At 70.2% G+C, this 56,159-nt stretch carries 55 protein-coding genes and 1 pseudogene (2 of these 56 only partly in view); 18 read left to right on the plus strand and 38 right to left on the minus strand.

Translation table 11 applies throughout. The features are described 5' to 3' along the window. The 3 genes in view from ligA to M4D53_RS02030 are tightly spaced (at most 38 nt apart) and all read right to left on the minus strand, a layout consistent with a single transcriptional unit that may run on beyond the window. Positions 1-1,814, minus strand: partial view of an NAD-dependent DNA ligase LigA gene (ligA, locus tag M4D53_RS02020; RefSeq protein WP_259951626.1) — the 5' portion only. The gene continues 502 nt to the left of window position 1, outside the view; the window shows 1,814 of its 2,316 coding nt (coding positions 1-1,814); its start codon is at positions 1,812-1,814; the stop codon falls past the left edge of the window. 38 nt (positions 1,815-1,852) lie between these two features. Then, positions 1,853-2,950, minus strand: a complete 1,098-nt coding sequence (gene mnmA, locus M4D53_RS02025) for a tRNA 2-thiouridine(34) synthase MnmA (RefSeq protein WP_259951627.1) — start codon at positions 2,948-2,950, stop codon at positions 1,853-1,855. Between the two features lie 9 nt (positions 2,951-2,959). Next, a complete protein-coding gene (locus tag M4D53_RS02030; RefSeq protein WP_259951628.1) occupies positions 2,960-4,135 on the minus strand; it encodes a cysteine desulfurase family protein in 1,176 nt (391 codons plus the stop codon). A 101-nt stretch (positions 4,136-4,236) separates the two neighbouring features. Here M4D53_RS02030 and glgX point away from each other — a divergent pair, with 101 nt between their 5' ends. From glgX to glgB, 3 genes are all read left to right on the plus strand, one after another. Then, a complete protein-coding gene (gene glgX / locus M4D53_RS02035; RefSeq protein WP_259951629.1) occupies positions 4,237-6,309 on the plus strand; it encodes a glycogen debranching protein GlgX in 2,073 nt (690 codons plus the stop codon). A 64-nt stretch (positions 6,310-6,373) separates the two neighbouring features. Next, positions 6,374-8,443, plus strand: a complete 2,070-nt coding sequence (locus M4D53_RS02040) for an alpha-1,4-glucan--maltose-1-phosphate maltosyltransferase (protein WP_259951630.1) — start codon at positions 6,374-6,376, stop codon at positions 8,441-8,443. Beyond that, positions 8,440-10,641: a 1,4-alpha-glucan branching protein GlgB gene (glgB, locus tag M4D53_RS02045; protein ID WP_259951631.1), complete on the plus strand. Its 2,202-nt coding sequence runs from the start codon at positions 8,440-8,442 to the stop codon at positions 10,639-10,641. The genes M4D53_RS02040 and glgB overlap by 4 nt, the downstream gene beginning before the upstream one ends. 54 nt (positions 10,642-10,695) lie before the next feature. Here glgB and M4D53_RS02050 read toward each other — a convergent pair whose 3' ends face one another. Next, positions 10,696-11,622 (minus strand): tetratricopeptide repeat protein, encoded by a 927-nt coding sequence (locus M4D53_RS02050; RefSeq protein ID WP_370428569.1) that lies wholly within the window; start codon positions 11,620-11,622, stop codon positions 10,696-10,698. A 5-nt stretch (positions 11,623-11,627) separates the two neighbouring features. Further along, a complete protein-coding gene (locus M4D53_RS02055; protein ID WP_259951633.1) occupies positions 11,628-13,571 on the minus strand; it encodes a DUF8094 domain-containing protein in 1,944 nt (647 codons plus the stop codon). A gap of 178 nt (positions 13,572-13,749) precedes the next feature. Here M4D53_RS02055 and M4D53_RS02060 point away from each other — a divergent pair, with 178 nt between their 5' ends. Continuing rightward, positions 13,750-14,811 carry an AI-2E family transporter gene (locus M4D53_RS02060; protein ID WP_060922797.1) on the plus strand — a complete coding sequence of 354 codons (1,062 nt, stop codon included), beginning with the start codon at positions 13,750-13,752 and terminating at the stop codon, positions 14,809-14,811. 18 nt (positions 14,812-14,829) lie between these two features. Here the strand turns inward: M4D53_RS02060 and M4D53_RS02065 are convergent, their stop codons facing one another. The 9 genes from M4D53_RS02065 to rpsB all read right to left on the minus strand — a co-directional run bounded on the left by M4D53_RS02065 (position 14,830) and on the right by rpsB (position 21,585). Further along, the gene (locus tag M4D53_RS02065) at positions 14,830-15,546 is read right to left on the minus strand and encodes an alpha/beta hydrolase (RefSeq protein ID WP_187664145.1); all 717 of its coding nucleotides are present in this window, start codon (positions 15,544-15,546) and stop codon (positions 14,830-14,832) included. A 2-nt stretch (positions 15,547-15,548) separates the two neighbouring features. Beyond that, complete coding sequence (locus tag M4D53_RS02070; protein ID WP_232089226.1) at positions 15,549-15,836, minus strand: Rv1322 family protein; 288 nt, start codon at positions 15,834-15,836, stop codon at positions 15,549-15,551. A 9-nt stretch (positions 15,837-15,845) separates the two neighbouring features. Next, positions 15,846-16,538 (minus strand): aggregation-promoting factor C-terminal-like domain-containing protein, encoded by a 693-nt coding sequence (locus tag M4D53_RS02075; protein ID WP_187664003.1) that lies wholly within the window; start codon positions 16,536-16,538, stop codon positions 15,846-15,848. Between the two features lie 66 nt (positions 16,539-16,604). After that, positions 16,605-17,186 carry a DivIVA domain-containing protein gene (locus tag M4D53_RS02080; protein WP_187664144.1) on the minus strand — a complete coding sequence of 194 codons (582 nt, stop codon included), beginning with the start codon at positions 17,184-17,186 and terminating at the stop codon, positions 16,605-16,607. Positions 17,187-17,206: 20 nt separating this feature from the next. Further along, on the minus strand, positions 17,207-18,340 hold the full coding sequence (locus M4D53_RS02085) for a phosphatidate cytidylyltransferase (protein WP_187664002.1): 1,134 nt from the start codon (positions 18,338-18,340) through the stop codon (positions 17,207-17,209). Positions 18,341-18,345: 5 nt separating this feature from the next. Then, positions 18,346-18,900 (minus strand): ribosome recycling factor, encoded by a 555-nt coding sequence (gene frr / locus M4D53_RS02090; RefSeq protein ID WP_187664001.1) that lies wholly within the window; start codon positions 18,898-18,900, stop codon positions 18,346-18,348. Between the two features lie 67 nt (positions 18,901-18,967). After that, positions 18,968-19,684 carry a UMP kinase gene (pyrH, locus tag M4D53_RS02095; protein WP_025103358.1) on the minus strand — a complete coding sequence of 239 codons (717 nt, stop codon included), beginning with the start codon at positions 19,682-19,684 and terminating at the stop codon, positions 18,968-18,970. Positions 19,685-19,774: 90 nt separating this feature from the next. Continuing rightward, a complete protein-coding gene (gene tsf, locus M4D53_RS02100) occupies positions 19,775-20,602 on the minus strand; it encodes a translation elongation factor Ts (RefSeq protein ID WP_187664000.1) in 828 nt (275 codons plus the stop codon). Positions 20,603-20,643: 41 nt separating this feature from the next. Then, positions 20,644-21,585, minus strand: a complete 942-nt coding sequence (gene rpsB / locus M4D53_RS02105) for a 30S ribosomal protein S2 (protein ID WP_259951634.1) — start codon at positions 21,583-21,585, stop codon at positions 20,644-20,646. Positions 21,586-21,889: 304 nt separating this feature from the next. On the opposite strand from rpsB, the gene M4D53_RS02110 reads away from it, so the two are divergent. Then, positions 21,890-22,498, plus strand: a complete 609-nt coding sequence (locus tag M4D53_RS02110; RefSeq protein WP_259951635.1) for a murein hydrolase activator EnvC family protein — start codon at positions 21,890-21,892, stop codon at positions 22,496-22,498. A gap of 22 nt (positions 22,499-22,520) precedes the next feature. Here M4D53_RS02110 and M4D53_RS02115 read toward each other — a convergent pair whose 3' ends face one another. The 9 genes from M4D53_RS02115 to M4D53_RS02155 all read right to left on the minus strand — a co-directional run bounded on the left by M4D53_RS02115 (position 22,521) and on the right by M4D53_RS02155 (position 29,559). Beyond that, positions 22,521-23,423, minus strand: a complete 903-nt coding sequence (locus tag M4D53_RS02115) for a tyrosine-type recombinase/integrase (RefSeq protein ID WP_259951636.1) — start codon at positions 23,421-23,423, stop codon at positions 22,521-22,523. 56 nt (positions 23,424-23,479) lie between these two features. Beyond that, entirely contained in the window at positions 23,480-24,670 is a 1,191-nt protein-coding gene (gene dprA / locus M4D53_RS02120; protein ID WP_259951637.1) for a DNA-processing protein DprA, read from the minus strand. Further along, positions 24,667-26,196, minus strand: a complete 1,530-nt coding sequence (locus M4D53_RS02125) for a YifB family Mg chelatase-like AAA ATPase (protein ID WP_259951638.1) — start codon at positions 26,194-26,196, stop codon at positions 24,667-24,669. Before M4D53_RS02125 ends, dprA begins: the two co-directional genes overlap by 4 nt. Further along, on the minus strand, positions 26,193-26,555 hold the full coding sequence (locus M4D53_RS02130) for a YraN family protein (RefSeq protein ID WP_187663994.1): 363 nt from the start codon (positions 26,553-26,555) through the stop codon (positions 26,193-26,195). Before M4D53_RS02130 ends, M4D53_RS02125 begins: the two co-directional genes overlap by 4 nt. Before the next feature lie 111 nt (positions 26,556-26,666). Continuing rightward, the gene (locus tag M4D53_RS02135; RefSeq protein ID WP_017204525.1) at positions 26,667-26,993 is read right to left on the minus strand and encodes a DUF2469 family protein; all 327 of its coding nucleotides are present in this window, start codon (positions 26,991-26,993) and stop codon (positions 26,667-26,669) included. 56 nt (positions 26,994-27,049) lie between these two features. Further along, on the minus strand, positions 27,050-27,709 hold the full coding sequence (gene rnhB, locus M4D53_RS02140) for a ribonuclease HII (RefSeq protein WP_259951642.1): 660 nt from the start codon (positions 27,707-27,709) through the stop codon (positions 27,050-27,052). After that, positions 27,706-28,431 (minus strand): signal peptidase I, encoded by a 726-nt coding sequence (gene lepB / locus M4D53_RS02145; RefSeq protein WP_187663992.1) that lies wholly within the window; start codon positions 28,429-28,431, stop codon positions 27,706-27,708. Before lepB ends, rnhB begins: the two co-directional genes overlap by 4 nt. A gap of 119 nt (positions 28,432-28,550) precedes the next feature. Further along, positions 28,551-28,901, minus strand: coding sequence for a 50S ribosomal protein L19 (gene rplS / locus M4D53_RS02150; protein WP_025103348.1), 351 nt, complete (start codon positions 28,899-28,901; stop codon positions 28,551-28,553). Positions 28,902-29,070: 169 nt separating this feature from the next. Next, the gene (locus tag M4D53_RS02155; protein WP_187663991.1) at positions 29,071-29,559 is read right to left on the minus strand and encodes an MFS transporter permease; all 489 of its coding nucleotides are present in this window, start codon (positions 29,557-29,559) and stop codon (positions 29,071-29,073) included. Between the two features lie 109 nt (positions 29,560-29,668). Between M4D53_RS02155 and map the strand changes: the two genes are divergently transcribed. Further along, positions 29,669-30,451 carry a type I methionyl aminopeptidase gene (map, locus tag M4D53_RS02160; protein WP_259951643.1) on the plus strand — a complete coding sequence of 261 codons (783 nt, stop codon included), beginning with the start codon at positions 29,669-29,671 and terminating at the stop codon, positions 30,449-30,451. Here the strand turns inward: map and M4D53_RS02165 are convergent. From M4D53_RS02165 to rpsP, 6 genes are read right to left on the minus strand one after another with little or no spacing between them, the layout of a single operon-like run. After that, positions 30,414-30,896, minus strand: a complete 483-nt coding sequence (locus M4D53_RS02165) for a pyrimidine dimer DNA glycosylase/endonuclease V (protein ID WP_259951644.1) — start codon at positions 30,894-30,896, stop codon at positions 30,414-30,416. The two genes, map and M4D53_RS02165, sit on opposite strands and share 38 nt — an antisense overlap. Then, entirely contained in the window at positions 30,893-31,627 is a 735-nt protein-coding gene (locus tag M4D53_RS02170) for a class I SAM-dependent methyltransferase (RefSeq protein WP_259951646.1), read from the minus strand. The genes M4D53_RS02165 and M4D53_RS02170 overlap by 4 nt, the downstream gene beginning before the upstream one ends. A 46-nt stretch (positions 31,628-31,673) precedes the next feature. Then, positions 31,674-32,378: a tRNA (guanosine(37)-N1)-methyltransferase TrmD gene (trmD, locus tag M4D53_RS02175; protein ID WP_259951647.1), complete on the minus strand. Its 705-nt coding sequence runs from the start codon at positions 32,376-32,378 to the stop codon at positions 31,674-31,676. Positions 32,379-32,397: 19 nt separating this feature from the next. Then, the gene (rimM, locus tag M4D53_RS02180; protein WP_259951648.1) at positions 32,398-33,015 is read right to left on the minus strand and encodes a ribosome maturation factor RimM; all 618 of its coding nucleotides are present in this window, start codon (positions 33,013-33,015) and stop codon (positions 32,398-32,400) included. After that, on the minus strand, positions 32,999-33,229 hold the full coding sequence (locus tag M4D53_RS02185; RefSeq protein WP_025103341.1) for an RNA-binding protein: 231 nt from the start codon (positions 33,227-33,229) through the stop codon (positions 32,999-33,001). The genes rimM and M4D53_RS02185 overlap by 17 nt, the downstream gene beginning before the upstream one ends. Before the next feature lie 6 nt (positions 33,230-33,235). Further along, positions 33,236-33,673: a 30S ribosomal protein S16 gene (gene rpsP, locus M4D53_RS02190; RefSeq protein ID WP_259951649.1), complete on the minus strand. Its 438-nt coding sequence runs from the start codon at positions 33,671-33,673 to the stop codon at positions 33,236-33,238. A gap of 208 nt (positions 33,674-33,881) precedes the next feature. Here rpsP and M4D53_RS02195 point away from each other — a divergent pair, with 208 nt between their 5' ends. Further along, positions 33,882-35,033: a glutamate--cysteine ligase gene (locus M4D53_RS02195; protein WP_187663984.1), complete on the plus strand. Its 1,152-nt coding sequence runs from the start codon at positions 33,882-33,884 to the stop codon at positions 35,031-35,033. A 12-nt stretch (positions 35,034-35,045) separates the two neighbouring features. On the opposite strand, the gene M4D53_RS02200 is transcribed toward M4D53_RS02195, so the two are convergent. Further along, positions 35,046-36,017: a sugar-binding transcriptional regulator gene (locus M4D53_RS02200; RefSeq protein WP_187663983.1), complete on the minus strand. Its 972-nt coding sequence runs from the start codon at positions 36,015-36,017 to the stop codon at positions 35,046-35,048. A 102-nt stretch (positions 36,018-36,119) separates the two neighbouring features. Here M4D53_RS02200 and M4D53_RS02205 point away from each other — a divergent pair, with 102 nt between their 5' ends. The 3 genes from M4D53_RS02205 to glpK all read left to right on the plus strand — a co-directional run bounded on the left by M4D53_RS02205 (position 36,120) and on the right by glpK (position 40,246). Next, on the plus strand, positions 36,120-37,829 hold the full coding sequence (locus M4D53_RS02205) for a glycerol-3-phosphate dehydrogenase/oxidase (protein ID WP_187663982.1): 1,710 nt from the start codon (positions 36,120-36,122) through the stop codon (positions 37,827-37,829). Between the two features lie 92 nt (positions 37,830-37,921). Beyond that, entirely contained in the window at positions 37,922-38,695 is a 774-nt protein-coding gene (locus tag M4D53_RS02210; protein ID WP_187663981.1) for an MIP/aquaporin family protein, read from the plus strand. Between the two features lie 36 nt (positions 38,696-38,731). Beyond that, complete coding sequence (gene glpK, locus M4D53_RS02215; protein WP_187663980.1) at positions 38,732-40,246, plus strand: glycerol kinase GlpK; 1,515 nt, start codon at positions 38,732-38,734, stop codon at positions 40,244-40,246. Positions 40,247-40,406: 160 nt separating this feature from the next. Here the strand turns inward: glpK and M4D53_RS02220 are convergent, their stop codons facing one another. After that, complete coding sequence (locus tag M4D53_RS02220) at positions 40,407-41,282, minus strand: LysR family transcriptional regulator (protein WP_259951650.1); 876 nt, start codon at positions 41,280-41,282, stop codon at positions 40,407-40,409. Between the two features lie 78 nt (positions 41,283-41,360). Here M4D53_RS02220 and M4D53_RS02225 point away from each other — a divergent pair. Further along, positions 41,361-42,128 (plus strand): annotated as a pseudogene (locus tag M4D53_RS02225) (EamA family transporter); the annotation flags it as partial. Between the two features lie 154 nt (positions 42,129-42,282). Here M4D53_RS02225 and ffh read toward each other — a convergent pair. The 4 genes from ffh to M4D53_RS02245 form a co-directional block, all read right to left on the minus strand. Beyond that, positions 42,283-43,845, minus strand: a complete 1,563-nt coding sequence (gene ffh / locus M4D53_RS02230) for a signal recognition particle protein (RefSeq protein ID WP_187663977.1) — start codon at positions 43,843-43,845, stop codon at positions 42,283-42,285. A 13-nt stretch (positions 43,846-43,858) separates the two neighbouring features. Next, entirely contained in the window at positions 43,859-44,368 is a 510-nt protein-coding gene (locus tag M4D53_RS02235; RefSeq protein ID WP_259951651.1) for an RNA polymerase sigma factor, read from the minus strand. Further along, the gene (locus M4D53_RS02240) at positions 44,365-44,967 is read right to left on the minus strand and encodes a hypothetical protein (protein WP_259951653.1); all 603 of its coding nucleotides are present in this window, start codon (positions 44,965-44,967) and stop codon (positions 44,365-44,367) included. The genes M4D53_RS02235 and M4D53_RS02240 overlap by 4 nt, the downstream gene beginning before the upstream one ends. 66 nt (positions 44,968-45,033) lie before the next feature. Then, entirely contained in the window at positions 45,034-45,621 is a 588-nt protein-coding gene (locus M4D53_RS02245) for a TetR/AcrR family transcriptional regulator (protein ID WP_259951654.1), read from the minus strand. An 87-nt stretch (positions 45,622-45,708) separates the two neighbouring features. Here M4D53_RS02245 and lipB point away from each other — a divergent pair, with 87 nt between their 5' ends. Next, positions 45,709-46,359, plus strand: a complete 651-nt coding sequence (gene lipB, locus M4D53_RS02250; RefSeq protein ID WP_259951655.1) for a lipoyl(octanoyl) transferase LipB — start codon at positions 45,709-45,711, stop codon at positions 46,357-46,359. Further along, a complete protein-coding gene (gene lipA, locus M4D53_RS02255) occupies positions 46,356-47,345 on the plus strand; it encodes a lipoyl synthase (RefSeq protein ID WP_259951656.1) in 990 nt (329 codons plus the stop codon). The genes lipB and lipA overlap by 4 nt, the downstream gene beginning before the upstream one ends. 10 nt (positions 47,346-47,355) lie before the next feature. On the opposite strand, the gene M4D53_RS02260 is transcribed toward lipA, so the two are convergent. Beyond that, a complete protein-coding gene (locus M4D53_RS02260) occupies positions 47,356-47,856 on the minus strand; it encodes a DUF2004 domain-containing protein (RefSeq protein WP_060922216.1) in 501 nt (166 codons plus the stop codon). A gap of 43 nt (positions 47,857-47,899) precedes the next feature. Beyond that, positions 47,900-48,772, minus strand: a complete 873-nt coding sequence (gene ftsY, locus M4D53_RS02265; RefSeq protein ID WP_025103328.1) for a signal recognition particle-docking protein FtsY — start codon at positions 48,770-48,772, stop codon at positions 47,900-47,902. 28 nt (positions 48,773-48,800) lie between these two features. Between ftsY and M4D53_RS02270 the strand changes: the two genes are divergently transcribed. Then, positions 48,801-49,478 (plus strand): alpha/beta hydrolase, encoded by a 678-nt coding sequence (locus tag M4D53_RS02270; RefSeq protein WP_259951659.1) that lies wholly within the window; start codon positions 48,801-48,803, stop codon positions 49,476-49,478. 124 nt (positions 49,479-49,602) lie between these two features. Here the strand turns inward: M4D53_RS02270 and smc are convergent, their stop codons facing one another. Then, positions 49,603-53,148: a chromosome segregation protein SMC gene (gene smc, locus M4D53_RS02275; RefSeq protein ID WP_259951662.1), complete on the minus strand. Its 3,546-nt coding sequence runs from the start codon at positions 53,146-53,148 to the stop codon at positions 49,603-49,605. Between the two features lie 519 nt (positions 53,149-53,667). Here smc and M4D53_RS02280 point away from each other — a divergent pair. The 4 genes from M4D53_RS02280 to M4D53_RS02295 all read left to right on the plus strand — a co-directional run. Beyond that, positions 53,668-53,952 (plus strand): hypothetical protein, encoded by a 285-nt coding sequence (locus M4D53_RS02280; RefSeq protein ID WP_187663970.1) that lies wholly within the window; start codon positions 53,668-53,670, stop codon positions 53,950-53,952. Positions 53,953-54,060: 108 nt separating this feature from the next. Then, positions 54,061-55,140, plus strand: coding sequence for a GNAT family N-acetyltransferase (locus tag M4D53_RS02285; RefSeq protein WP_259951663.1), 1,080 nt, complete (start codon positions 54,061-54,063; stop codon positions 55,138-55,140). Positions 55,141-55,239: 99 nt separating this feature from the next. Continuing rightward, on the plus strand, positions 55,240-55,935 hold the full coding sequence (locus M4D53_RS02290; protein ID WP_259951665.1) for an ABC transporter ATP-binding protein: 696 nt from the start codon (positions 55,240-55,242) through the stop codon (positions 55,933-55,935). After that, positions 55,932-56,159, plus strand: the beginning of a protein-coding gene (locus M4D53_RS02295) for an FtsX-like permease family protein (RefSeq protein ID WP_259951666.1). The gene runs 1,092 nt beyond the window's last position; 228 of the gene's 1,320 nt are visible here — the first part of the coding sequence; the start codon lies at positions 55,932-55,934; the stop codon falls past the right edge of the window. The genes M4D53_RS02290 and M4D53_RS02295 overlap by 4 nt, the downstream gene beginning before the upstream one ends.

Below are 56,159 nucleotides of genomic sequence, written 5' to 3' on the forward strand. Positions count from 1 at the left end.
GCGACGAGCAGCCGCCAGAGGTCTTTGGTCTTCGCCTTCTCCAGCTCCGCGAGCAGTGTCAGCGCCTGCGAGGACGGCTGCGGACCTTCCAGACCCGACTTCTTCTCGGCGGCGGTCGGGTTCCGTCGGAACGGCGCGCGCGTCTTCACGAGGCCGTCCTCGTCCTCGCGCGGCAGACCCGTCTCCGCATCACGCATGACGACCTCGATCGGCACGAGCTGCTCCAGCGTGAGGGCGAACAGCCCTGCCTCCGTGCTCAGAGGGGGCTCGGCCGGAGTCGTGGGCTGGGTCAGGGCCGCCGCGGTGACCTCGCCCAGGGCCTCGACATCGAGGGCGCCGCGGGAACCGATGTGCTCGACGCGTCCGCGCACCTGCGCAGGGCACGACCGCGCGTTCGGGCACCGGAGGTCGATGTCGCCCTCCTTCATGGCGCGCAACGGCGTGCCGCACTCGGGGCAGTCGGCCGGCATGACGAACTCCCGCTCCGTCCCGTCCCGCTTCTCGACCACGGGGCCGAGCACCTCGGGGATCACGTCGCCCGCCTTCCGGAGCACCACGGTGTCGCCGATGAGCACGCCCTTGGCCTTGACCACGTCCTTGTTGTGGAGCGTGGCCTGACGGACCACGGATCCGGCGACGTGAGCCGGTGCCATGACCGCGAAGGGAGTGGCGCGACCGGTGCGCCCGACGGAGACGACGATGTCGAGGAGCTTCGTCTGCACCTCCTCCGGCGGGTACTTGTAGGCGATCGCCCAGCGGGGGGCCCGGCTCGTGGCCCCGAGCTCGTCGTGCAGGTCGAGCTCGTCGACCTTGACCACGATGCCGTCCAGTTCGTGCTCGATGTCGTGCCGATGCTCCCCGTAGTGCTCGACGAAGGCGACGACGTCGTCGATGCTGCGGCACACCTTGGTGTGCGGGCTCGTCGGCAGCCCCCAGGCGGCCAGCAGCTCGTAGACCTGGCTCTGCGCCGCGACCGGCGGGTTCGTCCAGGCGCCGATGCCGTGCACGTAGAGCGCGAGCGACTCGATGCGCAGCAGGCCCGCTTCGAGCTCCAGGCCGTCCTTCTTGTCGATCTGCTGACGCAGGCCGCCGCTGGCGGCGTTGCGGGGATTGGCGAAGGCCGGGAAGCGCCGCGCCGCCGCGGTGCGCGCCTTCTCCTCATCGAACGGCCTCTTCGCGCCGCCCCTGGCCTCCCACCGCGCGAGGGCGTCGGCATACGCGCGGTCGCGGAAAGCCGCCTGCGCCGCGTTCAGGCGCTCGAACGCGGCGACGGGGATGAAGACCTCTCCGCGGACCTCGACGATCGGCGGGTGTCCCTCCCCGGCGAGCCGCTCCGGGATCTCGGGGAGCCGGAGCGCGTTCTCGGTGACGATCTCGCCGACCCGCCCGTCACCGCGGGTCGCGGCCGACGTCAGGACGCCGTGCTCGTATCGCAGATTGATCGCGAGCCCGTCGATCTTGAGTTCGGTCAGCCAATCGACGTCGCGCCCGGCGGCCGCCCGCGTCTTCTGCGCCCACTCCCGCAACTCCTCGATCGAGAAGACGTTGTCGAGGCTGAGCATGCGCTCGGCGTGCTCGATGGTCGCGAGCCCTGTCGCCTCGGCCGCGCCGACCATCTGCGTCGGCGAGTCCTGACCCTGGAGCTCGGGGTGCAGGCGCTCGAGCTCTTCCAGGCGCCGCATCCAGCCGTCGTACGTCGCGTCGTCGACGAGCGACGTGTCGCGCCCGTAGTACGCGTCCTTCGCCTCGAGGATGCGGGTGGTCAGCTCCTCCGCCTCGCTGCGGGCGTCTTCCAGTGAGATGTTCTCCGGCACCCCGCCAGTCTAGGAGCGGGGACCGACATCCACCCGGATCAGACGCCGACCGGAACGGCGGAGACGGTCGTATCGATCGTGAACTGCCCGAGCACACGTGTGCCGACGTAGAGCACGGCGGTCTGTCCCGGAGCGACGCCGTCGAGCGGAGTCTGCGGCACCACGCGAACGCCCTCCGCGGTCACGGTGGCCGTGGCGGGCACCGGCTCGGCGTGCGCGCGGATCTGCACATCGCACGCGAACGTCGACGCGGCAGGTGCGGCGCCGGCCCAGCTGAAACGCTGCCCCGCGATCTCGGCGATCGCCAGGGCCTCCTTGGGGCCGACGACCACCGTGTTCGACACGGGACGCACCTCGAGGACGAAGCGGGGCTTGCCGTCCGGCGCCGGGACACCGAGCTTGAGCCCGCGCCGCTGGCCGACGGTGAACGCGTGCGCGCCCTCGTGCGCGCCGACGACCGCGCCCGTGCGATCGACGATCTCACCGGTGGCCGTGCCGACCTTCTCGGCCAGCCACCCCCGGGTGTCGCCGTCGGGGATGAAGCAGATGTCGTGACTGTCCGGCTTCTGGGCCACGCTGAGACCGCGCTGCGCCGCCTCCGCCCGCACGAGGGCCTTCGACGGCGTGGTCCCGAGCGGGAAATAGGTGTGCGCGAGCTGGTCGGCCGTCAGGACACCGAGCACGTAGGACTGGTCCTTCGCGTTGTCCGAGGCCCGGTGCAGCTCGAGACCCTCAGGACCGTCCACCAGGGTCGCGTAGTGTCCGGTGCAGACGGCGTCGAAGCCGAGCTCCAGGGCGCGCTCCAGCAGGGCCGCGAACTTGATCTTCTCGTTGCACCGCATGCACGGGTTCGGAGTACGACCGGCGCGGTACTCCGCGACGAAGTCGTCGATCACGTCATCCCGGAAGCGCTCGGAGAAGTCCCACACGTAGAAGGGGATGCCCAGGAGGTCGGCGGCCCGGCGGGCGTCCAGCGCGTCCTCGATCGTGCAGCAGCCTCGACTGCCGGTGCGCAGGGTCCCCCCGGCGCGGGAGAGCGCCAGGTGCACGCCCACCACATCGTGCCCCGCCTCGACGGCCCTGGCGGCCGCGACGGCGGAGTCCACACCGCCGCTCATGGCCGCAAGGATTCGCATGGGTCCAGTCTACGAGCGCTCGGCTGCACGGGCCCCGGATGCCCGGGCGTAGGCATCGCCGATCGCCCCGAGCACCGCGTCGACGTCGGCGTCCGTCGAGGTCCGGCCGAGAGAGAATCGCAGCACGCTCCTGGCGTCCGACTCGCTGCGCCCCATCGCCATCACGACGTGCGAGGGCTCGGCGACCCCCGCCTGACAGGCGGATCCCGTGGAGGCCGAGACCCCGGCCACGTCCAGCAGGAACAGCAGGCTCTCCCCCACGGCACCGGGGAAGAGCAGATGCGCGGTCCCGGGAAGACGGTGATCGGGGTCGCCCAGGAGCTCGGCCGTCGGCACCCGCGCACGGACCCCCTCGACGAGACGGTCGCGCAAGCGGCCCACCCGGACGGTCTCGGCGGCCCGCTCCCGTTCGGCGAGCTCGAGCGCGGTCGCCAGTGCCGCGGCTCCCGGCACATCCTGCGTACCCGCACGCAGACCCCGCTGCTGGCCCCCGCCCCGCAGAAGCGGGGTCAGTCGGGCGGACCGAGCGACCACCAGCGCACCGACGCCCACGGGCGCGCCGACCTTGTGACCGGCGACGCTGAGCGCCACCAGGCCCGTCCCCTCGTCCGCACCGCCCCTCAGCTCCCGGAACGACAGCGGGAGGTGCCCGAGCGCGGCGACCGCGTCGAGGTGCAGCGGCACTCCGGCATCGGCGGCGGCCGCGGTCAGAGCCGCCGCGTCGTTGACCGTCCCGGTCTCGTTGTTCGCGACGAGCGCGGTCGCGAACGCCGCACCGGGCAGGGCCGACGCGAAGCGGCTTCCGTCGATGCGCGCCTGGGCAGAGAGAGGAACAGCGCGCACCTCGGCTCCGTCGGAGACGAGGGCGGCGACCGTGTCCATCGTCGCGTGATGCTCACCGTCCGGCACGACGACCGCCGAAGAGCCCGGACGACGCGAGCGCCACAGGCCCTGGAGAGCGAGGTTGATGGACTCGGTCCCGCCGGAGGTCAGCACCACCTCGATCGGGTCGGCCCCGAGAACCGCGGCCACGCGTTCCCTGGACTCCTCCAGCACCCGGCGCGCATCCTGCCCTGCCCCGTGCGTCGACGAGGCGTTGCCGACGATGACGGACGCCTCCAGCCACGCGTCCCTGGCCTCCGGGCGCAGCGGGGTCGTCGCCGCGTGGTCGAGATAGTGCCGCATACGTCGATTCTCCCCGATCCGCGCGGCGGACGCTCCGTCTGCGCGTGAGACCGGGTGCGTCCTGTCATGAGACTGAAATGCAACACGTTTAGGGTGTATCCATGCCTTCGTCCCCCGCCTCCGTCGTGCCCGGTGGGGCGACCCTCGACGATCTCGGCGTTCGCCTGCACGACGACGTCGGCACTCTCCGGGTCTGGTCGCAGAACGCCTCGGCCGTCGAGCTCGTCGTGTTCGACGCCACGGACCTCGACTGGGTGGTCGACCAGGCGGCGCTGGAAAGGCGGCCCGGAGGGGTCTGGGAGGTCACGACGCCGTTGCTCCAGCCGGGCGTGCGGTATGCCCTCCGGGTCGAGGGACCGCACGGCCCCGGCAACACGTTCAACCCCGAGACGCTGCTCCTCGACCCGTACGCGCGTGGTCTCGCCCAGGGCCACGGCTACCAGGAGTGGCGCGGCGTGGTCATCGAGGACGGCTTCGACTGGGGCGACTCCACCAAGCCGCGGGTCCCGGCCGACCGGACCGTGATCTACGAGGGCCACCTGAAAGGGCTGACCAAGCGTCACCCCGACATCCTGCCGGCGCTGCACGGGACGTATGCGGGCCTCGCGCATCCCGCCATGATCGCGCACCTCCGCACGCTCGGGGTGACCTCGGTGGAGCTGCTCCCCGTCCACGCGTTCGTCCCGGAACCCCGACTCCTCGAGCGTGGTCTGACGAACTACTGGGGCTACAACACCCTGAACTTCTTCACACCGCACGCCGCGTACGCCACCGAGGGCGCGCGCAAGGCCGGGCCCGAGGCGATCATCGCCGAGTTCAAGGGCATGGTGCGGCTGCTGCACGAAGCGGGTCTCGAGGTGATCCTCGACGTCGTGTACAACCACACATCCGAGGAGGGGATCGGCGGCCCGCGGTCCAGCCTCCGCGGCCTCGACAACGCCCGGTACTACCGGCAGGACGACGCGGGCGTCTACATCGACACCACCGGATGCGGCAACACGCTCAACACCGCCACCGAGGCCGGGGCGCGCCTCGTCGTGGACTCCCTCCGGTACTGGGCCGAGGAGATGCAGATCGACGGATTCCGTTTCGATCTGGCCACGGCGATCGCCCGCGACGGCGCGCACACCTACACCCCCGACCATCCCCTTCTGCAGGCGATCGCCGCCGACCCCGTGCTCGCGGAGACCAAGCTCATCGCGGAACCCTGGGACGTCGGTCTGGGCGGCTGGCAGACCGGGAACTTCCCCTCGGGCTGGCATGAGTGGAACGACCGTTACCGCGACCGGGTGCGCAACTTCTGGCTCAGCGACATCGACTACGCCCGGCGGGCCTCGGCACCGGTGGGGATCGGCGGTTTCGCGACACGTCTGGCCGGCTCATCCAACACCTTCAGCGAGGATCGGGGACCGCTCGCGAGCATCAATTTCGTCACCGCGCACGACGGCTTCACTCTCCACGACCTCGTGTCGTACGACGTGAAGCACAACGAGGCCAACGGCGAGCAGAACCGCGACGGCGCGGATCTGAACCGGTCCTTCAACCACGGCGTGGAGGGCCCCACCGACGATCCGATGATCCTCGCCGCCAGGCGGAAGGCGATGCGCAACCTGCTCGGCACCCTGCTGCTCTCGGCCGGCATCCCGATGCTCACCGCCGGGGATGAAGTGGGACGGACGCAGCGGGGCAACAACAACGCCTACGCGCAGGACTCTCCGTTGTCCTGGCTCTCCTGGGAGTTCGAGCCGTGGCAGGAGGACCTCCGCGCCCACGTCGCGCGCCTCCTCCGGCTCCGTGAGGAGAACCCCGCGCTGCGCCCGAGCCGGTACGCGCGCCTCGGCGAGCACATCCCGAACGCGTCGGTCATGGACTGGTACGACCAGGACGGCGCGACGATGGAGCCGGCCCAGTGGACGGACCCCGGCAACCGCACCCTGCAGTACGTCGCCGCGTCCACGCCGGACAAGGAAGCCGCGAACCGGATCCTGCTGATCGTGCACGGCACGGAGGCTCCGATCGACGTCCGGCTCCCGGAGGACATCGACGGCGCCACCCGGTTCGTCTCGCTCTGGTCGAGCGCGGATGAGCGGCCGTCGGACGCCGAGGAGACCTTCGTACCGGGCGAGGTGCTGCCGATCCCCGGCACCTCGATGCGCCTGTTCCGCGTCGAGTGATAGCACGGTTCGCCGCCCTGGTCGAGCGGTAGGTTCCCGCACGCCCGACCGGTAGATTCGGCATGTGACTGCTCGTGCTGGAACCCGGCCCACGGCTCTGCGGAGCCCCGTTCAGATCCCGACGCGCGCCGCCGACGCGGACCGCCCCGGAGCGCTGCGCACGACGCGGATCCCGCTGCTCGACGGGAGCCCCGCGGTCCCCGGTGGCTTCCCGGCCAAGGCCTTCGCCGGCGAGGTCGTGCCGTTCCGCGTGGTCGCCTTCCGGGAAGGTCACGACCTCATCGGCGTGCACGTGCGGCTGACGTCCCCGACCGGCGAGGAGAGCCTGCACCGGCTCACCGCCCTCGCGGACGGCACCGACCGCTGGGAGGCGGAGATCGCCCTCGACGCGGAGGGCGTCTGGCACTTCCACTTCGAGGCGTTCTCGGACGACTTCGCCACCTGGGCGCACGCCGCGCACGTCAAGGTCGCCGCAGGCGTCGATGTGGACGTGATGGCCGCGCTCGGCGCGGAGCTGCTGCGGCGGGCCGCGGCGGAGAAGGATCGCCCTGCGGCACAGCGCACGCGCCTGCGCGTCCGAGCCGATGAGCTCCAGGCCGGCGACGCCACCACCACTGCGGCGATGGCCGTCGACCCCGAACTCGCAGCGATCTTCCGCGACCGCCCGGTCGCGACCCTCCGCTCCCTCTCCGCGGAGCAGGTCCTCCGCGTCGAGCGCACCCGTGCGGGCGTGGGCGCCTGGTACGAGTTCTTCCCACGCTCCGAAGGTGCCAGACGGCTCAAGGACGGCACGGTGCGCAGCGGCACGTTCCGCACGGCGGCGAAGCGCCTGCCCGAGGTCGCCGGGATGGGCTTCGATGTGATCTACCTCGTCCCGATCCACCCCATCGGCAGCACCAATCGCAAGGGGCGCAACAACACGCTCGTCGCCGAGGCGGGAGACCCGGGCTCGCCGTACGCGATCGGCGCCACTGAAGGAGGGCACGACGCCATCCATCCCGACCTCGGCACCCCGCAGGACTTCCGCGCGTTCGTGCGCGCCGCGCGGAAGGAGGGGCTGGAGGTCGCCCTGGATCTCGCGCTGCAGGCATCCCCCGACCACCCGTGGGTCCGCGAACACCCCGAGTGGTTCACCACCCTCCCGGACGGCAGCATCGCGTACGCGGAGAACCCGCCCAAGAAGTACCAGGACATCTATCCGCTGAACTTCGACAACGACCCGGAGGGCATCGCGGCCGAGATGCTCCGGATCGTCCGGCACTGGGTGGCCGAGGGTGTGCGGATCTTCCGCGTGGACAACCCGCACACCAAGCCGCTCCAGTTCTGGGAGTGGCTGATCGCGACGGTCAACGCGACGGATCCCGACGTCATCTTCCTCGCCGAGGCCTTCACCCGGCCCGCCGTGATGCGCGCGCTCGCCGCCGTGGGCTTCCAGCAGAGCTACAGCTACTTCACCTGGCGCAACACCAAACCCGAGCTGGAGGAGTTCCTCACCTCCATCTCCCACGAGACGGCCGACTACATGCGTCCGAACCTCTTCGTGAACACCCACGACATCCTCACCGAGTACCTCCAGTTCGGCGGACGCGCGGCGTATCGCATCCGCGCCTGCATCGCCGCGACGGCAGGGCCCGTGTACGGGGTCTACGCGGGGTACGAGCTCGTCGAGAACGTGGCTCGCCCGGGTTCCGAGGAGAACATCGACAACGAGAAGTACGAGTACAAGTTCCGCGACTGGGCGGGAGCCGAGGAACGCGGGGAGTCGCTGGCCCCGCTGCTCCGGCGGCTCAACGAGATCCGTGCGGCGCATCCCGCGCTGCGCCAGCTCCGCAACCTCGAGCTGCACTGGAGCGACGACGACGCCATCCTCGTGTTCAGCAAGCATCTCGACGCCGCCTTCACCGGTACCGGGAGACCGGACACCCTCATCGTCGTCGCGAACGTAGACCCGCACTCGGTGCGCGAGACCACCGTCCACCTCGACACCACGCGCTGGGGGGTCCCCCTGGGCGAGACCTTCGAGGTGGAGGATCTCCTGACCGGCGCTGTCTGGACCTGGAGCGATCACAACTACGTCCGGCTCGACGCCTTCGCCGAGCCCGTCCACATCCTGAAGGTGAGGGAGCGCGCATGAGCCGCATCGAGGACACCCCGAACGCCGAGTGGGAGGCCGTCGCGGCCGGTCAGCATCACGACCCGCATTCCCTGCTCGGCGCGCACCCCGCCAAGGATGCCGCCGACCGTACCGTCACCGCCATCCGCGTCCGCCGACCGCTCGCCGAGAGCGTCGAGGCCGTGTTCAGCGATGGAAGCCGACTCGCCCTGTCCCACATCGCGCACGGCCTCTGGGAGGGCACGCACCCCGGGCCGCCGCTCCCCTACCGCATCGCGACGCGCTACCGCGGCGAGGAGGAGATCGTCTCCGGCGACCCGTACCGGCATGCGCCGACACTGGGCGAACTCGACCTGCACCTCATCGCCGAGGGGCGGCACGAGCGTCTGTGGGAGGCGCTGGGGGCGCATCCCCGTACGCAGGGCGACGAACAGGGCGTGTCCTTCGCGGTCTGGGCTCCCGATGCCTCGGCCGTCCGGGTCGTGGGCGATCACAACGGCTGGAACGGCGAGAGCCACGCCATGCGCTCGCTCGGCGCCAGCGGCGTCTGGGAGATCTTCATCCCCGACCTGCCCGTCGGCACCCGCTACAAGTACCAGATCCGCACCCGGGGCGGCGCCTGGATCCTCAAGGCCGACCCGATGGCGCTGGCGGCGCAGGTGCCGCCGGAGACCGCGTCGGTCGTCACCGCCTCGTCCTACGCCTGGCAGGACGGCGCGTGGATGACCCGTCGCGCCGCCACCCATGCCGTCGCGCAGCCGCTGTCGGTGTACGAGGTGCACGTCGGCTCCTGGCGCGAGGGGCTGGGCTACCGCGAGATGGCCGATCCGCTGATCGCGCACGTGCAGGAGACGGGGTTCACCCACGTCGAGTTCATGCCGCTGGCTGAGCATCCGTTCGGCGGCTCGTGGGGCTACCAGGTCAGTGGATACTACGCACCGACGAGCCGGTACGGCTCCCCCGACGACCTGCGCTACCTCATCGACCGCCTGCACCAGGCCGGCATCGGCGTCATCATGGACTGGGTCCCCGGGCACTTCCCCAAGGACGCCTTCGCGCTGGCCCGCTTCGACGGCCAGCCCCTGTATGAGCACCCCGACCCCCGCCGCGGCGAGCATCAGGACTGGGGCACACTCATCTTCGACTACGGCCGGCCCGAGGTACGCGGCTTTCTCGTCGCCAACGCCCTCTACTGGCTGGACGAGTTCCACGTCGACGGCCTGCGGGTGGACGCCGTGGCGTCGATGCTCTACCTCGACTACTCGCGCCGGGAGGGCGAGTGGGAGCCGAACATCCACGGCGGACGCGAGAACCTCGAGGCGATCCGCTTCCTCCAGGAGGTCAACGCCACCGCCTACCGGCTCCACCCCGGCATCCTGATGATCGCCGAGGAGTCCACGAGCTTCCCCGGCGTCACGGCACCGACGGATCACGCCGGCCTCGGGTTCGGTTTCAAGTGGAACATGGGCTGGATGAACGACTCGCTCCAGTACATCGGACGCGATCCGATGTACCGCGCGCACCACGAGGGTGAGATGACGTTCTCGTTCGTGTACGCGTTCGGCGAGAACTATGTCCTGCCCATCAGTCACGATGAGGTGGTGCACGGCAAGGGCAGCCTGTTGTCCAAGATGCCGGGCGACCACTGGCACAAGCTGGCGAACGTCCGTGCCTACCTCGCCTACATGTGGGGGCATCCCGGGAAGAAGCTGCTGTTCATGGGACAGGAGTTCGGTCAGCTCGCGGAGTGGTCGGAGGGTCGGGAGCTGGACTGGTGGCTCCGTGACCAGCCCTCCCACGCCCAGCTGCAGGACTTCGTCGCCGCGATGAACGGGGTGTACCGGTCGCAGGCCCCCCTCTGGGAGCGCGACAACGACGGCTCCGGGTTCACCCGCCTCGGCGCCCCGAGTTGGGACCCGTCGGTCATCGCCTTCGAACGACGGGACGCGCACGGCGGGCGCCTCGTCGTCGTCAGCAACTTCGCCGGAGTGGAGCGCACCGGCTACCGTCTCGGGCTGCCCAGAGAGGGCGTGTGGCAGGAGATCCTGAACTCCGATGCCGTCGCCTACGGCGGACGGGGGTCGGGCAACCTCGGGATGGTGATCGCCGAGCCCGCGGACGCCGGCGCCCCCACGGCGTCGATCACGCTGCCCGCGCTGTCGACGCTCTGGCTCCGCCACCAGCCCGAGCCGCACGTGCCGACGGTGAACAACGGCTGACGGACGGCCGGCGACGATCGGTCTGCGCGGAGGAACGATCCCCGCGCAGGCCGATCAGAAGAGCAGCGAGGAGAGTCGGTTCCGAGCCGCGATCACGCGCGGGTCGCTGGCGCCGATGAGGCCGAAGAGCTCGATGAGACGCTCCCGGACGGGAGTGCGCTGGTCGGACGGCAGCTGAGCGAACAGGTCGAGGAGCCGGCCGAAGGCGTCGTCGACATGTCCACCGGCGAGGTCGAGGTCCGCGACGTCGAACTGGGCCTGCACGTCCAGCGGAGCCGCTGCGGCCGCGGCTCGGGCGGTCTGGAGGTCGAGTCCCTGCACACGGTCGAGCAGGCGAACCTGGCCCAGGCCGGCGATGGCGTCCTCGTCGCGCGGGTTCTCCGCGAGTGCCTTCTCATAGGCGGTGATGGCCGCACGGTAGTCGCCGCGCTCGATGGCGGCGAACGCCTCCGCGTGCAGCGGCGGCAGCTCGGGCTCGGCAGCGGCTTCGGCTTCCCCGGTCTCGGCGTCGCCGACGGGGAGCGTTCCCGAGACGCCGTTCTGCGCCGCCACCTGGAGCAGCTGCGCGAAGACCTCACGCACCTGCTGCTCCGGTACGGCGCCCGTGAACATCGGCACCGGCTGGCCGGCGATGAGGGCGACGACCATCGGGATGGACTGCGCGCGGAAGCTCTGCGCGAGCTGCGGGTTCGCATCCACGTCGACCTTCGCCAGGAGCACGCGGCCGCCGAGCTCCCGAGTGACCTTCTCGATGATCGGGCTCAGCTGCTTGCACGGCCCGCACCACTCGGCCCACAGGTCGACGACCACCGGGACGGTGCGCGACAGCTCCAGGACCTGACCGAAGTTCTCGTCGGTCGCGTCGACGACGACGTCAGCCACCGGTGCGGTCGCGGGCGCCGCTGCACCACCCGCCGGCGGGGACGGACGGTTGCGCAGGCTGGACAGATCGACGGCGCCACGCAGGGCGGCGGGAGACATCTCACTCACTTGATCACCTTCACGGACACGAGATCCTGACGGGACGCCAGGAGACGGATCGGTTCGCTCGACCCCTGGGACGGGACGGCGAAGAACAGCTGGAACTCATAGGTCGTCTGGGCGCCCTTCGCGGACTCGTTGGCCCCGGTGAGCGCCTTGGCCTCCTTGTTGTCACCGAAGCGGATGACGACATCGGAGGACGTGGGCGTGATGGTCTCGACATCGAGGACGGAGACGGCGACGATGGCGCCGCTGTCCAGCGTCGTCATCGAGACGGGCTCCGCCGTCGTCGGCTTCATGTCGAACGCGGCCTTGGAGGTCTTCGCAGCCCCGGCGTCGGCGAGTCCCTTCACCAGGCTCTGTCTGCTGTCCCTGATCGATGTGGCCAGGTTCAGCGCCAGATCGTCGAACTGCCCGTAGGAGGCGCTCTTCTCACCGTTGTCGACGACGTCGGCGAAAGCCGCGGCGACCTCGTTCGGCGGCACCGACAGGAAGGCCGAATCCGCCGGGACCAGCGAGGTCCCCAGCCAGCTGGCCGCCACCTCGGGGAACGCCGCGTCCGCCGACATCTCCGCCATGTTCGTGACCTTGTAGTTGGACCAGGGGTCCGCCTGCGTCATGGTCAGCACCACCGGCGGCACGGTGTCGTCGCCGGTGCTCTTCGAGAGCATGAGGACGGTGCGTGGCCAGCGGTCCGTCGCCTCGGGGAGGACCACCTCGACGTCGTCCGTCGGGATCGCGGCGGGCGCCGCCCGATCCGGCAGCTTCGCGCGCAGGGCGTAGTCGGTGGTCCTCGTCGTGAGAGGTGCGCCGTCGAGACGGGTGGCCGCGAGGTCCAGATCCTTCGCCTCATCGGCCTGCACCAGGGTCTCGGAGACCTCCCGGAGGATCCGCTCGGCCTGCGTCTCGGTGACCGCCGGCGGCTTCTGGTTCTCGGGGGCGATCACGGTCGGGGTCGGAGACGGCGATGCGGAGGGGGCCCCGAACTCCGGCCAGGACTCCGCCGTGCAGCCGGAGGCCAGGAGGGCGGTCAGACCGAGGGCGGGGAGGGCGAGCAGGCGCCGACGACGCCTCGGGCGCTCAGCGCGCATCGTGCTCTTCCCGTCCTGCTCCTTCTCGTCGACGATCTCCGCGTCCTCCACGTCGTCCTTCCTCGCCGGTGTCGGCGCCTGCTCGCCGTCCGTGGCCTCCAGGGCCTCGCGCTCGGACGGCGGAAGGGCCGCCACGTCGATCGGCTGCGTCGTGGGAAGCGGCCCAGGCCCCTTCCGGCGCGGGCCGCGGCCACGGCGCTGGTGACGGATCGCGAGCACGTACAGGACCAGGCCCACGAGGAGCACCAACCCGCCTGCCGCCATGAGCGGGCCCGCCAGCGGCGTCCGCGTGTCCAGCGGCCAGGAGACCACGATGTCGTCCGGCGCGTCCTTGGTGCCGTCGTAGGCGATCAGCACGCTGGTCCCTTCCGGGAGCTGCATCTTGTCAGTGGCGAGGAAGTTCTCCTCGCTGAAGGAGTCGAGCCACAGATCGGAGCCGGCAGGGTTCCGGCCCGCGGGCGCGTCGGCGTCCTCCCCCGGCGCCGGGGTCGCGGTCGTCTCGGGCGCCGGCGTCTCGGTGGACCCCTCGTCGTCCGCTGCGGCGACATGCTCGACGACGAGCTCGTCCTCGTCCCCGACGGCCACGTGGTTGTACTCGGAGTCGGAGAGCCAGGCCTCCATGTCGGCCGTGCGCCCGTAGCTGGTGAAGATCTCCCCTTCGCCGCGGATGAGCAGCTTCTGCGCGCCGGCGTTGATCCGCAGGACGTCGCCGTCCAGGAGAACGAAGGGCGCGGGCTCCTCGATGTCGACGCGAGCCTCCTCGGACGAAGGGCCGACGAAGATGGTGCGTTGGGCGATCCCCGCACCGATCAGCACGGCAGCCAGCACGAAGGCCACCACGGCCCATACGAAACGCACGAATAGTCTCCTCACGCATCGCGGCTTCCCGCCCACGACGCCACACTCGACATTTCAGACTAGCGAACCCACCTGTGTGTTGACCACGAGGGCCCTCCCTCGTCCGTCGCCCGGCACGTCGGCGGCGCCTCGAGCCGCGGCATGGGTAGCCTTGCTGCAGCCGTACCGAGGAGTCTGCATGAAGATCCACAACCCGTTCCGCACCGCCCTCGTGGCGACGCTCGGCGTGGGGCTCGGGATCGTCCTGATCAGCAGCGTCCAGACGCTGTCGACCGTGCTGCTCTACATCGGCACCGCCCTCTTCCTCAGCCTCGGCCTCGACCCTCTCGTCACGTTCCTCGAGCGTCGACGCCTGCCCCGCTGGCTCGCGGTCCTCGTGACGATCGTCGCCGTGCTGGCCGTCTTCGTCGGGATCATCCTCATCGTGCTGCCCGTGCTGGTCGACCAGATCTCGCAGCTCATCGCCCAGATCACGGCGATCGTGCAACGGGGAACCGCGATCGAGGATCTGAGGAGCTGGATCCAGGAGACATTCCCGAACCTCCTCGTCGACGACGTCTTCGCGTATGTGGAGGACTGGCTGACGACCAATCTCGCGGAGATCGGCGGGTCTATCGGTCAGGGCGTGCTGATCGCCAGCGGCGCCGTGCTCAGCGGCGTGTTCGGCGCCTTCATCGTCCTCATCCTGACCATCTATCTCACGGCCTCGACACCGTCGCTCAAGCGCGCAGTGTACCAGCTCGTCCCGGCGTCCAAGCGGGATCGCTTCATCGATCTCTCCGAGCAGATCACCGACTCGGTCGGCTACTACGTCATGGGCCAGGTCAGCCAGGGCGTCATCAACGGCGTCCTCAGCGCGATCTACCTGACGATCATCGACGCGCCGTTCCCCGCCGTTCTCGCGGTCGTCGCGTTCTTCTTCTCGCTCATCCCGCTGGTGGGCACCCTGACCGGCTCGACGATCATCGTCCTCGTCTGCCTCATCCCGGGCCTCGGCTCCCCCGGCACGGCTCTCGCGGCGGCGATCTACTACCTGATCTACATGCAGATCGAGGCGTACGTCATCTCGCCGCGCATCATGAGCCGCGCCGTCTCCGTGCCCGGCGCCGTCGTCGTGGTGGCAGCCCTCGCGGGAGGAAGCCTGCTGGGCCTGCTCGGGGCGCTCATCGCGATCCCCGTGGCGGCCAGCATCCTGATCCTCTACCGGCAGGTGCTCATCCCGCGCATGAACGAGCGGTGACCGGGGCGGGCCTCGCCGTCAGTCCGCTGCCGGCCAGTGGGTCGGCAGCGGCAGCGCCGACGGATTGACGGCGGCGACGATCTCGGTGAGCACCCGGCGCGTCTGCGTCTCCCCCACCCACAGGTGCTTGCCCCCTTCGACGGCGATCAGCTGCGCCTGCGGGATCGTCGCGAAGCGCTCCCGCGCTTCCGCCGGGCGCAGGTAGTCGTCGAACTCGGGCACGAGGATGACCACGCGGTGGCCGGTCTCCCCCCAGGCGGCAACCTCCTCCGCCGTCGCGCGGTGCAGCGGCGGCGAGAGGAGGATGATGCCCTCGATGTCGTGGTCGGCACCGTACTTGAGGGCGAGTTCCGTCCCGAACGACCACCCGACGAGCCAGGGGCGCGGCAGCGCGCGGTCGCGGACGACGTGCATGGCGGCCGCGACGTCCAACTGCTCTGCAGCGCCGCCGTCGAACGTCCCTTCACTGGTGCCGCGCGGCGAGGTGGTGCCACGGGTGTTGAACCGCAGCACCGCGAGATCGGCCAGGGCGGGAAGACGCGCGGACGCCTTGCGGATGATGTGCGAATCCATGAAGCCACCGGCGGTCGGCAACGGGTGCAGCGTGACCAGCGTCGCCACCGGGACTGCGGCTTCCGGCGTCGCGAGCTCGCCGACGAGCGTCAGGCCGTCCGCGGTGTGCAGCTCGATGTCCTCGCGGCGCGCCGGGAGCTCCAGCGGTCCCCGGATCTCCATGGTCATGCGATCCTCCAACAGTGGTTGTGCCAGTGTCTGCGGTCAGCCAGGGCTGCGGCATCGCCGAGCACGCCGTCGGCGCGCCAGGCCACGAGATGGGCGGTACCCGGTTCGACGGATCGTCCGCAGCCCGGGCAGATGTACGCCTTCTGCGCCTGGAGCGCGGAGACGGGCTGCACCGTCCACTCCACGCCCCGGCGGACCTCGGTGCGCTTCCAGCCGGCGAGGAGACGGTCGAACGAGTCCTCGCCCTCAGGGCGCGCGGAAGGACGTCGGCGTGAGCGGGGCATGGTGCCGGCTCACCACCAGTGGTTGGTGACCCAGAAGTTGTACGCGCCGGCCCAGCTGCCGTAGCGACCCGTGGCGTATCCGGTCGCCCAGCGGAGGTTGTCGACCGGGTTGTAGCCGTTCCCCGGCACCTTGCTGCAGGGCAGGGCCTGGACGAGGCCGCAGGCACCGGAGGAGGAGTTCGTCGCGTTGGGGTTCCAGCCGCTCTCCCGCGAGACGATGTAGTCGACGTACTGCCAGTCGCCCTGCGCGATCCCGGCGGCCGCCATCCACTCCGCAGGTGCGCCTCCGCCGCTGTACGGCGGGAGTCCGCCGCCCCCGGACGACCCGCCCTGCGAGCCCTCGGACGACGACGAGGAGGTGGTCACCGGGGCCGGCTTCGGCTTGGGCTTCGGCTTGGGTTTGACGTAGACGTCGAAGGAGCCGCGCTCGACGGGAGTGATCGCCGCGCCCTCCACCGTGACCGTGAGGTTCTGGGTGTCCGCCAGGGCCACCGCATACACGGAGTCCGGGGCCTCCGTGGCGACGGGCTGAGCGAGCGCGACGCCGGTGGGCGCGACCATCGCGGCCGCGAATGCGACGACCGCGAGCGAGCTGAAGACGCCCACGACACCGCGGCGGCGCGACCAGCGGCGCGTGCCGCGGGAGGCTGATGCAGCCGTGGCTGCGGGTACCAGCACGGCGTCGCTTCGTTCGGGAATCATGTCGTTTCGGGAGTTCACGATGGAGGACAGTTTACGCATACCTGCCTGAAGAGGCCATCAGACGGCTCAGCGGACCGCCAGGATCACGTCGATGGTGGCATCCAGGAGCGCGTCGACCTGCTCCTCGCGGTAGCCGCCACGCTGCATGCGGAACGCTGCGGACCGCAGCTGCTCAGCGGACAGCGCGTCGCCGTCCCGCAGGTAGCGGACGATCCGGGAGGTGACGTGGTCGACCTCGTCGACGCGGTACCCGAACGTGAGGAAGCCGGTACGGGCGAACCGGTGGCGACGCGGACGCGCCAGATGGTCCAGGATGACCTGCGCGTCGGCTCTGGCCTGCTCCACCCAGGCGCCCGCTCCGAGAGACCGCACGGCGCGTTCCCGCTCTCGGGCGGCGAAAGCGTCCTCGACCCGTCCGAGGGCTGCGTCGACGTCAGCCACCACGTACCCCTCCTTGACGAGGGGGAAGGAGACGGTGCGGACGTCATCGGCCGTGAGATCGTCAGCGCCGCTCTCGAACGCCCGCCGCGCCGAGGCGAGGAATCCGTCCACCGCCGCACGGTGGTACCCCTTCGTGCGTCCGGTCGTGAGCGCGAAGGCCGGCGTGGCCGCGCGTTGCGTGGCGACCTCGCGACGGTCGTCGTTCATCACAGCACCACTGTCGTTCATCACAGCACCAACCAGGGAGAGAGGAGGAAGTACAGGCAGAGGGCCGGGACGGTCGACGGCAGGATGCTGTCCAGCCGATCGAGGAGCCCACCGTGCCCGGGGAGCCAGGAGCTCATGTCCTTGATCCCGAGATCCCGCTTCAGCATCGACTCGCCGAGGTCTCCGAGCGTGGCGGACAGCAGGATCGCGGCCCCGAAGATCACACCGCCCCACCAGGGCAGGTCGAGCAGGAACATCGCCAGGAGGACGCCCGCCGCGAGCGACGCCACCACCGCACCGCCGAAGCCCTCCCAGGTCTTCTTGGGGCTGATCCGCGGCGCCATCGGGTGTCGCCCGAACGCGAGCCCCGCGGCGTAAGCGCCGGTGTCGGCCGCCACGGCGATCGCGATGAAGCTGAGCACCCACCACTGGCCACCCTCCTGCTCGAGCAGGATGAGGGCCACACCCGCGAGGAATGGCACGTACACCTGCACGAACCCGCCGATCACGGCGTCGGTGAGCACATCGCCGTACGTGCGCCCATCCTTCGCGACCATCTGGGCGAGCAGGCGCCAGACGATGACGAACGCCACGGAGACGAACAGCATGACCCAGCTCAGCCAGGGCTCCGCGAAGTACGCGGAGAGCACGAGGAAGGTCGCCGCTATCAACTGCGGGATCACGTCGACGCGACGCCCGGCGGCGCGCAGCGCGCGCGAGAGCTCGTAGACGCCGAGGAGCGCCGCGGCCAACGCGAACGGGACGAACAGCGCCTTGATGAAGAGCAGCGAGCCGAGGAGCGCCGCACCGAAGGCGAGGCCGATCAGGATCGCGAGGACGAGGTCACGTCCGGTGCGCTGCTTGATGCGTTCGTTCGCCTGGTCGAGCTGATCCCGCGCATGCGACACGTGCGTGCCGAACTCGTCCCGCGCCTGGCGCCACTGCTCGCGGATCGCATTGTGATCCGCGGTGTCCAGCCGGTCGGCGGTCACCGGCGCTGCACCCGGCGTCGCCGGAAGCGGCGGTCGCGGGGGCACGCGGTCGGCGTCGAAGGCCGGGAAGGCCGCGTCGCCGAGCGGCACGCCGCCGTCGGGGCCGACCTCCGGCCGCGCCACCGGAGCGCCCTCGTCGGTGCCTCGCGATTCGTCGGACATGCGGACTACACCTCGAGGAGTTCTGCCTCTTTGCGCTTCAGCGCGTCGTCGATGAGGTCGACGTGCTGACGGGTCAGCGCGTCGAGTTCCTTCTCACCACGGGAGATCTCGTCCTCGCCGAGCTCGCTCTTCAGCCCGTCGAGCTCGTCCTTCGCCTTCCGGCGGATGCCGCGGACGTGGACCTTGGCGTCCTCCGCCTTCGACTTCACGAGCTTGACGTACTCCTTACGGCGCTCCGCCGTGAGCTCCGGCATCGTGACGCGCACGAGGTTGCCGTCGTTCGTCGGGTTCGCGCCGAGGTTCGGCATGTCGCGGATGGCCTGCTCGATCGCCTTCAGCGCCGACTTGTCGTACGGCGTGATGATGAGCGTGCGCGCCTCCTGGTTCGCGAGCGACGCGAGCTGAGCGAGCGGCGTCGGCGTGCCGTAGTAGTCGACCAGCACCTTCTGGAAGAGCTGCGGGTTCGCACGACCCGTGCGCACCGTGGAGAAGTCCTCCTTGGCAGCCTCGACGGCCCGGGACATGCGGGTGGTGGTTTCAGCGAGGACGTCCGCGATCACGGTGGCTCCTATCGTCGGGGTGTTCTGGAAATTCTATCGGGAGCGGGCCCCCGTCCCGTGCAGGCGCTCAGGCGGTGACGAGCGTGCCGATGGGCTCGCCCAGGAGAGCGCGGGTGACGTTGCCCGCCGGCTCCATGCCGAAGACGCGCATGTCCATGTTGTTGTCCATGCACAGGCTGAACGCCGTCGAGTCGACGACCTTGAGGCCCTGCTGGAGCGCATCGCGGTAGGTCACGCGCTCGATGCGCTCGGCGTCGGCGTGCTTGTTCGGGTCGGCGGTGTAGATCGCGTCGACGCCGTTCTTGGCGACGAGGACCTCCTGCGCACCGATCTCCAGTGCGCGCTGCGCGGCGACCGTGTCGGTGGAGAAGTACGGCAGGCCCGCACCGGCACCGAAGATGACCACGCGGCCCTTCTCCATGTGCCGCTCCGCGCGACGCGGGATGTAGGGCTCGGCGACCTGGGTCATCGAGATCGCCGACTGCACGCGCGTCGCCGCGCCCGCCTGCTCCAGGAAGTCCTGCAGCGCGAGCGCGTTCATCACGGTGCCGAGCATGCCCATGTAGTCGGCCCGCCCCCGGTCCATGCCCCGCTGGCTGAGTTCGGCCCCGCGGAAGAAGTTGCCGCCGCCGACGACGACCGCCACCTCGACCCGGTCGACCGCAGCGGCGATCTCGCGCGCCATCTGGCTGACCACGTCGGGGTTGACGCCGAGCTGCCCGGCGCCGAACGCCTCTCCGGAGAGCTTGAGGAGGACGCGACGGCGTCCGGTGCGTTCAGTCATGGGGGATGTCCTCTCGTCCCGATTCAAGATAGTGCCTGGTGGGCATGAAGAAGGGGTTCGGATCGAGCGATCCGAACCCCTTCGACAGTGCTACGCGCCGACCTTGAAGCGCGCGAAGTCCGTCACGGTGATACCGGCGTCCTTCGCCACCTGGGCGACGGAGAGCTTGTTGTCCTTCGCGTAGTCCTGCTCGAGCAGGGCGACCTGCTTGATGAACGCGGAGACACGGCCCTCGACGATCTTCGGCAGAGCGGCCTCGGGCTTGCCCTCGTTGCGGGAGATCTCGGTGACGATCTCGCGCTCCTTCTCGACCGCATCCGCCGGCACGTCCTCGCGGGACAGGTACGACGGGTTGGCGAACGAGATGTGCTGGGCGATGCTGCGCGCAGTCTCGGCGTCGTCACCCGTGTAGGCGACGACGACACCGATCTGCGGCGGCAGGTCCTTGCTCGTGCGGTGCAGGTAGACCTCGACGCTGTCACCGGTGACGGTGCGCACGCGACGGAGCTCGACCTTCTCGCCGATGATGGCGGCCTCTTCCGAGATGAGCTGCTCGACGGTCTTGTCGCCCGCCGGAGCGGCCAGAGCGGCCTCGACCGAGTCGGCCTTCACGGCGGCGACGGCGTCGGCGACCTTGTCGGCCAGCGCGATGAAGCGCTCGTTCTTCGCGACGAAGTCGGTCTCGCAGGCGAGCTCGACGAGCGTCACGGCGCCGTCCTGCTCGCGAGCGACGACGAGGCCCTCGCTGGTCGAACGGTCGGCGCGCTTGGCGTTGCCCTTCGCACCCTTCAGGCGCAGGATCTCGGTGGCCTTCTCGACGTCGCCGTCGGCCTCCTCGAGTGCCTTCTTGGTGTCGACCATTCCCGTGCCGAGCTGCTCACGCAGCGCCTTGAGGTCGGCGATGGTGAAGTTGGCCATGTGTGGTGGCTCCTTGCTTCGTTGTGTGGGTGTACGAGGGATTACTTGGCGTCTGCGGCCTCGGCGGCGGCGACCTCGGCGGTCTCCTCACCGGAAGCGGCGGCGATCGCCTCGTCGTGCGCCTCGGCACCGGCCTCGTCGGCGGCGGTGGCGTCGGCGGCAGGGGTCTCGACGACAGCGGCCTCGTCGTCGGCGGTAACGACCTCGGCGGCGTCAGCGGACTCCTGGACGGGAGCCTCGAGGAGCTCCTTCTCCCACTCGGCCAGCGGCTCGGCGTCGCCCGACTCCGGGTTGTGCTTCTGCTGCAGGCCCTCGGCGGCGGCGTCGGCGATGATGCGCGTCAGCAGCGACACCGAACGGATGGCGTCGTCGTTGCCGGGGATCGGGTACTGGAAGTCGTCCGGGTCGGCGTTGGTGTCGAGGATGCCGATCACCGGGATGCCGAGCTTCTTGGCCTCGTCGATGGCGAGGTGCTCACGCTTGGCGTCGACCACCCAGAGGGCGGACGGCGTCTTGGTGAGGTTGCGGATACCGCCGAGCGACTTGTGGAGCTTGTCCAGCTCGCGCTTCTTGAGCAGCAGCTCCTTCTTCGTGAAGCCGGAGGCGGAGGGGTTCTCGTAGTCGAGCTCCTCGAGCTCCTTCATGCGGGCGAGACGCTTCGCGATGGTGGAGAAGTTGGTGAGGAGGCCGCCGAGCCAGCGCTGGTTCACGTAGGGCTGGCCGACGCGCGTGGCCTGCTCCGCGAGGATCTCCTGCGCCTGCTTCTTGGTGCCGACGAAGAGGATCGTGCCGCCGTGCGCCACGGTCTCCTTGACGAAGTCGTACGCCTTGTCGATGTAGCCGAGCGACTGCTGGAGGTCGATGATGTGGATGCCGCTGCGCTCGGTGAGGATGAAGCGCTTCACCTTCGGGTTCCACCGACGGGTCTGGTGTCCGAAGTGCACGCCGCTGTCGAGCAGCTGGCGGATGGTGACCACAGCCATGGTCGTCTCCTGATTCTGGCGCGGAGCGCCGTTGAGGTTGTCATGCCGACCGGACGGTCGGACATCCTGGTGCCCGGCTCACGCCCACCCGTTCGGAGAACGGGACCTGCGGGAGTGGATGCCACGACGGAGTCGCTCTGGGCACGCGTAGTCACCCCGAGATCGAGGTGCTCGTCCAGCATACAGGATCATGCGCCGCCGGCTCGTCCTGCACAGGATCGCGATCCTCGCCCTTCTCCCCCGCTACAGGGTTCTTCCCCCGGGCGTCCGGTCCGCGCGATCGCCCCCGGCGCACACTCACCGCATGACTTCTCCCTCCGGTTCCCCTCACCTTGTCCGTTCACACTCGTCTCGTGCCGCTCGCGTCGCGATCACGGCGGCGCTCGCCTGTCTCGTGCTTCTGGGCGGCGGCGGCGCCCCACTCGCCGCCCCTGCGTCCGTACACACGGCGACGGCACCCCGCTCCGGCCCGTCCCCGGCCGACAGTTCCGCCTCGGAGGGTGCATGGCGATGGCCCGTCGACGGTGGCCGCCATGTGAGCGCCGCGTATCGCGCACCGGCGCACGCCTACGGTCCCGGACACCGGGGCATGGACGTCACCGCCGCCGTCGGTACCGCTGTCGGCGCTCCGGCGGACGGAGTGGTCGCGTTCCAGGGCGTGGTCGTCGATCGTCCCGTGCTGACCATCCGACACGCAGACGGCCTGGTGAGCTCGTTCGAGCCGCTGGAGTCGTCGCTCCGGGCGGGCGACACGGTCAGCCGGGGTCAGGAGATCGGTCGGGTTTCCACAGGTGGGCACACGGCTCCTGGCGCGCTGCATGTCGGTGTGCGGCGCGATGGGGAGTACATCAACCCGATGCTGCTGTTCGGCGCCGTCCTGCGGGCCCGTCTCCTGCCCTGCTGCGGGACCTGATCTCCAACCGAGCGGCAGCCGCTCAGGCGCGAGGATGCGCCAGCCGGTACGTCGTCGTCAGCCGCTCCACCGAGACATGCGTATAGATCTGCGTCGTGCCGAGGCTCGCGTGCCCCAGGATCTCCTGCACGGCGCGCAGGTCGGCGCCGCCGTCGAGCAGATGCGTCGCCGCCGTGTGGCGGAGGGCGTGCGGCCCGACGGTCTCCGCGCCGACGACGGGTGCGAGCGCACGGGCGACCACCTCGTAGACCGTCCGCGGTCCCAGCCGGGCGCCGCGGCTCCCGAGGAAGACGGCAGGCGATGCACCCGCAGCCCTGCTGAGGAGAGCCGGGCGAGCGCGGCGCAGGTACGCACCGAGCGCATCCCTGGCCGGGGCACCGAATGGCACGACGCGCTCCTTGTCGCCCTTGCCCCGCACAAGAGCCGTCCCGCGGTCGAGATCGAGGTCGTCGATGTCGAGACCGCAGAGCTCGGAGACGCGGACCGCGGCGCCGTAGAGAAGCTCCAGAACGGCGTGGTCACGGAGGGCGACGGGCTCGCCCGAGGATGCGGCCTGCCGATGGCGTTCCAACAGCTCGGACATCGCGTCCTTCGAAGCCACGGTCGGCAGCGTCTTCGCCCGTTTCGGCGCCACGAGCCGAAGACTCGGGTCGATGGGGATGATGTCCTGCTCGCGCGCCCAGCCGAAGAACGCTCGCGCGGTGGCCGCACGTCGGGCCAGCGTCGCTCGCGCGTCGCCGCGCTGGGTCGCCTGCCACAGCCATTCACGCAGCATCTCCAGGTCGATCCGGTCCACCGGACCGCCCGCCACGCTCACCCCGAGGTCCCGCAGGTCGGAGCGATACGCCTTCACGGTCGCGGGCGATAGCCGGCGCACCTTCTCCAGGTGGTCGGCGAACGCCTCGACAGCGACCGCGAAGTCCATACCTCCACCCTGGCCCGCCCCCGCCCCCCGAGCCGCGCGCCCCGCCGCGAGCCGTCCTATGACGTACGTGCCGCGCCGATCCCGCGCCAGCCGTCCCCGTCCCGCCGCGCAAGGCCGTCGAGATCGAGGAGGCCGAGCAGTGCCCTGGTCCGCTCGACGGTGAGATCCGCGCGCTGCGCGAGCTCCGCCTCCGTCCGAGCGGTCCGGGTGCTCAGGGCACGGAGGAGCAGGACCCGCCCCTCCTCCGTGGCATCGTGTGCGTGCGGCGACCGCGCGTCGGTCGGGAGCATCTCCGCCACCTCCGCCGCGGAGGTGACGCACACCGCGTCGTACTCGCGGAGCAACCGATGACAGCCGGCCGACGAGGCGGAGGTGACGGGACCGGGCACCGCGCCGAGTGGCCTGCCGAGCGTTGCCGCGTGCCCCGCCGTGTTGAGGGAGCCACTGCGCCACCCGGCCTCGACGACCACCGTCGCCTGCCCCAGTGCCGCGATCAGTCGGTTGCGGGCGAGGAAGCGCCACCGGGTCGGCGCCGTCCCGCAGGGCACCTCGCTGACCACGACCCCGTCGACCGCGATCCGCGTGAGAAGGTTGCGGTGCCCGGCGGGGTACGGGCGGTCCACGCCTCCGGCGAGAACCGCGATCGTCCCCCCACCGACAGTCAACGCGGCGCGGTGGGCTGCCCCGTCGATGCCGTACGCGCCGCCCGACACGACAGCCGTCCCCGCGGCGGCCAGATCGCCGGAGAGGTCGGCGGCGACGCGCTCCCCGTAGGCGGTGGCCGCCCTGGCGCCCACGATGGCGACGCGTGCCGCGCTGGTCAGGAGCTCCGGGCGCCCGCGCGCCCACAGCACCACCGGACCCTCCGTATCCAGATCGTCGACGGCGAGCGGCCAGTCGGGATCTCCCGGAAGGAGCAGATGGGCGCCCGTCGTCTGCGCCCGCCGGAGGGCATCGATCACAGCCGCCGGATCGGCACGCTGTCGCCACCGCGCCCGCGCCTCGTCGAGCGCCCGTCGTGCGCCCGCGGCGCGGACCATCGGCCATGACCGTCCCCGCGCGTCGAGAGCGAAACGCATGCCGTCGGCCGGTCCGAACTCGCGCACGAGGGTCGCGGCGACGGCGTCCCCGGGATCGGCGATGACGGACCAGGCGACACGTGCGAGCGCCTCCGCCACGTCGTCGGTGCCGCGCAGTCTCCGAGCGGCGTCGAGCGCATCCTGCTGGGAGACGAGTTCGTCGATCACCGCGCCACCCCCGTCCGCAGAAGGAGCGCGCGGCCGATCTCGTCCGTTCCGGGGAGGTCGTGTCCGGCGAGGTCGGCCATGGTCCAGGCCACCCGGAGGACGCGGTCGTATCCGCGGAGCGTCAACGCCCCTCGTTCCAGTGCCCGATCGAGACCGGCCCGCGCGTCTGGCGGGAGGCGGAATCCGCCGTGCCGGAGCAGGGTCCCGGGGACCTCCGCATTGCGTCGCCAGGGCGTGCCACGCCATCGCCGCTCCGCTCGAGCGCGCGCTTCGCCGACGCGGCGCCGGGCCTCGACGGTGGTCACCCCGGAGCGCTCCCCCGCGAGCGAGCGTGAGGCGGCGACGCGCGAGACCGGCAGATCGATGTCGAGACGATCGCGTAATGGCCCGGAGAGGCGAGTCGCGTAGCGTCGCAGCGCCTGCGGTGGGCAGATGCAGTCGCCGTCACGCACCCCCCGGTTCCCGCACGGACACGGGTTCATCGCCAGGAGCAGCTGGAACCGCGCCGGGAACCGCACGACGAAGCCGGATCGATGCACGTCGACGAAGCCGGTCTCGAGTGGCTGACGGAGCGCGTCCAAGGCCACCCGGGGGAACTCGGCCGCTTCGTCGAGGAAGAGCACGCCCCGATGAGCCCGTGCGACCGCGCCGGGGCGCGCCGCCCGCGACCCGCCTCCGACCATCGCCGCCACCGAGGCGCTGTGGTGCGGAGCGACCAGCGGAGGCTGGTGGTCGAGCCCGGTCACGGCCTCGCCGCAGAGGGAGCGCACGGAAGCGACCTCGATGGCCTCCTGCTCGGTCAGCGGCGGCATGATCCCGGGCAGTCGCCCGGCGAGCATCGTCTTGCCTGCTCCCGGCGGACCGCTCAGGAGCATGTTGTGGCCGCCCGCGGCCGCGACGATGAGGGCCTCGACGGCTTCCTCCTGTCCGAGGACATCGCTGAGGTCCCGTTCGTCCGGTTCTCCCTCCGGCGGCTGCGGGCCGGGAACCGGCTCGACATCCGGCACCTCCACCTCGGCCCCGTGCCAGACTGCCACCTCGGCGAGCGACGCGGCGGCGCGCACCTCGACGCCGGCGACGAGACCGGCTTCCGTCGCGTTGCCGTGCGGCACGATCACGCGCTCGAAGCCGGCGCGTGCAGCGGCGAAGACCGCGGGAAGCACACCGGGGACGGGCCGCAGACGGCCATCCAGCCCGACCTCCCCCAGGTGCACCGTCTGCCGCACGGCACGACGAGCGAGCATGTCGCTCGCGGCGAGGGAGGCGACCGCGATCGCGAGGTCGAAGGCGGACCCGTGCTTGGGCAGACTCGCCGGCGAGAGGTTCACCGTCAGACGCCGCCGGGGCAGCGAGAGCCCGGAGTTCACGCAGGCGTTGTGCACGCGCTGCACCGCCTCGCCCAGAGACTTGTCGGGGAGGCCGATGATGCGGAACTCCGGCGTCTGCGGCGAGAGGTCGGCCTCGACCTCGACGACATGCCCCTCCGCCCCGGTGAGGGCCACCGACCACGTCCGAGCGGTGCTCACGCGATGTCCTCGAGGTGCTCGATGGACGCGGTCTCCGGAACCGCCCCCACGATGCCGACCGCCTCCACCCGCAGCACCCGTCCCCGTGCCAGATCCGGATGCGCAGCCCGCCACGCATAGGCGAGCTGCCACAGCCGCCGGCGCTTCCGGTCGTCGATGGCGTCGAACGGGTGCCCGAAGGACGCCGACCGCCGTGTCTTCACCTCGACCACGGACAGATGCCGACCGACGACGGCGACGATGTCCAGTTCGCCCTGCGGACACCGCCAGTTTCGATCGACGATGCGATACCCGCGCTTCGTCAGGTAGTCCGCTGCCTGCTGTTCCCCGGCTCGCCCGAGGTCGTCTTTCGCTGCCATCCCCACAGGATTCCCGGGACCACCCCGTGACCTCCGCGGTCCGGAGCAGACAGCCCGGCCGCTGTGGAAACAGTGGAGAACGTGACCGTTGTGCAGGAACGGCGGCTGGAGTCACTCCCCGTCGAGCGAGAGCTCCTGCGGCAGTTCGAACTCGCGGCGTTGCAGCTCCTCGACGTTCACGTCCTTGAACGTGAGCACCCGGACGGCCTTCACGAACCGGTCCGCACGGTAGATGTCCCACACCCACACATCGCTCATGGAGATCTCGAAGTAGAAGTCGTGCTCGGTGTCCCGGCGCACGACGTTGACCTCGTTGGCCAGGTAGAAGCGACGCTCGGTCTCCACGACGTACTGGAACTGAGAGACGACGTCGCGGTACTCGCGGAACAGCGCGAGCTCGAGCTCACGGTCGTAGTCGTCGAAGGCTTCCTCATCCATGATGAGTCCATCCTATGGTCGGCGGGCGCCGGTCGCGGCATCCCGGCCGCGACCGCTCAGAAGAGCGTCGGTGCGTCGGCGATCGCCCACGACGAACGGTGGAACGGTGAGAGGCCGAACGACCGGATGGCCTCCCGGTGCTCCGGACTCGCGTACCCCTTGTTGCGGTCCCACTGGTAATCGCGGTGATCCTCGTGGAGCTCGGCCATGTACCCGTCCCTGGCGACCTTCGCGATCACCGACGCCGCCGACACCGAGGCGCAGTCGCGGTCCGCTTTGACGACCGGCCGGACGTTCAAGCGCCCAGGATGCACGCGCGAGACGTAGTCGTGGTTGCCGTCGAGGAGGACCAGAGCGTTCTCGACCGTGGCACCCTGCGCCACCACCGCCAGCACGGCGCGGGAGGCGGCAAGGCCCAGCGCCCGCATGATCCCGACCTCGTCGACCTCCGCGGCGGTCGCCCAGCCGACGCCCGAGGCCTGCACCCACGCAGCCGCGCGGGCGGCGACGTCGGGGCGCCGGCGCTCGGGGACGAGCTTCGAGTCGCGCAGCCCCTCCGGCACGCGGCGACGAGCCCCCTTGGCGTCCATCACCGCCGCCCCGACGGCCACCGGCCCGGCCAGCGCCCCGCGACCGACCTCGTCGAGGGCGATGATCAGGTCGCACTCCCCCAGGAGCTTCCGCTCCAGGGTCAGTCGAGGCGTGATGACAGTCATTCGGGGTCCGGCACTCCGTTGAAGATCTCGTGGTGGCCGTCGATCGGTCCGAAGCGGTCGAGCGGCCAGGTCGTCAGGAACGCCTTGCCCACGATGTTGGACACCGGGACGAAACCGCCGCTGGGCAGCTCCTGGTGTGCACGGGCGTCGCGGGAGCGGTCCCGGTTGTCGCCGAGGAGCCACACGGAGTCCTCGGGCACGACGACGTCGAAAGGTTCGTTGGAGGCCGCGGTGTCGCCCTCGGGGAGGTTCAGGTAGCTCAGCTCATCGATCGGGGCACCGTTGATCGTGATCTGCCCCAGCGCGTTGCAGCACACCACATGGTCACCTTCGACGCCGATCACCCGCTTGACCAGATGGTCCTGGGTGTCGGTTGCCGAGATGCCGACAAATGTGAGCACCCAGTCGATGGCCTGGACCAGCGGCGGCTGTGCAGGTGTCTGCGGCATCGGGTCGAGCCAGCCGCCCGGATCCTTGAAGACGACGATGTCACCGCGCTCATAGCCGGTCCAGCGCGGGGTGAGCTCGTCGACGAGGATGCGGTCGTCGATCAGCAGCGTGCGCTCCATGGAGGCCGACGGGATGTAGAACGATCGGACCACGAACGTCTTGATGACGAAGGACACCAGCGCGGCGATGACGACGATGACCAGCACGTCACGGAGGAAGACCAGGAACCCGCGCCGCCGTCGTGTCGGGCGTGCGGACGGAGAGTCAGTCATTCGGTTCCTTCTCGAAGAGTGCACCGTGAGCGCACGGCAGTAACAAGGTTCGCACACCGGGGACAGAACGAAAGCACCCCGGGACATCGTGTCCCGGGGTGCTGTGAAGAAGCTTCGCGTCAGTTGTTGACGCGCTTCTCCTTGATCTTCGCCTTCTTGCCGCGGAGCTCGCGCAGGTAGTAGAGCTTGGCGCGACGCACGTCACCGCGGGTGACGACCTCGATGTGGTCGATCACCGGGGAGTGCACGGGGAAAGTACGCTCGACACCCACCTGGAAGCTGATCTTCCGGACGGTGAACGTCTCGCGGACGCTGTCGCCCTGGCGGCCGATGACGACGCCCTGGAAGACCTGGATACGAGAACGGTTGCCCTCGGTGATGTTGACGTGCACCTTGACGGTGTCACCGGGGAAGAACTCGGGGATGTCGGAACGGAGCGAAGCCGCGTCGACGGCGTCGAGGATCTGCATGATCGTCTCTCTCTGCACTCGCCTCAGGTCGGATGCACGGATTAGGAAGGAACAAGAATGGGAGTGTGCCGAACGGCGCTGACGCGTCCGCGGGCTCCCCTGGGGCAGAGCCGGTCACGGCACAAAGAACCATTCTGCCACGGATGGCATGTCCCACCAAAACGAGCGGTCAGGGCCGGTCGTCGGTCTCCCGCACCACGATCACCTCGTGCACGCTGGTCTGCGTCGTCTCCGCACGGGGCGGGGTCATCGTCGACCAGGAGATGGTCTCACGAATCCGCGCTCCACTCCCCCGCGCTTCATTCCAGAGCTGCCACAGCTGCAGCCACACCAGTCCGATGCCCACCACGATGGCGGCGGCGAGGAGCCAACCGAAAGCGCCATCGATGAAGAAGCCGACCGCGATCGTCAGCGCGTGCCAGAGACCGAACCCGGCGACGTCCCACCACGACAGGGCGCGCTCGGCGCGGACAGACGGCCGGGAACGCGTCAGCAGCGTGAGCAGGAGCTGTCCCACGAAGACCGAGGGCATCGCGATGAGCAGCACCCAGAGGATGGACCAGCCACCCTGGAAGACGGCCCAGCCGATGAGGAGCCACAGCGGCAGGAGGAACGCCGACGGCAGCAGCCAGCGGAAGAAGGCCTGTCGGATCCACATGCTCCGATGCTACGGCGAGGTCGGGCCCCCGTCACGGGTGTTCGCTGAGAGCGGCAGGCGCCGGGCACTCCGTCCGATCAGGGAGAATGGACGGGACGAGAGGACACTGATGATCGAACTGCGCACCCCTGCCGAGATCGATGAGATGCGCGCGGCAGGCCGGTTCGTCGCCGAGACGCTGGCGACCCTGCGCGACGAGACGAAGGTCGGCACCAACCTCCTGGCGATCGACCGCCGGGCCCACGACATGATCCGCAAGGCGGGCGCCGAGTCCTGCTACATCGACTACCACCCGTCGTTCGGCGCGAGCCCGTTCGGCAAGGTCATCTGCACCTCGGTGAACGACGCGGTGCTGCACGGTCTCCCCCATGACTACGCACTCAAGGACGGCGACCTCGTCACCCTCGACTTCGCCGTCTCGGTCGACGGCTGGGTCGCGGATTCCGCGGTCTCCTTCGTCGTGGGCATGCCGCGGGATGAGGACCTGCGTCTCATCGACACCACCGAGCGCGCGCTGACCGCGGCGATCGAGACCTCGGTGGTCGGGCACCGCATCGGTGACATCTCCGCTGCCATCGCAGAGATCGCGCACGGCGAGGGGTACTCCATCAACACCGACTTCGGCGGGCATGGCGTGGGCCGCACGATGCACGGCGACCCCCACGTCGCGAACGACGGCCGCGCGGGCCGCGGGTTCCCGCTCCGCGCCGGCCTCGTGCTCGCGCTGGAGCCCTGGTTCCTCGCGACCACGGACGAGCTGGTCACCGACCCCGACGGGTGGACGCTGCGCAGCGCGGACGGGTCCCGAGGGGCGCACTCCGAGCACACCATCGCGATCACCGACGACGGGCCGATCATCCTGACGGATCGCTCGTTCCTCGGGGTGGACTGACCTCGGCCGCCGGGTCGGCGCGTTCCCAGGATGCGACCGGCCCCGGCACGACGGTGAACAGCGGGTGCGCCTTCGGGAGCGCCACATCCCCGTGCCGCTGAAGCACCTCAGGACTGCGCTCGGCGAGCTTCGCACGCAGGTGCTCCCATTCCCGCGCGAGCTGCCCCGCGGTGACCGGCATCGTCGGAACGGCAGGCTCCCGGCGCCGGATGCGCGTGCGGTCGAAACGGTAGCCGCGGGCGTCCGCCTCGTCGGCGACAGCGACGAGGTACGCGCCCACCGCGGCCAGCGGATCCGCTGCCTCCCGGAACCGCTCGAGCTGCGGGTGTCGCCGATACCCCTTCGTGGCGTCGGCGAGCACCGCCTGCGCGAGCAGCGTCTCCCGCCAGCAGGCGACGAGACCCTGACGGTCGAGGTACTCAGGGTGCAGCGACCAGATCCTCATACGCGGCGGTAGCGGAACACATCGGTGAGATGGGGGAGGTCGAACTCCGCCTTCCCGCGCGTCTCGTCCGCGCCGTCCAGCACCGCCTCCAGGGCCGCCACCATCCCTGCACGCTCCGCGTCGTCCGCCACGAGGAGACTGCTCACCGTGCCCCAGCGTCGGAGGTAGACCTCGCGGCTGATCCGCTCCGTCCAGCGCACCTCCTCGTGGGCTTCCAGGACGAAGCCGGGGATGTCGGTCGCCGATGCGGAGGTGTCGTCGTCCGCGCCGACCGCGGGATGCGCCACCCGATGGCAGGCGAGATCCCACGCACAGGCGGGGTCGGCGCGATTCCAGAGCAGCCCGAGCGTCCCGTCGGCGACGAGTGCGCGGGCGATCTCGGCCGCCGCCGTATCCCGGTCGAACCAGTGGAACGCCTGCGCGACGCTGACGACATCCACGGAACCGTCCGGCACGGGGATGCTCTCCGCGGTCCCCGGCCGCGCCTCGACCGTCGGCAGCGTCCGGGCGAGGACGGCGAGCATCGGCGCGGAAGGCTCGACGGCGATCACCCGCGCCGCACGCTCGACGAGCAGGCTGGTGAACTTGCCGGTGCCGGCGCCGAGGTCGAGCGCCGTGGCCACCGGCGCCGGAACGATGATGTCGGCCGCACGCTCCGGGAAGCCCGGTCGGTAGCGGTCGTACTCCTCGCCGATGCCGTCGAACGATCGCGCGCGTGTCACATCCACCATGTCTCGACGCTAACAGCAGTCGTTGCCGCAGACGGTCGCGGTGCGGTCAGTCGTCGGTCGGCGCGTCCGGAAGCAGATCGGGGCGGCGCAGCCGCGTGCGGACGAGCTGCTGCTCGCGCCGCCATGCCGCGATCGCCCCGTGGTTGCCGCTGAGGAGCACATCCGGTACCGCACGGTCACGCCAGACGGAGGGCTTGGTGTACGACGGGTACTCGAGGAGTCCGTCCTCGTGCGACTCCTCGACCAGGCTCGCCGGATTGCCGACGACCCCGGGGATGAGACGGCCGATGGCCTCGATCATCGCCATCGTCGCGACCTCGCCGCCGTTGAGCACGTAGTCGCCGAGGCTCAGCAGCCGCACCTCGCCACGCTCGGCGGCGTACTCGAAGACGCGCTCGTCGATGCCCTCGTAGCGCCCGCAGCCGAACACGAGGTGGTCGCGCCCCGCGAGCTCCCGCGCGGTCGCCTGGGTGAAGACCTCGCCCGCCGGCGACGGGAAGATGATGGTCGGCGGCGCGGCGGTATCCGCGGTGAGCTCGTCGAGGGCGAGCCCCCACGGCTCCGGCTTCATGACCATGCCCGCTCCTCCGCCGTACGGAGTGTCGTCGACGGTGCGATGGCGGTCGTGCGTCCAGTCGCGAAGATCATGCACCTGGAGGTCGAGCAGACCCGAGCCGCGGGCCTTGCCGAGCAGGGAGAGCGTCAGTCCGTCGAAGTACGAGGGGAAGATGGAGACGACGTCGATGCGCACGGGGGAACCGTATCAGCGGTCACTCGGCAGCGTCGGAGGCGGTGGTCTCGTCCTCCGACTCGGGAAGCTCCTCGAAGAGCCCGGCGGGAGGGGTGACGATGACCCGTCCGGCCGCGACGTCGACGGTGGGGACGATGGCCTCGACGAACGGGACCATCACCTCGTCCGTGCTCCCGCCCGACGACGGCTTCACGATCAGGAGGTCATGCGCCGGCAGGTGCTCGACGCGGACCACGCGGCCGACGACGACCTCGTCCCGCACGACGTCCAGGCCGACGAGCTGGTGGTCGAACCAGGCGTCGTCCTCGGTCTCGTCCTCGTCCTGGTCCATCCAGAGGATGGCGCGGACGAGGCTCTCGGCGGCGGTGCGATCGTCCACGTCCTCGAAGAAGACGACGGGGTTGCCGTTCATCACGCGGTATTCGCGGACGACGATCTCCTTGCCGTGCCACGGAGATGCCTCTGGCACCTGCAACGTGAACGCGGCCCCGGGGACGAAGCGCCGCTCCGGATTGTCGGTGTAGAGCTCGAGCTTCAGCGCGCCCTTGAGCCCGTGAGCCTTGACCAGGCGCCCGACGCGCAGTTGGTTACGGCCTTGGGTGCGGTCCTGCGACACCACGTCAGTCGTCCGCGACATCGACGCGGACACGACGCCCGTCGGCGAGTGCACTCACGAGGGTGCGCAGGGCCTTGGCCGTGCGGCCGCCGCGCCCGATCACGCGTCCACGGTCGTCGGGGTGCACACGCACCTCGAGCAGGTCGCCACGGGGCGACGAGGATTCGTGGATGCGCACATCTTCGGGGTGATCGACGATCCCCTTGACGATGTGTTCGAGCGCGGCGGCGAGCACGATGGATTACTCGGCGTCGGCGGCGGGAGCCTCAGCGGCCTCCGCGTCGGCGTCAGCGGCGGGGGCCTCCGCAGCGGGGGCCTCCTCCTTCTTCTCCGCCTTGGGCTTCACGACGGACTTCTTGGAGGCGTCGACCTCGAAGGCGGCCTTCGGCTCGGCGACCTTGAGGGTGGACTTGACGTCCTTGTCGCCCTTGAAGGTGCCCCAGTCGCCCGTGATCTTGAGGATGGCGGTGACCTGCTCGGTCGGCTGCGCGCCGACGGAGAGCCAGTACTGCGCACGCTCGGAGTCGACCTCGATGAAGGAGGGCTCCTCGGTGGGGTGGTACTTGCCGATCTCCTCGATCACGCGACCGTCGCGCTTGGTGCGCGAGTCGGCGACGACGATGCGGTAGTACGGCGCGCGGATCTTGCCCATGCGCTTGAGACGAATCTTGACAGCCACGATTCTCCTGAATGGTGTGGAAGGAAACGAACCGGTCGCCTGGAGCGTGGGGTGCACACCCGGCGGAAGCTCAAATGAGGAGGACGAGTGCTGGATAGAGGGTCGAGCACGTCGTCCGACCCTCTATTCTGCCAGATGCGCGCGCCGGGCGCGAAACCCGGCGACACGGCGTTGCGGAGTCGGCCCCGGGCCGTGTCAGACTGTCCCCGTGCAGCTCGACTTCGCCGCTTCGGCCCGCTCCACCGTCGGTCTCGAGTGGGAGATCATGCTCGCCGATCCCGAGACCGGTGATCTCGTCGGTCGCGCACCGGAGCTCCTCGCCGCGCTGGAGGCGGAGAGCGAGGACGAGCGCCACACCGTCACCGGCGAGCTGCTCACGAACACCATCGAGGTGACCAGCGGGATCGGCGATTCCGTCGCGCACGCCGTCGATGACATCGCGAACGCGATCGCGGCGGTGCGGTCGGCCACCGATCCGGCCGGTATCGAGCTGCTCTCCGCCGGAAGCCACCCCTTCGCCCAGTGGTACGACCAGTCGGTGACAGACAAGACCCGCTATCACAGCCTCATCGAGCGCACCCAGTGGTGGGGGCGCAACATGATGATCTGGGGTATCCACGTGCACGTGGGCGTCGACGAGCAGCGCAAGGTCTTCCCCATCATCAACGCGCTGTCGGCGTATCTTCCCCATCTCCAGGCGCTGTCGGCGTCCAGTCCGTTCTGGGCCGGGGAGCGCACGGGGTACGCCTCCAACCGCGCGCTCGTCTTCCAGCAGCTGCCGACGGCGGGCTTGCCCTGGCCGCTCCGGGACTGGTCGGAGTTCGAGCGGTATCTGGACGACATGGTCCGCACCGGCGTGATGGCCGATGCCACCGAGGTGCGCTGGGACATCCGCCCCGCTCCGCGCTGGGGCACGATCGAGGTCCGCGCGTGCGACGGCCTCTCGACGCTCTCCGAGATGGCCGCGGTGGCCGCGCTCGTACAGGTCCTCGTCGAGCACTTCTCCCGACTTCTCGACGAAGGCGCGGCACTCCCCGATCTTCCGGCCTGGTTCCACCGCGAGAACAAGTGGCGCGCGGCCCGATACGGCCTGGACGCGCGCGTCATCGTCGACACGATCGGCACGCAGCGCCCCGTTCGCGAGCACCTGACCGAGAAGATCGAGGAACTGGCCCCGGTCGCCGTCGAGCTCGGGTGCGTCCGGGAGTTCGGCAGCATCGCGTCGATCCTCGACGGCGGGGCGAGCTATGCGCGTCAGCTCGCGGTCGCCGACGCCACGGACGGCGATCTCCGCGCCGTGGTCCAGCACCTCATCCGGGAGTTCCGGACCGGACCGCAGTCGTCGATCGAAGGCGAGTGACGCGGACGCGACTCAGTCCTCGACGAGTCGACGTGCGAGACCCTCGTCGAGCACCACATCCGTGATCAGCTCGGCGGCTATCGCCGCCCGCAGACTCGCGAGCTTGGGCACACCCGAGACGACGCACACGCGACGCGGCACCCGCCGCAGCCGGTCGAGTCCCGGCCCCGTCGCCCGCGCGTTGAGCCGGATGTCGCGCCAGGAGCCGTCGGCCCGGAAGAAGACCGTCGCCACGTCGCCGATCGCATGGTCCTCCCGCAGACTGCGGTAGTCCTCCCGCCCGAGGTAACCGCCGACGTAGACGCGGCTGGGCACCTCCGCCGCCGGAGACCCGAGGCTGAACACGGCGATGTCCATCTTCGCCTGCAGATCGAGCACGCGGCGGGTGCTGCGCTCGCGCCACATAGCCTCCCGGGTGGCGGGGTCGTCGAAGAAGGCGGGCACGGGGAACTGCTGCACCTGCGCACCGAACGCGCTCCCGAAGCGCTGCAGGATGTCGCTGGAGTACTCCACACCGCTGGTCTGGGTGTTCCCGGCGCCGTTGAGCTGCACGAACGTCGTGTTGTGCGTCTCCTTCTGGGTGAGACCGCGACTGACCGCGCTGATCGTCGATCCCCACGCCACGCCGACGATCATGTTGGAGTCGACGAACTGGGACAGGAGGCGCCCTGCGGTCAGCGCCACGCGCTCCAGTCGCTCGACCTCGCTCACGATCTCCGCCATCGGCACGACGTGCGCCACCACGCGGTGCCGATCCCTGATGCGCTGCTCGAGCATTCCCAGACGCTCCAGGGGGGAGTTGATCCGGATGTCGACGAGGCCGCTCTCCCGCGCGAAGCTGAGCAACCGTGACACGGACGACCGGGAGGTGCCGAGCTCCTGCGCGATGACCTCCATGGTCTTGTCCTGCATGTAGTACAGCTGCGCGGCCGTGAGCGCGGCGATCAGCTTCCCGTCGCGCGACGGTGCTCCGGATCCCGCCATGATGACCTCCTCTCCCTCGATCCTTGCACATATGTGCAGCCAGCTTGCGCGCGGCGTCACGGAGGTCGATGCTGGTGGCAAGCAAGGAAGAGAGGGTCGAGGATGATCGATTCCACCCACACGTCCCCGGAGCGGGACGCGGTCCGCGCGCTCCGGGAATCCGGGCGCACCAGCGTCCTCGTCATCGGCGGCGGCATCAACGGCATCTCGACGTTCCGTGATCTGGCCCTGCAGGGTGTGGACGTCGTCCTGGTCGAACGCGGCGACTTCGCCTCCGGTGCCTCCGCGGCCTCGAGCCACATGATCCACGGCGGCATCCGCTACCTCGAGAACGGCGAGTTCCGCCTCGTCCGGGAGTCGGTGGAAGAGCGCAACGGCCTGCTCAAGATCGCCCCGCACTACGTCAAGCCGCTGCAGACGACGATCCCGATCTACTCCACGTTCTCGGGGATCCTCTCCGCTCCCCTCCGGTTCCTCACCCACAAGAGCGGGAAGCCGAAGGAGCGCGGCGCCTTCCTCATCAAGGTCGGCCTCACCATCTACGACACGTTCTCCCGCGACGGCGGCACCGTGCCCCGCCACCGCTTCCTCGGACGCAAGAAGTCCCTTGCCGAGCTGCCGTCGATGGACCCGAAGATCAAGTACACGGCCACGTACTACGACGCCTCGATGCACGATCCGGAGCGCCTGGCGCTCGACGTGCTGCAGGACGGCCGCGCGAGCCACCCGGGTGCGGTGGCTCTCAACTACGTCGAGGCGATCGGCCGCGACGGCGAGCAGATCACCCTCCGTGACCGCGAGAGCGGCACCGAGTTCACCGTGACCGCGGATGTCGTCGTGAACGCCTCCGGCCCGTGGACCGACCTCACGAACGACGCGCTCGGCACCGACACCCATTTCATGGGCGGCACCAAGGGCTCGCACATCGTGCTCGACCACCCGGAGCTGCTCGAGGCGACGCGAGGTCGCGAGATCTTCTTCGAGCACTCCGACGGCCGTATCGTGCTGATCTACCCGCTCAAGGGGCGCGTCCTCGTGGGCACCACCGACATCGACGCCGACCCGCGCGAGGTGCCGGTGTGCACGGAGGAGGAGATCGACTACTTCTTCGACCTCATCCACCACGTGTTCCCGTCGATCTCGGTGACCCGCGAGCAGATCGTCTACAACTTCTCCGGCATCCGGCCGCTCCCCCGCCACGAGGACACCGCTCCCGGATTCGTCTCGCGCGACTACCGCGTCGAGGTCGACCGCAAGGGCGCCGTCCCGCTGGTGAGCCTCGTGGGCGGCAAGTGGACCACGTTCCGCGCCCTGGGAGAGTCGCTCTCCGACACCGTGCTCGGCCTCCTCGGCCGCACGCGCACCGTCTCCACGGCCGGACGCGCGATCGGCGGCGGACGCGAGTTCCCGCGCACCGAGAAGGCGAAGCGGATCTGGATCCAGGAGAACCTCGCCGGCGCCGGCGCTCGGGCCGATCAGCTCCTCGCCCGTTACGGCACCGGAGCGGCGGCCGTCTGGGCGTTCGTCGAGCAGGGGGACGACGCCCCCCTCGCCGGCGGCGACCTGTCGACCCGTGAGCTGGAGTGGATGGTCAACGAGGAGATGGTCGCCCGTCTCGAGGACGTCATCCTCCGCCGCACCAGCATCGCCTTCACCGGTGGAGCGCAGGCAGAAGTCCTCGACGAGATCGCCGACGCCCTGGCACCGCTCCTCGGATGGGACCGAGAGCGTCACGACGCCGAGGTGGAGCAGACGCGCCTGCTGCTGAACGAGCGACACGGACTCGACATCCCGTCCCGCACCCGCGGCTGACGGGGCCCCGACCACCGCGCCCTCCTCGCGGTGCTACCCCATAAGGGGTCGGGGCAGAGGGGCCCCGACCCGCAAGAAAGGTCAACGAAGACATGACTGACGTCAATCTCGGTCTCTACTTCCTCTCGGAGCTCGTCGGCACAGCGATGCTGGTCCTGCTCGGCTGCGGTGTGGTGGCGAACGTCGCCCTGGCGAAGAACAAGGGCTTCGGCGGCGGCTTCCTGATGGTCAACTGGGGATGGGGTCTCGCGGTGTTCGCGGGTGTGCTCGTCTCGGCGTACTCCGGTGCCATCCTGAACCCGGCCGTCGGTATCGGCCTCTGGGTGCAGAACCTGCTGGATCCCGCCAAGGGCATCGACTTCACGATGTTCCTCACCGCGACCGGGGCGGAGCTCCTCGGCGCGATCATCGGTGCCATCGTCGTCTGGCTCGCCTACAAGCAGCACTTCGACCAGGAGCCGGAGGCCGCGAACAAGCTCGGCGTCTTCTCCACCGGCCCCGCCATCCGCTCGTACGGCTGGAACCTCGTCACGGAGATCATCGGCACCTTCGTCCTCGTCTTCGTCATCTTCGCGTTCGCGGACTACGGCGACATCGAGGTCGGCACGCCCGGTGGCCTCGGCCCGCTCACCGCTCTTCCGGTCGCCCTGCTGGTGGTCGCGATCGGTGCATCGCTCGGTGGTCCGACCGGATACGCCATCAACCCGGCGCGTGACCTCGGTCCCCGCATCGCCCACGCGATCCTCCCGATCCAGGGCAAGGGTTCCAGCGACTGGTCCTACTCGTGGGTGCCCGTCGTCGGTCCGCTCATCGGTGGTGTCATCGCCGCCCTCGCCGCCCCCGGCCTGCTCAGCCTCGCCGGCTGATCCCCCTCAACCGCTCGGGAATTCAAAGGAGAACACATGGCTGACTACATCATCGCGATCGACCAGGGCACCACGTCGAGCCGCGCGATCATCTTCGACAAGAAGGGCAGCATCGTCGCCACCGGTCAGAAGGAGCACGAGCAGATCCTTCCCAAGGCCGGATGGGTCGAGCACGACGCCGCCGAGATCTGGCGCAATGTCCAGGAGGTGATCGGTCTGGCCCTCGGTCGCGCCGATCTCACCCGCCACGACATCGCCGCCGTGGGCATCACGAATCAGCGCGAGACCGCGGTCGTGTGGGACAAGACCACGGGCAAGCCGGTCTACAACGCCATCGTCTGGCAGGACACCCGCACGCAGGAGATCGTCAACCGCCTCGCGGGCGACGAGGGCGTCGACCGGTTCAAGTCGATCGTCGGGCTCCCCCTGGCGACGTACTTCTCCGGCACCAAGATCACCTGGATCCTGGAGAACGTCGAAGGCGCCCGCGAGAAGGCCGAGGCCGGAGACCTGCTCTTCGGCACGACCGACTCCTGGGTCCTGTGGAACCTCACGGGCGGCATCGACGGCGGCGTGCACGCGACCGACGTCACCAACGCCTCGCGCACGATGTTCATGGACCTCGAGACGCTGGAATGGCGCGACGACATCCTCGAGGCGTTCGGCGTGCCGCGCTCGATGATGCCGGAGATCCGCTCCTCCTCCGAGGTCTACGGTGCGGCCGAGAGCTCATCGCTGCTCCGCGAGACGCCGATCGCCGGCATCCTCGGCGACCAGCAGGCGGCGACGTTCGGCCAGGCCGCGTTCCAGAAGGGCGAGAGCAAGAACACCTACGGCACGGGCTGCTTCCTCATCTTCAACACGGGCGAGGAGATCGTCCGCTCGAAGAACGGACTGCTCACCACCGTCGGCTACAAGCTCGGCGACCAGCCCACGCACTACGCGCTGGAGGGGTCGATCGCGGTCACCGGCTCGCTCATCCAGTGGCTGCGCGACCAGCTCGGCATCATCTCCTCGGCCCCTGAGGTCGAGGAGCTGGCCGAGAAGGTCGAGGACAACGGCGGCGTGTACATCGTCCCCGCGTTCTCGGGTCTCTTCGCGCCGTACTGGCGTCCTGACGCCCGCGGCGCGATCGTCGGCCTCACCCGCTACGCGAACAAGAACCACATCGCGCGCGCCGCCCTGGAGGCCGTGGCCTTCCAGACCCGTGACGTGCTCGACGCGGTCAACGCGGACGCCGGAGTGGATCTCAGCGAGCTCAAGGTCGACGGCGGCATGGTCGCCAACGACGCGCTCATGCAGTTCCAGGCCGACATCCTCGGTGTCCCGGTCGTGCGTCCGGTCGTGGCGGAGACCACGGCGCTCGGTGCGGCCTACGCGGCCGGTCTCGCGGTCGGCTTCTGGAGCGGTCTCGACGACCTGTCCGCGAACTGGCAGGAGGACCGCCGCTGGGAGCCTTCGCTCGACGCGGATGAGCGCGACCGTCAGCTGCGCCTGTGGCGCAAGGCCGTCACCAAGTCGATGGACTGGGTCGACGACGACGTGCGCTGATCACCGCATGACGAGGCGGGTCCGGGTTCTTCCCGGGCCCGCTTCGTCGTCTCCGGGCCGCCATCCGCCCGTTCACCTGCACGATCCGAATACGGTTGCCCACCCGTTCCGGCGGTTCCGTCGTGCACCCGTTCCCTGGTCGTGCAGACCGATCAGGGTCTCAGGAGGCTGCCGCGACGATGTCGAGGAACGCGCGCGCGGCGCTGCGCGGTGCCGCGGCGTCCCAGGCCAGGTGCTCCACACGGACCGGGCCATCCTGGACCGCCACCGTGTCGACGACCTCCCGATACCCCTGCACCACCCCGGGCGCGAGCAGGGTGACGGCGAGGCCCGCAGCGACCAGACCGATCAGACTCGCGGCCGTGTCGGATTCGAAAGCCACATCACGCCGCACCCGCGCGGCCAGGAATGCCGCGTCGGTCTGCGCTCGCCCCGATGTGCCGGCGGGGAAGTCGGCGAACGCGGAGTCCGCGAGGTCGCTCAGCTGCACCTCCCTCGCCCGGCCCAGCTCATGCCCGCGGGGCACCACGGCCACCAGCGGTTCCCGGGACAGCGCGCGGGAGGCGACCCCCTCGGGCTCCACGCCCTCCCGGAGCCCGAGGAATGCGGCGTCGAGATCGCCCTGACGAATCGCCGCCACGAGCGCATCGCTGTTCCCCTCACGGAGCTCCACGCGGGCGGCTGGATGCGCGGCGCGATAGGCCACGAGAACCCCGGGGACGTCGACAGCGGTCACCGTGGGGATGACGCCCAGCCGCAGCGTGCCCACCACCTTCCCGCTCGCCGCCGCCGCATCCTCCCGGGCCTGGTCTGCGGCGCGGACCGCCACACGCGCGGGGCGGAGGAACGCCTCTCCGGACTCGGTCGCGCGGACGCTGCGACTGGTGCGCGCGAACAGTCGCACGCCCAACTCGCGTTCGAGAGCGGCGACCTGGTGGCTGAGCGCCGACTGCGTGACATGACAGCGCTCCGCCGCGCGGGTGAACGAACCGGTGTCCGCCACGGCGACGACATACCGCAGCTGCTGGAGCTCCATCCACCCATGATCTCGCTTCATAGATGGTGTGACAAGAATGCGTTGGACTCATACCCCGGATGCGCGCACCCTGGTGACATGAACCGCCTCACCCTCACCCTCGTCACGGCTCTCGCCCCTGCGACGTGGGGTACGACGTACCTGGTGACGACGGAGCTGCTCCCCGCCGGACATCCGCTCCTCGCCGGCCTCCTCCGCTCGCTTCCTGCGGGTCTCCTCGCGGTGCTGCTGGCCCGCCGTCTGCCGCACGGGTCCTGGTGGGGCAAGGCCTTCGTGCTCGGCGCCCTCAACATCGGCGCGTTCTTCCCGCTGCTGTTCCTCGCCGCCGAACGCCTCCCCGGGGGAGTCGCCGCCGCCGTCGCCGGAGCGCAGCCGCTGATCGTGTCGGGACTCGGGGCGCTCGTCCTCGGAGAACGCATCCGCCCCGTGACGGCCGCGGCAGCCGTCGCCGGAGCGGGTGGGGTCGCCCTCGTCGTCCTCGGCCCTGCCGCCGCGCTGGACTTCTGGGGCCTCGTCGCGGCTCTCGGCGGCGTGACCGCCACCGGCCTCGGGATGATCCTGACCAAGCGCTGGGGCCGCCCCTCCGGCGTCGGTCCCGTGGCCTACGCGGGGTGGCAGCTCACGGCGGGAGGGCTGTTGCTCCTCCCCCTCACCTTCGTGGTCGAGGGTCCGCCTCCTGCCCTCGACGCGGGTGCGCTCCTCGGCTACCTCTGGCTCGCGACAGCGGGAGGGATCATCGCCTACACGCTCTGGTTCCGCGGTATCCAGCGCCTGCCCGTGATCGTGCCGGGCCTCCTCGCACTGCTCTCGCCGATCGTCGCGACGCTGCTCGGCGTGCTCATCGCCGGCGAGAGCTTCACCCTGGTCCAGGTGGCGGGCATCCTGATCACGCTCGCCGCCCTCATAGGCGGGCAGTTCGCGGCGCGGGCCGCGAGGAACGCCGGCGACCGCGGTCGATCCCTCGGCCGCGCCCGTCGCCGTGCGCTGAGGTCCCGGCCGCTCAGCCCTTGCCGAACAGCTTCTGGATCTCGGCGAGGTCGGCCTCCGACGGTGCCTCCGCTCCCCCGCCGAGGCCGAAGCCCGAGCCGGTGGGTGCCGTGGAAGCCGCGAGGCCGGCGTTCTCCGCCGCGCGCTTCGCCGGGTTGCCGGAGCGGGAGCGGTTTCCGCCGCCGCCCTTGCCCTTCTTGCCGCGCTTCGACGAGGCCCCGGGCTTGCCCATGCCGGGCACCGGACCCATGCCCGGGATGTTCGGCGTGCCGCCACGAGCGACGGTCTTCATCATCTTCGCGGCCTGCTCGAAGCGCTGCACGAGCTGGTTGACGTCGGTGACGGTCATGCCGGAGCCGCGCGCGATGCGCAGACGACGGGAACCGTTGAGGATCTTGGGGTTGCGACGCTCGACCGGCGTCATGGAGCGGATGATGGCCTCGGTGCGGTCGATCTCGCGCTCGTCGAAGTCCTCGAGCTGCTGCTTCATCTGCCCCATGCCCGGGAGCATCCCGAGCATCTTCTTCATGGAGCCCATCTTCTTCATCTGCTGAAGCTGCTCGAGGAAGTCCTCCAGGGTGAAGGCCTCGTTCGCGAGCTTCTCGGCGACCTTGCGCGCCTCGTCCTCGTCGAACGCCTGCTGCGCCTGCTCGATGAGGGTGAGGATGTCACCGAGGTCGAGGATGCGGCTGGCCATACGATCGGGGTGGAACGGCTCGAGGTCCTCCAGCCGCTCGCCCGTCGAGGCGAAGATGATCGGACGCCCCGTGACCGAGGCGACCGAGAGCGCCGCTCCGCCTCGGGCGTCGCCGTCGAGCTTCGAGAGGACGACGCCGGTGAAGTCCACTCCCTCCTGGAAGGCCTTAGCGGTGTTGACCGCGTCCTGACCGATCATCGCGTCGATGACGAAGAGCACCTCGTCCGGGTCGACGGCCTTGCGGATGTCGGCGGCCTGCTTCATGAGCTCGGCGTCGACGCCGAGGCGGCCGGCGGTGTCGATGATGACCACGTCGTGCTGCTGGCGGCGGGCGTGCTCGACGCCGTCGCGCGACACCTTGACGGGATCGCCGACGCCGTTGCCCGGCTCGGGCGCGTACACCGTGGCTCCGGCCTGCTCGGCGACCACCTGGAGCTGGTTCACCGCGTTCGGGCGCTGGAGGTCGGCGGCGACGAGGAGGGGCGTGTGCCCTTCGCCCTCGAGCTGCTTGGCCAGCTTGCCGGCGAACGTCGTCTTTCCCGAGCCCTGAAGACCGGCGAGCATGATCACGGTCGGCGCGGTCTTGGCGAACTGCAGGCGCCGCTGCTCTCCGCCGAGGATCTGGACCAGCTCCTCGTTGACGATCTGCACCACCTGCTGCGCGGGGTTCAGTGCCTTGTTGACCTCGTCGCCGAGAGCGCGCTCGCGCACCTTGGCGGTGAAGTCCTTGACGACCGCGAGCGCGACGTCGGCGTCGAGCAGAGCACGACGGATCTCGCGCACCGTGCCGTCGACGTCGGCGGCGGTGAGCTTTCCCTTCGTGCGCAGGTTGCGGAAGGTGTCGGTGAGCCGATCGGAGAGCGTGCCAAAGGTAGCCATGGTGCCTACGATTCTACGCGAGCGGAGCCTCCACGCTCAGCGCGGCACGGAGCAGTGTCTTGGCCCGCTGGTGACGCCCCCGGACCGTGGACGCGGGGACCCCGAGCAGTGCGGCCGCATCGGTCAGGCTGAATCCGTCCCAGTGCACCAGGCGGATGACCTCCGCGAGGTCGGGATCCAGGCGGGCGATGGCGTCGCGCACCTCCGCGCCCCCGTCCGCCGGCGGTGCCTGCAGCCGGGATCCCTCTCCCTCTCCCCGCACCCGTTCGTGCAGGGCGCGCCGACGCCTCTCACCGCGGGCGTGGTTGAGCAGGGTCTTGCGAGCGACTCCGAACAACCACATCCGCGCCCGTTCGGGGTCGTCGGGCAGATGCCGGACGCGCCGCCAGGCGACGACCATCGGCTCGCCGAGCAGGTCGCCGGCGTCATCCGCCCCGACCCGACGCGCGAGGTAGGCCAGGAGATCCGGGGCGCACGCCTCGAACGCGCCGATCAGCGCCGCGTCGTCGGCACGGCTGCTCACTCGCCGCTCCAGGCTTCGTCGTCGCAATGCACCTGGGAGTGGGAGTCGGCTCCGGGGATCGGACCGAACCCGTGCTCCTCGAGTTCGGCGTGGAGCGCCTCGTTCAACGCGCCCTCATGAGCCATCCAGGCGCGGGTGTCCGCCGCATTCTGATCCGTCGTCGGAACACCCGCGGCCTCGTCGCCCTGCTCGAGCATCCGCAGTTGGCCGTGCACGTAGGGCGCGGCCTCCGCCTCCACATCCGCCGAGGCGAACCATTGATCGATCACACGATCGACATCGGCCTGGATCAGCGGGTTGTGCGTGTCCAGGCGGCTGAAGCGGATCTCGCACTCTCCCCAGGTCGGCGCGGTGAACCGGTAGCTCCGCGCGGGATCCTCGAGGCCGTCGCCCCAGAGCCAGTCGGAGGAGGCGGTGGCCACCCCGGCGCCGCCCACCAGGACCACCGCCGTGACCGCGGCGATCACACCGCGCGACCGGAGGCGGGGCCGAGCGCGCCCACGGGACGCGTCGATCATCGCCCGCAGCTCGTGTCCAGCGAGGGCGGGGGTGGGCGGCGCCGAGCCGTCCAGCAGGTCGTCCAGCGGATCCGTGGTCATGGTGTCCTCCTCGTCAGGGATGCCTTCATCACTGACGTGTCCGGCCGACACCGATCCGTCCGCGCGTCACTCCCCCCAGGGCAGATCGTGCACGCGGGCGAGCGCCTCGCGGAGCACGGACTCCGGAGTGCCGCGGCCTGCCCCCTCCTCGGCCCAGACGCGCAGGGCGGACAGGACGGCGGCCGCCTGCGCCGCTCCCAGCACGTCCGCACGCATCACATCGATACCCGCCGCGCACGCCGCACGGGAGACCGCGGCGGCGAGGCGGGCCAGACGGACACCCGTCTCCCGCACCAGCTCCACCTCGAGCGCCATGGCCTCCGCATTCCGCAGCGCCAACGCCAACGGATCCGGGGCGAAATCGTCCACGATCCCCTGCAGGATCCCGCGCACCCGCTCCCCCGTGGCAGCCCGGCCGAGGTCGTTCAGCGCGGCGATCGCGACGCCGATGCGCTCGTCGATGCCGGACCACAGCACGTCGCTCTTCGACGTGAAGTAGTTGAAGAAGCTCGACCGGCTGACCCCCGCCCGCTGGGTGATGTCGGCGATGGAGGTGGCCTCGTACCCGCGCTCCAGGAAGAGCTCGCAGGCGGCCTCGGCGAGGGTCTCGCGCGAGGAAGCCTTCGGGCGGCCGGCGCGACCAGTCCGGTTCATGACTTCACGGTACCGCGCGGGACGCCGCGGCCCGGACGAGGATGTATTGTTGGACGCAATCCATGTATTCGAGGGAAGGGACGACGCATGCTCGACATCCTCACTCCCGGCTTCATGCCGACCCCCGTCCCCTATGAAGAGGGCTGGGCCCTGCAGCGCCGCGTGCACGCGGACGTGGTCTCCGGCGCCCGCCCGGACACCCTCATCCTGCTCGAGCACGCGGCCGTGTACACCGCGGGGAAGCGCACGGAGGATCACGAGCGCCCCCAGGACGGGACCCCGGTCATCGACGTCGACCGCGGCGGGAAGATCACCTGGCACGGGCCGGGGCAACTCGTCTGCTACCCGATCTTCCGGCTGCCGGAGCCGATGGACGTGGTAGCGCACGTCCGGCGGCTGGAGCGGATCCTCATCGAGGTGCTGCGCCCGTTCGGAGTCGACGGTCACCAGGTCGAGGGGCGGAGCGGGGTATGGGTGCGTCGACCGTTGTCGGAGGACAAGGTGGCCGCGATCGGCGTGCGCGTGCAGCAGGGCGTCACCATGCACGGCTTCGCCATCAACTGCGACAACAGCCTCGCGCCCTTCCGCGACATCATCCCCTGCGGCATCACCGACGCCGGCGTGACCACGGTGAGCGAGGTGTCCGGCCGCGTGATCGGCCCGCTCGACCTCGTCGACGCCGTGCAGGACGCCTTCCGCACCGCCCACGCACCCGACCTGACAGGAGTCCCGGCATGACCGCCGCACCCGAGGGGCGCAAGCTCCTCCGCCTCGAGATCCGCAACGCCGAGACCCCGATCGAGCGCAAGCCCGAGTGGATCAAGACCAAGGCCAAGATGGGACCGGAGTACTCGGCGCTGCATTCCCTCGTGAAGAGCGAGGACCTGCACACCGTGTGTCAGGAGGCCGGCTGCCCGAACATCTACGAGTGCTGGGAAGACCGCGAGGCGACCTTCCTCATCGGCGGGTCGCAGTGCACGCGCCGCTGCGACTTCTGCCAGATCGACACCGGCAAGCCCGCGGATTACGACACCGACGAGCCACGACGCGTCGCCGAGAGCGTGCAGCGGATGAACCTCCGCTACGCGACCGTGACGAGCGTGGCCCGCGACGATCTCCCCGACACCGGAGCCTGGCTCAATGCCGAGACGGTGCGGAAGATTCACGAGCTCAACCCGAACACCGGAGTGGAGCTGCTGGCGAACGAGCACAACGCCGACCCCGCCTTCCTCGGCCAGATCTTCGATGCACGCCCCGAGGTGTTCGCGCACAACGTGGAGACCGTGCCCCGCATCTTCAAGCGCATCCGCCCCGCGTTCCGCTACGAGCGCTCGCTGAACGTGCTCACGCAGGCTCGCGATGCCGGACTCATCACGAAGTCGAACCTCATCCTCGGCATGGGCGAGGAGCCGGAGGAGGTCGTCCAGGCGCTGCAGGACCTCCACGACGCCGGCTGCGACATCATCACCATCACCCAGTACCTCCGCCCGACGCCGCGGCACCTTCCGGTCTCCCGGTGGGTGAAGCCCGCCGAGTTCGTCGAGTTCAAGGAGGAGGCGGAGCGGATCGGCTTCCTCGGGGTGCTCGCCGGTCCTCTCGTGCGCTCCTCGTACCGCGCCGGGCGGCTCTGGGCGCAGTCGATGAGCTCGAAGGGACGGGAGATCCCCGCTCATCTCGCGCACATCGCGGACAGCGCCGACCTCGGGTTCGCGCAGGCCGTCTGACGGGCGGCGGTCAGTCGGCGCTCATCACCGACTGCACGCTGCCGTCGGAACCGAGGTTCACGAGCAGCACGTCGTCGGTGGCGCTGTCATCGAGCGCGTACTCCAGGACGGCGAACGGCTCGGAGCCACCGTGCTCGTCGGCGAGGATCGTCATGCTCATCAGGCGCAGCGACCGGATGATGTCCACGGCCGCGTCCCCGGACACGTCGATGAGGACGTCGGGGAGGTCGTCGCCGAACACCTCCTGCTGCTGAAGGATGTACTCGGTCACCTCACTCGTGCGGTCGTCCACCTCGGCGAGCATTCCGCGGCGCGCGGTCGCGTCCACGTTCTCCAGACCGGCGATGAGTCCGGCGGCGATGTCGAGGGCGTCGGCGGAGACGTCGTCCTGGTCCGGAGCCGTCAGGTCCACGGTCACGCTCTGGTCGCCGAGCTCGACCGTCTCCGACCAGAAGATCGAGCCGTCGGGGCCCGACGACAGCAGTCCGAAGTAGTCGTGTTCGATCGCCATAACGCTATGAAACCAGCCTGGTGCTCGGGGCGGAAGCCCTGTGTCAGCCGACCAGCGCCTGCACGAACACGTGCGGCGTGAAACCGGTCAGATCGTCGATGCCCTCGCCCTGTCCGAGGAGTTTGACCGGGATGCCCGTCCGCTCCTGCACGGCGAGCACGAAGCCGCCCTTGGCCGAGCCGTCGAGCTTCGTGAGCACGAGCCCCGTCACGCCCGCGTGCTGCAGGAAGGTCTCCGCCTGCATCACCCCGTTCTGTCCCGTCGTGGCGTCGAGGACGAGGAGCACCTCGCTGATCGGGGCCTGCTTCTCGACGACGCGGCGGATCTTGCCCAGCTCGTCCATGAGACCGCCCTTGGTGTGCAGTCGCCCCGCCGTGTCGATGATCGCGATCTCCATGCCCTCGCGCTTGGCGTATTCGACGGTCTGGAAGGCGACGGAGGCCGGGTCCTGCCCCTCCTGCTGCGGGCGGACGATCGCCGCTCCCCCGCGCTGGGCCCAGGTGGCGAGCTGGTCGACGGCGGCCGCACGGAAGGTGTCGGCAGCCCCCACCACCACGCTCCGCTGGTAGCCGCGAAGGAACTTCGTGAACTTCCCGATCGTCGTCGTCTTGCCCACGCCGTTCACACCCACGACGAGGACCACGGCGGGCCGCTCGGTGAGCTTCAGAGTGGTGTCGAACTTCGCGAAGTGCTCCTCCAGGGTCTCCCGCAACATGCGCTGGAGGTCCTTGGGGTCGGTGGTGCGGTACTTCGCGACCTTGTCGCGCAGCTCTTCGACGATGCGTTCGCTGATGTCGGGGCCGAAGTCCGCCGTGATGAGCGCCGTCTCCAGGTCTTCCCACGTCGTCTCGTCGATGGTGGGCTTCACGAACATGCCGCGCAGCGCGCGACCGAGAGACCAGGACTTCTCTGCCATGCGTCCAGCCTACGGGTAGCATCCAGGGATGCACCGCGCGCCGCTCCCGCACCGGGTGTTCCTGCACGGTGCCGGGAGACGCGGCACCACCGCGTGGCCCTCGCAGGATCCGGAGTCGGGGACCTTCCTCAGCTTCCCGCCGGAGTCGTCCGTCGAAGCGCAGGCGGGCGCTCTCGTCGAGGGAGAGCGTGACCGGACGCCGCTCGTGTTCGCGCACTCGATCGGCGCGGTGACCGCCGTCCGCGCCGTCGCCGACGGCCTGCGGGTGTCCGGCCTCGTCCTCGTCGAGCCCGCCCTGTACGACATCGCCCGCGGTGAAGCTCCGATCGAGCGGCATATCGCGGTGGTGACGGAGGCACGGGCGAGGGTGACGCAGGGCGACCTCTTCGGCTTCTGGTCCATCCTGCGCCCGCTCATGTTCGGAGGCCCGTCCACCCGGGAGCGCTGGGAGGACGAGCGCGCGGTCGCGCAGCGGTGGGCGACCACGAACCTTCCCTGGGGTCACGGCATCCGGGAGCGTTGTCTCGCCGGCGTGCCGACCCTCGTTGTCACCGGCGGATGGAACGAGGAGTACGAGATCATCGCCAGCAGGCTCGTCGACGTCGGAGCCGACCACATGATGCTCCCCGGCTTCGCTCACCGCCCGCAGGACCATCCCGACTTCCCGACTGTGATCACGGGCTTCGAACGCTCCCTCGCGATGTGACCCGGCCCCGTCCGTCCGGTCACAGCTTCGGAGACCGCGGGCGACACGCCGGATCCGACCATCGACACGCCGGATGAGGGCCATGATCTCCGAAGCTGTGCCCGCCGAGGGAGGGCGGCAGGACTCAGACGGCGGCGGCGGCGCGGTCGCCGACGCGCTGACCCACCACGGCCGAGACGCCATCCTGACGCATCGACACGCCGTAGAGCGCGTCGGCGATCTCCATCGTCCGCTTCTGGTGCGTGATGACGAGGAGCTGGGAGCTCTCCCGCAGCTGCTCGAAGACGGTGAGGAGCCGGCCCAGGTTCGCGTCATCGAGGGCGGCCTCGACCTCGTCGAGGATGTAGAACGGGCTGGGACGCGCCTTGAAGATCGCCACCAGGAGCGCCACCGCGGCCAGCGACCGTTCTCCGCCGGACAGCAACGAGAGCCGCTCGATCTTCTTCCCGACGGGACGGACCGAGACCTCGATGCCCGTCGTCAGCATGTTGTCCGGATCGGTCAGCGAGATGCTGCCGGTGCCGCCGGGGAACAGCAGCGGGAAGACCTGGCCGAACGCCTCCTTGGTGTCCTCGAACGCGCTGGCGAAGATCGTCTGCATGCGCTCGTCGAGGTCGGCGATGATGGTCAGCAGATCCTGCCGGGTCTGCGTCAGGTCCGTGAGCTGCGTGGTGAGGAACGCGTGACGCTGCTCCAGGGCGGCGAACTCCTCCAGTGCCAGCGGGTTGACCCGCCCGAGCTGCGCGAGCTTCCGCTCCGCGTCCGCGAGACGCCGCTGCTGGATGCGGCGGTCGAACGGGATCGCGGTGTCGTCGAGCAGCTCGCCATCGGCCGGCTCCGCCCCGGGATCCCGCGGCACGAGCTGGTCCGGCCCGTACTCGGCGACGAGCACGTCCTCGTCGAGCGCGAGTTCCGAGGAGACGCGCTCCAACAGGCTGTTCAGGTGGAGCTTCTTCTCGTGGATCTGCAGTTCCAGGCCGTGAACGCTCTCCGTGAGCCCGGCCAGACGCTCCCGCAGCGACGACTCCTGGGCGCGCAGCGCGACGAGCTCCTCGTTCTGCGCCGACCGGGCGGCTTCCGCCTCCGCGAGAGCGACGCGGGCTTCGGTCACGGAGCGGTCGAGGGAGTCGAGGATGCGCGGCAGCTCGTCCACGACTCCGGATGCCGCCTCGCGCTGCGCCCGGCGGATGACGGCGCGTCGGGCGGCCTCTGCCGCGGCGTCCCGCTCCTGCTCGCGCTGCCGCTCCAATGCGGTCACCCGGGACTGCGCCGCCCGGACCCGCTCCCGCAGGGTCTCGACCTCCAGACGAGCCCGGACCTCGCCCTCGCGGGCGCTCTCCAGTGCCTCCAACAGACCGTCGCGCGCCGAGGCGTCGAGCACCGGACGCGGCGCGGCGACCGCGGCATCGAGCTCCGCCTTCGCCGCCTCCGCCTTCGCCTCCGCGTCGGCCACGGCGGCCTGCGCCTGGGCGAGTCCGGTCTCCAGGCGATCGCATTCGGCGACAGCGGCCTCGTGACGCACGGTCACCTTGTTGAGCTGCTCCGCGTGCGTCGCGAGGGCGGCGTCGTGCTCGCGCAACGCGCGCAGCGCGTCCTTCGCCTGACGCCGCGTCTCCTCCACGGCCTCGTCGGCGTCGATACGCGCCTCGCGGAGGGAGTCGACGACGACCTGGATCTCGGTGAGCCGCTCGGTCGCGGTGTCCCGCTCCGCCGCGAGTTCGAGGCGCGAACGCTCCCCTCCGGAACCCGTGCGCAGGGTCTGAGCGGTGATGACGTCGCCGCCGGTGGTCACGATCGTGGTCGAGGTGTCGCCTCTCGCGTCGAGAACGCGCCGCGCGGCACGCGCCGCATCGAGGTCGTCGGCGATGAGAACGTGCGCCAGGATGCCGAGGATCCCGTCCGGCGCGGTCACCGTCTCCGTCGCGGCGATCACGCCGTCGACGGCCGGGGGTGTCGGCTGCTCCCTCGGGGCATCGGCGACCACGAAGTCGACCACGCCCCGGCGGCGCTCTGCGGCCTCCGCCGCGAGGATGAACGCATCCTCCGCGGAACCGACCAGCACACCCTCGGCCAGCGGACCGAGGACGGCCGCGATCGCGGCTTCGTATCCCGCCCGCACCTGCACGGCATCACCGACGAGACCGCGGACCCCTGGACCCCCCTCGGCAACGATCTCGGCGGCGCCTCCCGACAGCGACAGGGCACTGCTCAGGGCGGCGGCCTTCGCGGTGAGGGCGTCGACCTCGCGCTCGGCGGCATGCAGCCGTTCGCGCAGGCTCTCCCGTTCCGCCTCCGCCGCCGTCGCCGCACGCTGAGCGCTCTCGTAGGCCGCGGCGTACTCGACGGCCGTGCCCTCGGGGGCCTCGGCGTCGTCGATCGCCTCCAGGGCTTCTTCGGCCTCTCGTCGCCGGGCGTGCGCGGCTTCGAGGGCGTTCTCCTGGCGGAGCACGGCGCCGCGGACGGCGGCCAGGGCCGATGCCGCCGCATCGGCGTTCCCGCGGAGCGAGGACAGTCGCATGTCGTACTCGGAGACGAGCGCGCTCTGCTCCGCGATGTCCACGTCGAGCGTGTCGAGCTCGGCGCGGGCGTTCACGACCTCGCGACTCGCCGCAGCCGCGGCGTCCTGCGCATCGCCGAGGCCGGACGAGATCGTCTCGATGTCCTCCTTTGCCTCGTCGATCGTCGCCTGTGAGACGGTCACCGCGGTCACGGCCGCGTCGTCTTCCTCGGACCCGAGAAGCGCGAGGCGCTGGTTGGCGAGAGTGTAGAGCCCGCGCACCCGCTCCTGCACCTGCTCGAGCCCGAAGGCGACGCTGCGCGCCTCGTCGACGGCGATCGAGTTCTGGTTCTTCTCCAGCCGAGCGATCCCGGCGCGCACGGTCTCGGCCTGGTCGGACAGCACCAGGCGCTCGGTGTGCCGCTCCTGCTCGGTCCGGGTGTGGTCGGCGAGGGCTGTGCGCAGCGCAACGACGTCGTCGGCGAACAGTCGGGCCTTGGCATCGCGGACGACGGCGGCGATGGTCTGCGCCTCGCGCGCGATCTCGGCCTGGCGGCCGAGCGGCTTGAGCTGGCGGCGGATCTCCCCCGCGAGATCGCTCAGACGCGTGAGGTTGGCCTCCATCGCGTCGAGCTTGCGCAGCGTCTTCTCCTTGCGCCGACGGTGCTTGAGGATGCCCGCCGCCTCCTCGATGAAGCCGCGTCGATCCTCCGGCGAGGCCTGGAGCACCGTGTCGAGCCGTCCTTGACCCACGATGACGTGCATCTCGCGGCCGAGGCCGGAGTCGCTGAGCAGCTCTTGCACATCGAGGAGACGGCAGCCCTCCCCATTGATCGCGTATTCGCTGGAGCCGTTGCGGAACAGCGTGCGGCTGATGGTCACCTCGGCGTATTCGATGGGCAGCGCGCCGTCCGCATTGTCGATGGTGAGCTGCACCTCGGCACGCCCGAGGGGGCCGCGGGTCGACGTGCCGGCGAAGATGACGTCCTCCATCTTCCCGCCGCGGAGCGTCTTCGCTCCCTGCTCCCCCATCACCCAGGCGAGGGCGTCGACGACGTTGGACTTGCCGGAGCCGTTCGGTCCGACGATGCACGTGACGCCGGGCTCGAACACGAAGGTCGTCGGCTGTGCGAACGACTTGAACCCCTTGAGCGTCAGGCTCTTCAGGTGCATGGGGCGACCGCTCGTCCGGGGAGATTCACGCCGCTACGCTACCGGAATCCCGCGGAACGGCCGGTATCCCGCGCGGTCGTCACGGACCCCGGCTCGATCGCGACACGCCGGTGCTAGCACGAAATGCTTGACGATCTCCTGTGAGTTTCGCTACGGTGGCCTCCGGATCGCCACACGAAAGGAGGTTACCGATGATGATCACTCAGCACACCGCAGAGGTCTTTGGCCTCGCCGCGCCTGCGCACTCTGCGCCGCGCCACGCGGCATCGGTGACCGCCGGCGTCCGTCACGGCTCGCTCGGCTAGAACCGCAGCCTGGGAACGCAGACCCGATCCGGGTCTTCTCCCGCCTGTTCTGTCGCGTCCCACCCTCTGATCCCCTCGGATCATGGATCCCCGCCTCCGGCCTCCGCATTCCGCGGCCCCACAGGCGCTGCTCTCGTCCGCACCCGTCGCGGCCGACGACTCGGTCCTGACGTGGTGCTTCCGCACCCCATCCATCCCTTTCGAAGGAACCATCGTGAACATCACGCTGTCACGCAGCACCACCCATCCGCCCGATACCGAGGACCGCGAGGTCCTCCAGATCCCCCGCGACGACGAGCTGCGTCAGCTCGGCATCGCGGACCGCCTCTCGCTCCGGATCGGCCTCTGGCTGTTCCAGCGGGCGCAGCGGCCCCGGCGTCCGCGCCGGTCGTGGACCGTCGATCCCGGCGACCTGTTCCTCGTCGGAGAGCAGCGTCACCGCTCGGCTGCGGAGGCGCACGCCCTCCTCATGCACGACATGCAGCGCGGAATGCGCTGACAGACGATGACGACCGCATCGACGCCGACCCGGCGTCCGTCCGTACAGCTGCGGACGGACGCCGGGCCACCCGGCACCTCCTCCTCCCTCCGACACGAAGGACCCGACATGACGACCGCCGCACTGACGATCACGCCGCTGATCGTCCCGGCCACCCTCGCCGATGCGAACGCCGCGGACTTCCGCGCCTACGGCGCCCTCAATCGACAGATCTGCGACGAGCAGGTCGGCCTCCCCGACCTCGCCCCGGACGCCGCGCAGATGCTGCCCAACTGGCAGGACGACTCCGATGCGCTGGACCTCGGATTCGTGGCGCGCGAGGGGGACGACATCATCGGCATGGTGACGGTGTCCTTCGCACAGGAGGAGGACGCGCACGCCGCCGAGCTCGACCTCCTCGTCCCGGCCGCCCACACCGGGCGTGGTGTCGAGGACGCGCTGCTCGACCGCGCCGAGACCGAGGCCAGGGAGCGCGGCCGGAGCGTCCTGCAGATCTGGACCCTCCACCGCCCCGAGGAGGCCGACCGCATGCTCCAACCGCGCACGGGATGGGGGCGCATCCCGGCGACAGCGCTGAGCGACGTGGTCGAAGCCCGCGGCTTCACGCTGGAGCAGGTGGAGCGCAACAGCGAGCTCGACCTGCGTGCCGACCCGGAGCCCCTGCGCCGCGCGTTGGACGCGGCGCTCGCGGTCGCGGGACCGGACTACCGCGTGGTCGAGTGGGAGCTGCCCACCCCGCCGGAGTTCCGCGACGGATACGCCGCGGTGCTCGCCCGACTGTCGACCGACGCCCCCAGTGGCGACATGGACTTCGTCGCCGAGGTCTACGACGCCGATCGGGTCGTCCGCCGCGATGCTCGTCTCACGGGCGCCGGCCAGACGGTGTCCGTGGTCGCCGTGGAGCATGTCCCGTCCGGCACCCTCGTCGCGTACAACGAGCTGCTGATCGGTGCGGAGAAGACCGGGACCACCCACCAGTTCGGGACGCTGGTCGCCAAGGACCACCGCGGCCATCGCCTCGGAACGATCGTGAAGTGCGCCAACCTCCTGCGGTGGCGGGAGCTCGTCCCGGATTCAGACGTGGTCTCCACGTTCAACGCCGAGGAGAACCGGCCGATGCTCGACATCAACGAGGCGATCGGCTTCGTTCCCGTGTCGTACGCGGGCGCGTGGCAGAAGAAGATCTGAGGACGAGCGGCAGCCGTCATCCTCCCGGATGACGGCTGCCGCTCAGCTTCATCCGCCTGACCGACGACACCGGCACAGGTCTCCGGCGAGGCTGGGAACATGAACACTCCCGCGATCGAAGCCCACGCCCTCGTGAAGACCTACGGCGTCACACACGCCCTCGCCGGAGTCGACCTCACCGTGCACCGCGGCGAGTCCGTCGCCATCATGGGAGCGTCGGGGTCGGGCAAGACCACGCTCCTGCACGTGCTGGCGGGCATCACCGCCCCGGACAGCGGGCGCGTGGTCTTCCACCCGTCCACCGGAACGCCCATCGAGGTGACCGCGCTCGGCGAGGCGGCGCGCTCCCGGCTGCGTCGCGAGCGGTTCGGGTTCCTCTTCCAGCAGGGACTGCTGATCCCCGAGCTGACGGCAGTGGAGAACGTCGCCCTCGCCTCGATGATCAACGGTGTCGCGAAGAAGGACGCACTCCCCCACGCGGCGTCGTGGCTCGCGGCACTGGGTCTCGGCGGCATGGAGGAACGGCGCATCGGCGAGCTGTCGGGAGGACAGGCCCAGCGCGTGGCCATCGCCAGAGCCCAGGCCACGGGTGCGGACCTCGTCTTCGCCGACGAGCCGACCGGCGCCCTGGACTCGCACACCTCCGCCGAGGTCATGGACGCGCTCCTGTGGTCCACGACCGGACAGGGCCGCACCCTCATCGTCGTCACGCACGACGCCGACGTCGCCGCCCGCTGCACCCGCACGGTCGCTGTCCGGGACGGCCGCATCCTCGGTTCGGCGGTGAACGCGTGAACCTCTCCGTCCTCGGCCTGCTCCTGCGTCCCGCTCCCGGACAGCGGAGCGTCCTCGCGCTCCCGATCGTCGCCTTCGCGGTCGTCACGACCCTCGTCCTCACCGTCGTCGGCGGGGCCCAGGCCTTCTGGACCTGGACCGACGACGAGGCCGTCCTGTACCAGGCGCTCGCCGCCATCGCCCTGGTCCTCCTGGTCGTGCCGCTGGCCTCGCTCGGCGGCGCC

It is taken from the genome of Microbacterium meiriae (assembly GCF_025143875.1).
GTDB classification, from domain to species: domain Bacteria; phylum Actinomycetota; class Actinomycetes; order Actinomycetales; family Microbacteriaceae; genus Microbacterium; species Microbacterium meiriae.

Excerpts from the sequence above, each read along its gene's own strand:
- M4D53_RS02110 (WP_259951635.1), top strand. The coding sequence starts at position 21,890 with ATGACTTCTCCCTCCGGTTCCCCTCACCTTGTCCGTTCACACTCGTCT.
- M4D53_RS02065 (WP_187664145.1), bottom strand. The coding sequence starts at position 15,546 with ATGGAGATCCGGGGACCGCTGGAGCTCCCGGCGCGCCGCGAGGACATC.
- glgX (WP_259951629.1), top strand. The coding sequence starts at position 4,237 with ATGCCTTCGTCCCCCGCCTCCGTCGTGCCCGGTGGGGCGACCCTCGAC.
- M4D53_RS02205 (WP_187663982.1), top strand. The coding sequence starts at position 36,120 with ATGATCGATTCCACCCACACGTCCCCGGAGCGGGACGCGGTCCGCGCG.
- M4D53_RS02245 (WP_259951654.1), bottom strand. The coding sequence starts at position 45,621 with ATGAACCGGACTGGTCGCGCCGGCCGCCCGAAGGCTTCCTCGCGCGAG.
- M4D53_RS02085 (WP_187664002.1), bottom strand. The coding sequence starts at position 18,340 with ATGTCCGACGAATCGCGAGGCACCGACGAGGGCGCTCCGGTGGCGCGG.
- M4D53_RS02080 (WP_187664144.1), bottom strand. The coding sequence starts at position 17,186 with ATGAACGACGACCGTCGCGAGGTCGCCACGCAACGCGCGGCCACGCCG.
- smc (WP_259951662.1), bottom strand. The coding sequence starts at position 53,148 with ATGCACCTGAAGAGCCTGACGCTCAAGGGGTTCAAGTCGTTCGCACAG.
- M4D53_RS02130 (WP_187663994.1), bottom strand. The coding sequence starts at position 26,555 with ATGGCAGCGAAAGACGACCTCGGGCGAGCCGGGGAACAGCAGGCAGCG.
- M4D53_RS02155 (WP_187663991.1), bottom strand. The coding sequence starts at position 29,559 with ATGTGGATCCGACAGGCCTTCTTCCGCTGGCTGCTGCCGTCGGCGTTC.
- M4D53_RS02200 (WP_187663983.1), bottom strand. The coding sequence starts at position 36,017 with ATGGCGGGATCCGGAGCACCGTCGCGCGACGGGAAGCTGATCGCCGCG.
- map (WP_259951643.1), top strand. The coding sequence starts at position 29,669 with ATGATCGAACTGCGCACCCCTGCCGAGATCGATGAGATGCGCGCGGCA.
- mnmA (WP_259951627.1), bottom strand. The coding sequence starts at position 2,950 with ATGCGAATCCTTGCGGCCATGAGCGGCGGTGTGGACTCCGCCGTCGCG.
- glgB (WP_259951631.1), top strand. The coding sequence starts at position 8,440 with ATGAGCCGCATCGAGGACACCCCGAACGCCGAGTGGGAGGCCGTCGCG.
- pyrH (WP_025103358.1), bottom strand. The coding sequence starts at position 19,684 with ATGACTGAACGCACCGGACGCCGTCGCGTCCTCCTCAAGCTCTCCGGA.
- rimM (WP_259951648.1), bottom strand. The coding sequence starts at position 33,015 with ATGTCGCGGACGACTGACGTGGTGTCGCAGGACCGCACCCAAGGCCGT.
- M4D53_RS02050 (WP_370428569.1), bottom strand. The coding sequence starts at position 11,622 with ATGTCTCCCGCCGCCCTGCGTGGCGCCGTCGATCTGTCCAGCCTGCGC.
- lipA (WP_259951656.1), top strand. The coding sequence starts at position 46,356 with ATGACCGCCGCACCCGAGGGGCGCAAGCTCCTCCGCCTCGAGATCCGC.
- glpK (WP_187663980.1), top strand. The coding sequence starts at position 38,732 with ATGGCTGACTACATCATCGCGATCGACCAGGGCACCACGTCGAGCCGC.
- rpsB (WP_259951634.1), bottom strand. The coding sequence starts at position 21,585 with ATGGCTGTGGTCACCATCCGCCAGCTGCTCGACAGCGGCGTGCACTTC.
- lipB (WP_259951655.1), top strand. The coding sequence starts at position 45,709 with ATGCTCGACATCCTCACTCCCGGCTTCATGCCGACCCCCGTCCCCTAT.
- ffh (WP_187663977.1), bottom strand. The coding sequence starts at position 43,845 with ATGGCTACCTTTGGCACGCTCTCCGATCGGCTCACCGACACCTTCCGC.
- lepB (WP_187663992.1), bottom strand. The coding sequence starts at position 28,431 with ATGACTGACTCTCCGTCCGCACGCCCGACACGACGGCGGCGCGGGTTC.
- M4D53_RS02220 (WP_259951650.1), bottom strand. The coding sequence starts at position 41,282 with ATGGAGCTCCAGCAGCTGCGGTATGTCGTCGCCGTGGCGGACACCGGT.
- M4D53_RS02030 (WP_259951628.1), bottom strand. The coding sequence starts at position 4,135 with ATGCGGCACTATCTCGACCACGCGGCGACGACCCCGCTGCGCCCGGAG.
- M4D53_RS02070 (WP_232089226.1), bottom strand. The coding sequence starts at position 15,836 with ATGCCCCGCTCACGCCGACGTCCTTCCGCGCGCCCTGAGGGCGAGGAC.
- M4D53_RS02060 (WP_060922797.1), top strand. The coding sequence starts at position 13,750 with ATGAAGATCCACAACCCGTTCCGCACCGCCCTCGTGGCGACGCTCGGC.
- ftsY (WP_025103328.1), bottom strand. The coding sequence starts at position 48,772 with ATGGCAGAGAAGTCCTGGTCTCTCGGTCGCGCGCTGCGCGGCATGTTC.
- M4D53_RS02170 (WP_259951646.1), bottom strand. The coding sequence starts at position 31,627 with ATGGTGGATGTGACACGCGCGCGATCGTTCGACGGCATCGGCGAGGAG.
- M4D53_RS02285 (WP_259951663.1), top strand. The coding sequence starts at position 54,061 with ATGACGACCGCCGCACTGACGATCACGCCGCTGATCGTCCCGGCCACC.
- M4D53_RS02240 (WP_259951653.1), bottom strand. The coding sequence starts at position 44,967 with ATGACCACGGATCCGCTGGACGACCTGCTGGACGGCTCGGCGCCGCCC.
- M4D53_RS02260 (WP_060922216.1), bottom strand. The coding sequence starts at position 47,856 with ATGGCGATCGAACACGACTACTTCGGACTGCTGTCGTCGGGCCCCGAC.
- M4D53_RS02290 (WP_259951665.1), top strand. The coding sequence starts at position 55,240 with ATGAACACTCCCGCGATCGAAGCCCACGCCCTCGTGAAGACCTACGGC.
- M4D53_RS02115 (WP_259951636.1), bottom strand. The coding sequence starts at position 23,423 with ATGGACTTCGCGGTCGCTGTCGAGGCGTTCGCCGACCACCTGGAGAAG.
- M4D53_RS02270 (WP_259951659.1), top strand. The coding sequence starts at position 48,801 with ATGCACCGCGCGCCGCTCCCGCACCGGGTGTTCCTGCACGGTGCCGGG.
- rnhB (WP_259951642.1), bottom strand. The coding sequence starts at position 27,709 with ATGACTGTCATCACGCCTCGACTGACCCTGGAGCGGAAGCTCCTGGGG.
- M4D53_RS02075 (WP_187664003.1), bottom strand. The coding sequence starts at position 16,538 with ATGATTCCCGAACGAAGCGACGCCGTGCTGGTACCCGCAGCCACGGCT.
- M4D53_RS02135 (WP_017204525.1), bottom strand. The coding sequence starts at position 26,993 with ATGGATGAGGAAGCCTTCGACGACTACGACCGTGAGCTCGAGCTCGCG.
- rplS (WP_025103348.1), bottom strand. The coding sequence starts at position 28,901 with ATGCAGATCCTCGACGCCGTCGACGCGGCTTCGCTCCGTTCCGACATC.
- M4D53_RS02165 (WP_259951644.1), bottom strand. The coding sequence starts at position 30,896 with ATGAGGATCTGGTCGCTGCACCCTGAGTACCTCGACCGTCAGGGTCTC.
- M4D53_RS02210 (WP_187663981.1), top strand. The coding sequence starts at position 37,922 with ATGACTGACGTCAATCTCGGTCTCTACTTCCTCTCGGAGCTCGTCGGC.
- tsf (WP_187664000.1), bottom strand. The coding sequence starts at position 20,602 with ATGGCCAACTTCACCATCGCCGACCTCAAGGCGCTGCGTGAGCAGCTC.